The organism is Pseudomonas sp. NPDC089554 (assembly GCF_050280645.1).
Classification (GTDB): Bacteria; Pseudomonadota; Gammaproteobacteria; order Pseudomonadales; family Pseudomonadaceae; genus Aquipseudomonas.
Map to the genome: position 1 here is coordinate 401 of NZ_JBNNVR010000017.1, position 56911 is coordinate 57311.

Annotated in this window: 55 protein-coding genes, 1 tRNA gene and 1 riboswitch (1 of these 57 only partly in view); of the genes, 24 read left to right on the forward strand and 32 right to left on the reverse strand. The window is 64.3% G+C overall.

Annotated elements, in window-relative coordinates; translation table 11 throughout:
• Positions 1-266 precede the first annotated feature (266 nt).
• The 4 genes from ACQKPE_RS07725 (at position 267) to ACQKPE_RS07740 (ending at position 3253) form a co-directional block, all read left to right on the forward strand.
• Positions 267-917, forward strand: a complete 651-nt coding sequence (locus ACQKPE_RS07725; RefSeq protein ID WP_427664647.1) for a DedA family protein — start codon at positions 267-269, stop codon at positions 915-917.
• A 7-nt stretch (positions 918-924) separates the two neighbouring features.
• Positions 925-1740, forward strand: a complete 816-nt coding sequence (locus tag ACQKPE_RS07730) for a zinc-dependent peptidase (RefSeq protein WP_427664649.1) — start codon at positions 925-927, stop codon at positions 1738-1740.
• 94 nt (positions 1741-1834) lie between these two features.
• Positions 1835-2362: an inorganic diphosphatase gene (gene ppa, locus ACQKPE_RS07735; RefSeq protein WP_427664651.1), complete on the forward strand. Its 528-nt coding sequence runs from the start codon at positions 1835-1837 to the stop codon at positions 2360-2362.
• 198 nt (positions 2363-2560) lie between these two features.
• Positions 2561-3253, forward strand: a complete 693-nt coding sequence (locus tag ACQKPE_RS07740; protein WP_427664653.1) for a LexA family transcriptional regulator — start codon at positions 2561-2563, stop codon at positions 3251-3253.
• A 266-nt stretch (positions 3254-3519) separates the two neighbouring features.
• On the opposite strand, the gene ACQKPE_RS07745 is transcribed toward ACQKPE_RS07740, so the two are convergent.
• The 5 genes from ACQKPE_RS07745 to ACQKPE_RS07765 form a co-directional block, all read right to left on the reverse strand.
• Positions 3520-4317, reverse strand: coding sequence for a TonB family protein (locus tag ACQKPE_RS07745; RefSeq protein ID WP_427664655.1), 798 nt, complete (start codon positions 4315-4317; stop codon positions 3520-3522).
• A 1-nt stretch (position 4318) separates the two neighbouring features.
• Positions 4319-4762 carry a protein TolR gene (tolR, locus tag ACQKPE_RS07750; protein ID WP_427664656.1) on the reverse strand — a complete coding sequence of 148 codons (444 nt, stop codon included), beginning with the start codon at positions 4760-4762 and terminating at the stop codon, positions 4319-4321.
• Between the two features lie 12 nt (positions 4763-4774).
• Positions 4775-5491, reverse strand: coding sequence for a protein TolQ (gene tolQ / locus ACQKPE_RS07755; protein WP_427664658.1), 717 nt, complete (start codon positions 5489-5491; stop codon positions 4775-4777).
• An 88-nt stretch (positions 5492-5579) separates the two neighbouring features.
• Complete coding sequence (locus ACQKPE_RS07760) at positions 5580-7493, reverse strand: phytase (RefSeq protein WP_427664660.1); 1914 nt, start codon at positions 7491-7493, stop codon at positions 5580-5582.
• A gap of 68 nt (positions 7494-7561) precedes the next feature.
• Positions 7562-10036 carry a TonB-dependent receptor gene (locus ACQKPE_RS07765; protein ID WP_427664661.1) on the reverse strand — a complete coding sequence of 825 codons (2475 nt, stop codon included), beginning with the start codon at positions 10034-10036 and terminating at the stop codon, positions 7562-7564.
• A gap of 437 nt (positions 10037-10473) precedes the next feature.
• On the opposite strand from ACQKPE_RS07765, the gene ACQKPE_RS07770 reads away from it, so the two are divergent.
• The 9 genes from ACQKPE_RS07770 to ACQKPE_RS07810 all read left to right on the forward strand — a co-directional run bounded on the left by ACQKPE_RS07770 (position 10474) and on the right by ACQKPE_RS07810 (position 21731).
• Positions 10474-11874 carry a metallophosphoesterase gene (locus ACQKPE_RS07770; RefSeq protein WP_427664663.1) on the forward strand — a complete coding sequence of 467 codons (1401 nt, stop codon included), beginning with the start codon at positions 10474-10476 and terminating at the stop codon, positions 11872-11874.
• 71 nt (positions 11875-11945) lie between these two features.
• Positions 11946-12860, forward strand: coding sequence for a GGDEF domain-containing protein (locus tag ACQKPE_RS07775; RefSeq protein ID WP_427664665.1), 915 nt, complete (start codon positions 11946-11948; stop codon positions 12858-12860).
• A 5-nt stretch (positions 12861-12865) separates the two neighbouring features.
• Entirely contained in the window at positions 12866-13894 is a 1029-nt protein-coding gene (locus ACQKPE_RS07780; protein ID WP_427664750.1) for an AraC family transcriptional regulator ligand-binding domain-containing protein, read from the forward strand.
• Between the two features lie 123 nt (positions 13895-14017).
• Positions 14018-15556 carry a hypothetical protein gene (locus ACQKPE_RS07785; protein ID WP_427664667.1) on the forward strand — a complete coding sequence of 513 codons (1539 nt, stop codon included), beginning with the start codon at positions 14018-14020 and terminating at the stop codon, positions 15554-15556.
• Positions 15557-15644: 88 nt separating this feature from the next.
• A riboswitch (FMN riboswitch) is annotated at positions 15645-15786 on the forward strand.
• 79 nt (positions 15787-15865) lie between these two features.
• Entirely contained in the window at positions 15866-16507 is a 642-nt protein-coding gene (gene ribB / locus ACQKPE_RS07790) for a 3,4-dihydroxy-2-butanone-4-phosphate synthase (protein WP_427664669.1), read from the forward strand.
• A 94-nt stretch (positions 16508-16601) separates the two neighbouring features.
• The gene (locus ACQKPE_RS07795; protein WP_427664670.1) at positions 16602-16844 is read left to right on the forward strand and encodes an exodeoxyribonuclease VII small subunit; all 243 of its coding nucleotides are present in this window, start codon (positions 16602-16604) and stop codon (positions 16842-16844) included.
• On the forward strand, positions 16841-17728 hold the full coding sequence (ispA, locus tag ACQKPE_RS07800; protein WP_427664672.1) for a (2E,6E)-farnesyl diphosphate synthase: 888 nt from the start codon (positions 16841-16843) through the stop codon (positions 17726-17728). Before ACQKPE_RS07795 ends, ispA begins: the two co-directional genes overlap by 4 nt.
• A gap of 111 nt (positions 17729-17839) precedes the next feature.
• Positions 17840-19735, forward strand: a complete 1896-nt coding sequence (dxs, locus tag ACQKPE_RS07805; RefSeq protein ID WP_427664673.1) for a 1-deoxy-D-xylulose-5-phosphate synthase — start codon at positions 17840-17842, stop codon at positions 19733-19735.
• A gap of 124 nt (positions 19736-19859) precedes the next feature.
• On the forward strand, positions 19860-21731 hold the full coding sequence (locus ACQKPE_RS07810) for a TonB-dependent receptor domain-containing protein (protein ID WP_427664675.1): 1872 nt from the start codon (positions 19860-19862) through the stop codon (positions 21729-21731).
• Here the strand turns inward: ACQKPE_RS07810 and ACQKPE_RS07815 are convergent.
• The 12 genes from ACQKPE_RS07815 to nrdR form a co-directional block, all read right to left on the reverse strand.
• Positions 21709-22521 (reverse strand): cobalamin-binding protein, encoded by an 813-nt coding sequence (locus tag ACQKPE_RS07815; RefSeq protein ID WP_427664677.1) that lies wholly within the window; start codon positions 22519-22521, stop codon positions 21709-21711. The two genes, ACQKPE_RS07810 and ACQKPE_RS07815, sit on opposite strands and share 23 nt — an antisense overlap.
• Entirely contained in the window at positions 22521-22940 is a 420-nt protein-coding gene (locus ACQKPE_RS07820) for an MFS transporter (RefSeq protein ID WP_427664678.1), read from the reverse strand. The genes ACQKPE_RS07815 and ACQKPE_RS07820 overlap by 1 nt, the downstream gene beginning before the upstream one ends.
• The gene (ribA, locus tag ACQKPE_RS07825; protein WP_375099186.1) at positions 22937-23554 is read right to left on the reverse strand and encodes a GTP cyclohydrolase II; all 618 of its coding nucleotides are present in this window, start codon (positions 23552-23554) and stop codon (positions 22937-22939) included. Before ribA ends, ACQKPE_RS07820 begins: the two co-directional genes overlap by 4 nt.
• 140 nt (positions 23555-23694) lie before the next feature.
• Positions 23695-24444 carry a substrate-binding periplasmic protein gene (locus tag ACQKPE_RS07830; protein ID WP_427664680.1) on the reverse strand — a complete coding sequence of 250 codons (750 nt, stop codon included), beginning with the start codon at positions 24442-24444 and terminating at the stop codon, positions 23695-23697.
• A 16-nt stretch (positions 24445-24460) separates the two neighbouring features.
• A complete protein-coding gene (locus tag ACQKPE_RS07835) occupies positions 24461-24964 on the reverse strand; it encodes a phosphatidylglycerophosphatase A family protein (protein WP_427664682.1) in 504 nt (167 codons plus the stop codon).
• On the reverse strand, positions 24961-25923 hold the full coding sequence (gene thiL, locus ACQKPE_RS07840; protein WP_427664683.1) for a thiamine-phosphate kinase: 963 nt from the start codon (positions 25921-25923) through the stop codon (positions 24961-24963). The genes ACQKPE_RS07835 and thiL overlap by 4 nt, the downstream gene beginning before the upstream one ends.
• A gap of 18 nt (positions 25924-25941) precedes the next feature.
• Complete coding sequence (nusB, locus tag ACQKPE_RS07845; RefSeq protein ID WP_427664685.1) at positions 25942-26442, reverse strand: transcription antitermination factor NusB; 501 nt, start codon at positions 26440-26442, stop codon at positions 25942-25944.
• On the reverse strand, positions 26439-26915 hold the full coding sequence (gene ribH, locus ACQKPE_RS07850; protein WP_427664686.1) for a 6,7-dimethyl-8-ribityllumazine synthase: 477 nt from the start codon (positions 26913-26915) through the stop codon (positions 26439-26441). The genes nusB and ribH overlap by 4 nt, the downstream gene beginning before the upstream one ends.
• Before the next feature lie 91 nt (positions 26916-27006).
• Positions 27007-28098 carry a bifunctional 3,4-dihydroxy-2-butanone-4-phosphate synthase/GTP cyclohydrolase II gene (gene ribBA, locus ACQKPE_RS07855; protein ID WP_427664687.1) on the reverse strand — a complete coding sequence of 364 codons (1092 nt, stop codon included), beginning with the start codon at positions 28096-28098 and terminating at the stop codon, positions 27007-27009.
• An 18-nt stretch (positions 28099-28116) separates the two neighbouring features.
• Entirely contained in the window at positions 28117-28782 is a 666-nt protein-coding gene (locus ACQKPE_RS07860) for a riboflavin synthase (protein ID WP_427664689.1), read from the reverse strand.
• A 42-nt stretch (positions 28783-28824) separates the two neighbouring features.
• Positions 28825-29952 (reverse strand): bifunctional diaminohydroxyphosphoribosylaminopyrimidine deaminase/5-amino-6-(5-phosphoribosylamino)uracil reductase RibD, encoded by a 1128-nt coding sequence (gene ribD, locus ACQKPE_RS07865; protein WP_427664691.1) that lies wholly within the window; start codon positions 29950-29952, stop codon positions 28825-28827.
• Complete coding sequence (nrdR, locus tag ACQKPE_RS07870; protein ID WP_375099178.1) at positions 29949-30413, reverse strand: transcriptional regulator NrdR; 465 nt, start codon at positions 30411-30413, stop codon at positions 29949-29951. Before nrdR ends, ribD begins: the two co-directional genes overlap by 4 nt.
• A gap of 105 nt (positions 30414-30518) precedes the next feature.
• Here nrdR and ACQKPE_RS07875 point away from each other — a divergent pair, with 105 nt between their 5' ends.
• From ACQKPE_RS07875 to trxA, 3 genes are read left to right on the forward strand one after another with little or no spacing between them, the layout of a single operon-like run.
• Positions 30519-30974, forward strand: coding sequence for a YbaY family lipoprotein (locus ACQKPE_RS07875; RefSeq protein WP_427664693.1), 456 nt, complete (start codon positions 30519-30521; stop codon positions 30972-30974).
• Positions 30975-31634, forward strand: coding sequence for a class I SAM-dependent methyltransferase (locus tag ACQKPE_RS07880; protein ID WP_427664695.1), 660 nt, complete (start codon positions 30975-30977; stop codon positions 31632-31634).
• 31 nt (positions 31635-31665) lie between these two features.
• Positions 31666-32538, forward strand: a complete 873-nt coding sequence (gene trxA / locus ACQKPE_RS07885) for a thioredoxin (protein ID WP_427664697.1) — start codon at positions 31666-31668, stop codon at positions 32536-32538.
• 31 nt (positions 32539-32569) lie between these two features.
• Here the strand turns inward: trxA and ACQKPE_RS07890 are convergent, their stop codons facing one another.
• Positions 32570-32920 (reverse strand): hypothetical protein, encoded by a 351-nt coding sequence (locus ACQKPE_RS07890; RefSeq protein WP_427664699.1) that lies wholly within the window; start codon positions 32918-32920, stop codon positions 32570-32572.
• A gap of 132 nt (positions 32921-33052) precedes the next feature.
• Between ACQKPE_RS07890 and ACQKPE_RS07895 the strand changes: the two genes are divergently transcribed.
• The 5 genes from ACQKPE_RS07895 to ACQKPE_RS07915 all read left to right on the forward strand — a co-directional run bounded on the left by ACQKPE_RS07895 (position 33053) and on the right by ACQKPE_RS07915 (position 37012).
• On the forward strand, positions 33053-33646 hold the full coding sequence (locus tag ACQKPE_RS07895) for a DUF2796 domain-containing protein (RefSeq protein WP_427664701.1): 594 nt from the start codon (positions 33053-33055) through the stop codon (positions 33644-33646).
• A gap of 1 nt (position 33647) precedes the next feature.
• Entirely contained in the window at positions 33648-34358 is a 711-nt protein-coding gene (locus ACQKPE_RS07900; RefSeq protein ID WP_427664703.1) for an ABC transporter ATP-binding protein, read from the forward strand.
• Positions 34358-35623, forward strand: a complete 1266-nt coding sequence (locus ACQKPE_RS07905; RefSeq protein WP_427664705.1) for an ABC transporter permease — start codon at positions 34358-34360, stop codon at positions 35621-35623. Before ACQKPE_RS07900 ends, ACQKPE_RS07905 begins: the two co-directional genes overlap by 1 nt.
• A 54-nt stretch (positions 35624-35677) precedes the next feature.
• Positions 35678-36202, forward strand: a complete 525-nt coding sequence (locus ACQKPE_RS07910) for a DUF3299 domain-containing protein (RefSeq protein WP_427664752.1) — start codon at positions 35678-35680, stop codon at positions 36200-36202.
• 126 nt (positions 36203-36328) lie between these two features.
• Positions 36329-37012, forward strand: a complete 684-nt coding sequence (locus ACQKPE_RS07915; protein ID WP_427664706.1) for an OmpW/AlkL family protein — start codon at positions 36329-36331, stop codon at positions 37010-37012.
• 75 nt (positions 37013-37087) lie between these two features.
• Here ACQKPE_RS07915 and ACQKPE_RS07920 read toward each other — a convergent pair whose 3' ends face one another.
• Together ACQKPE_RS07920 and ACQKPE_RS07925 are read right to left on the reverse strand one after the other, a co-directional pair.
• Entirely contained in the window at positions 37088-38020 is a 933-nt protein-coding gene (locus tag ACQKPE_RS07920) for an NAD-dependent epimerase/dehydratase family protein (RefSeq protein ID WP_427664708.1), read from the reverse strand.
• Positions 38013-38897 (reverse strand): sugar nucleotide-binding protein, encoded by an 885-nt coding sequence (locus tag ACQKPE_RS07925; protein ID WP_427664710.1) that lies wholly within the window; start codon positions 38895-38897, stop codon positions 38013-38015. The genes ACQKPE_RS07920 and ACQKPE_RS07925 overlap by 8 nt, the downstream gene beginning before the upstream one ends.
• A gap of 184 nt (positions 38898-39081) precedes the next feature.
• Between ACQKPE_RS07925 and ACQKPE_RS07930 the strand changes: the two genes are divergently transcribed.
• The gene (locus ACQKPE_RS07930) at positions 39082-39927 is read left to right on the forward strand and encodes an alpha/beta fold hydrolase (RefSeq protein WP_427664711.1); all 846 of its coding nucleotides are present in this window, start codon (positions 39082-39084) and stop codon (positions 39925-39927) included.
• Positions 39928-39941: 14 nt separating this feature from the next.
• On the opposite strand, the gene ACQKPE_RS07935 is transcribed toward ACQKPE_RS07930, so the two are convergent.
• On the reverse strand, positions 39942-40754 hold the full coding sequence (locus ACQKPE_RS07935; protein WP_427664713.1) for an XRE family transcriptional regulator: 813 nt from the start codon (positions 40752-40754) through the stop codon (positions 39942-39944).
• 180 nt (positions 40755-40934) lie between these two features.
• On the opposite strand from ACQKPE_RS07935, the gene ACQKPE_RS07940 reads away from it, so the two are divergent.
• Positions 40935-42377 (forward strand): alanine/glycine:cation symporter family protein, encoded by a 1443-nt coding sequence (locus ACQKPE_RS07940; protein ID WP_427664714.1) that lies wholly within the window; start codon positions 40935-40937, stop codon positions 42375-42377.
• 72 nt (positions 42378-42449) lie between these two features.
• Positions 42450-43439, forward strand: coding sequence for an asparaginase (locus ACQKPE_RS07945; protein ID WP_427664715.1), 990 nt, complete (start codon positions 42450-42452; stop codon positions 43437-43439).
• Between the two features lie 109 nt (positions 43440-43548).
• Here ACQKPE_RS07945 and ACQKPE_RS07950 read toward each other — a convergent pair.
• From ACQKPE_RS07950 to ACQKPE_RS08000, 11 genes are all read right to left on the reverse strand, one after another.
• Positions 43549-43644 (reverse strand) — tRNA-Sec (locus ACQKPE_RS07950).
• A 6-nt stretch (positions 43645-43650) separates the two neighbouring features.
• Positions 43651-45573, reverse strand: a complete 1923-nt coding sequence (gene selB, locus ACQKPE_RS07955; RefSeq protein WP_427664717.1) for a selenocysteine-specific translation elongation factor — start codon at positions 45571-45573, stop codon at positions 43651-43653.
• Positions 45570-46997 (reverse strand): L-seryl-tRNA(Sec) selenium transferase, encoded by a 1428-nt coding sequence (gene selA / locus ACQKPE_RS07960; RefSeq protein ID WP_427664719.1) that lies wholly within the window; start codon positions 46995-46997, stop codon positions 45570-45572. The genes selB and selA overlap by 4 nt, the downstream gene beginning before the upstream one ends.
• A gap of 142 nt (positions 46998-47139) precedes the next feature.
• A complete protein-coding gene (fdhE, locus tag ACQKPE_RS07965) occupies positions 47140-48060 on the reverse strand; it encodes a formate dehydrogenase accessory protein FdhE (protein ID WP_427664721.1) in 921 nt (306 codons plus the stop codon).
• 4 nt (positions 48061-48064) lie between these two features.
• Positions 48065-48721, reverse strand: a complete 657-nt coding sequence (locus tag ACQKPE_RS07970; RefSeq protein WP_427664723.1) for a formate dehydrogenase subunit gamma — start codon at positions 48719-48721, stop codon at positions 48065-48067.
• Positions 48718-49668 (reverse strand): formate dehydrogenase subunit beta, encoded by a 951-nt coding sequence (gene fdxH, locus ACQKPE_RS07975; protein ID WP_427664725.1) that lies wholly within the window; start codon positions 49666-49668, stop codon positions 48718-48720. The genes ACQKPE_RS07970 and fdxH overlap by 4 nt, the downstream gene beginning before the upstream one ends.
• Complete coding sequence (gene fdnG, locus ACQKPE_RS07980; RefSeq protein WP_427664726.1) at positions 49668-52736, reverse strand: formate dehydrogenase-N subunit alpha; 3069 nt, start codon at positions 52734-52736, stop codon at positions 49668-49670. Before fdnG ends, fdxH begins: the two co-directional genes overlap by 1 nt.
• A 365-nt stretch (positions 52737-53101) precedes the next feature.
• Entirely contained in the window at positions 53102-54019 is a 918-nt protein-coding gene (locus ACQKPE_RS07985; protein ID WP_114731470.1) for an Abi family protein, read from the reverse strand.
• Between the two features lie 481 nt (positions 54020-54500).
• Positions 54501-55250 (reverse strand): restriction endonuclease, encoded by a 750-nt coding sequence (locus ACQKPE_RS07990; RefSeq protein ID WP_427664728.1) that lies wholly within the window; start codon positions 55248-55250, stop codon positions 54501-54503.
• Entirely contained in the window at positions 55250-56056 is an 807-nt protein-coding gene (locus ACQKPE_RS07995; RefSeq protein WP_427664730.1) for a hypothetical protein, read from the reverse strand. Before ACQKPE_RS07995 ends, ACQKPE_RS07990 begins: the two co-directional genes overlap by 1 nt.
• Before the next feature lie 272 nt (positions 56057-56328).
• Positions 56329-56911, reverse strand: partial view of an ATP-binding protein gene (locus tag ACQKPE_RS08000; protein ID WP_427664732.1) — the end only. 1187 nt of this gene lie beyond the right edge of the window; only the last 583 of its 1770 coding nucleotides appear in the window; its start codon lies off the right edge, out of view; the stop codon is at positions 56329-56331.

Genomic DNA, 56911 nt, shown 5'->3' on the forward strand with positions numbered 1-56911 from the left:
CTTGTTGCAACCCCTCGGCACCCTCGCGTCCCCCCCCCTCGGGAATGCACTGCCAACCTGGGTAGCGCGCCTGCCAGGGCTGCCACTGCGTTCGAAATCCGTAACCCCCCGCTACAAACTCCCCGGGCATCTTCACGACTTCGCCGTATAATGCCCCTCCGTCACGTGTGAAAAGTTACCTCTTCCCTGGTGAACCTGCCCACGCCCACGACGCCGTCCGTCATCGCGCGCCCGTAAGAAGCGGGTCATGAACACAGGTGCTGTACATGGAATTCAACCCGTTGGACCTCATCCTGCATCTCGATGCCTATCTCGACCTGCTGGTCACCAACTACGGCCCCTGGATCTACGCCATCCTGTTCGCGGTGATCTTCTGTGAGACCGGCCTGGTCGTGATGCCGTTCCTGCCGGGCGATTCACTGCTGTTCATCGCCGGCGCCGTGGCCGCAGGCGGCGGCATGGACCCGGTGCTGCTGGCGGGCCTGCTGATGATCGCCGCGATCATGGGCGACAGCACCAACTACGTGATTGGCCGAACGGCCGGGGAACGCCTGTTCCAGAACCCCAATTCGAAGATCTTCCGCCGCGACTACCTGCAACGCACCAACGACTTCTACGCACGCCACGGCGGCAAGACCGTGACCCTGGCGCGCTTCCTGCCGATCCTGCGCACTTTCGCGCCGTTCGTCGCCGGTATCGCCCGCATGCACTACCCGCGCTTCCTCACCTTCAGCGTGATCGGCACGCTGCTGTGGGTTGGCGGCCTGGTGACCCTGGGCTTCTTCTTCGGCAATGTACCGTTCATCAAGCAGAACCTGTCGCTGATGGTGGTGTTCATCATCATCCTGTCGCTGGTGCCGATGATCCTCGGCCTGCTGCGCGGCCGCCTGGGCCGCCGCGCCGTCAAGGCCCACTGACCGCACCATGTGGTCGTTGCGCGCCTGGCGGCGCAAGCGCACCCTGGCGCGCTACCCGGTCAGCACCCAGCTGTGGCAGGCGATTCGCCAGCGCCTGCCATTGCTCGACGGCATCACCGACGAGGAAGACCGCTGGCTGCGCGAGGCCAGCGTGCTGTTCCTGGCCGACAAGCACCTCACCACCCTGCCCGGCGTCGAGCTGGACGACGAGCAGCGGCTGTTCCTCGCCGCCCAGGCGCAACTGCCGCTGCTGCACTTGGGCGAGCTGAACTGGTACCAGGGTTTTCACGAGCTGATCCTTTACCCCGACGACTTCAAGAGCCCGCAGCGCCACCGCGATGCCAGCGGCGTGGAGCACGCCTGGGACGCCGAGCACAGCGGCGAGGCCTGGCAGCAGGGCCCGGTCATCATGGCTTGGCCCGGGGTGCTGGCCGGTGGCGGCTGGGAAGCCTACAACCTGGTGATCCACGAGCTGGCGCACAAGCTCGACATGCTCAACGGCGATGCCAATGGCCTGCCACCGCTGCACCAGGGCATGTCGGTGGGCGACTGGGCCCAGGCCATGCAGCAGGCCTTCGACGACCTCAACCGCCAGCTGGATGCCGACCCCGACGCCGAGACCGCCATCGACCCCTACGCGGCCGAGAACCCGGCGGAATTCTTCGCCGTCACCTGCGAATATTTCTTCAGCGCGCCCGACCTGCTGCACCAGGCCTACCCCCAGGTCTACCAGCAGCTTGCGCTGTTCTACCGCCAGGACCCGCTGGCCCGCCTGACCCGGCTACAGGCCGAACACCCCGACTACCGCGAAAGCCACGCCTGACGCGTCCGCACATCCTGTCAGCCGTGGCATGGCCCGTCGGAATGTGCCTATAATCGCCGCCACTTTTTCGGCCATCTACCGGGGGCAACACCCAATGAGCTACAGCAAGATTCTGCCTAAAGAAGACCCCAACGATATCTACGTCGCCATCGAGATCCCGGCCAACCACGCGCCGATCAAATACGAGATCGACAAGGACAGCGATGCGCTGTTCGTCGACCGTTTCATGGCCACCCCGATGTTCTACCCGGCCAACTATGGCTTCATCCCCAACACCCTGGGTGACGACGGTGACCCGCTGGACGTGCTGGTCGTGACCCCTTACCCAGTGGCGCCAGGCTCGGTGATCCGTGCCCGTCCGGTCGGCGTGCTGAACATGACCGACGACGGCGGTGGCGATGCCAAGGTCCTGGCCGTTCCACACGACAAGCTGACCCAGCTGTACGTCGACGTGAAGGAATACACCGACCTGCCGGCCCTGCTGATCCAGCAGATCCAGCACTTCTTCGAGAACTACAAAGACCTCGAGAAGGGCAAGTGGGTCAAGATCGAAGGCTGGGAAGGCGCCGACGCCGCCCGCGCCGAAATCGCCAAATCGATCGAAGCTGGCAAGAAAGCCTGATTTATCGACTCGATAAAAACCCTGCTCCGGCAGGGTTTTTTTATGCCCAGCGCTTGGATTAGGGCAATAGCCTTCCAGCTGAAGAAAAATTTCCTACACAGACCTTCGCCAACATCCCGCAAACCGGACTTTCTCCTACAACCCGCCTCAACTACAGGTTCATTCCCCTACACCCAAAGCGCCTTTAGACTCGCCCGTATGAACACATCCGGCGACCGACTGAAGGCCCTCCTGTTGGAGTGCAACCTGACCCCTTCCGACTTCGCAGCCCAGCGCAGCGTCACCCCTCAGCACGTGAACAACTGGTTCAAGCGCGGCGTTCCCCTGGCACGCCTCGACGAGATCGCCGACCTGTTCTGCGTGCACCGTCACTGGCTGCGTAGCGGCGAAGGCGCCAAGCACCCCAGCCCGATCCTGCGCCCCTGCATGCCCAAGCCACCGCCACCGCCGCTGCAACACGGCTATGACGGCCCACAGGTGAGCATCGCCATGCATGGTCTGCAGGACGGCACCCTTGCCGAGCAGGCACAAGGCCAGCTGCGCCTGCCCGTCCAGGCCTTGGAGGCCTTGGGCGTTCTGCCGGAAGACGCGCTGTGCCTGCACATGCCCGGCGCGAACATGGCGCCATTGATCCCTATGGATGCCACCTTGGCCATCGACCGCAGCCTGACCCGGGTGATCGACGGGCAGATCTACGCCTTGCTGCACGATGGCCAGCTCCGTGTACACAGCCTGAGCCTGGGCCAGAACGGCACCTTGTGCCTGCACAGCCACGACCGGCGCAACTACGCGGCAGAGCGCTACACCACCGCCCAACGCCAAGCCCAGGGTTTGCAGATTCTCGGCTGGGTGTTCTGGTGGTCCTGGTTCAGCCGCCAGCGGCCAGGTTGAAACAAGCAGTGCCAATTTCAGCTGGGCAACCCTGACTTGCGCGCGTATGCTACGCGGCACATTTTGCCCAGCCCCGGCTAACCGCCGTGCGCCAGGGCAACTGGCGGTGCCTCACACGGTCACTTGCCTTCTTTTCCAGGCCTTCATGGCCAACCTGTTAAGGCGATTGCGGCTTACCAAAAATTAGCCAAGACCGTCCCCGAAAGCCGGCCACAAGCTGGCTTTTTTATTTCCGGTGTTTTTATTTTCCGTGTTTCGCCCGTTGCTTACTGGATCTTGTAGCTGAACGTGTTCTTAACGTTCGCCACGGCCACCGCCTGGCCGTTGACCACCCTGGGCTGGTAACGGAACGTCTTCGCCGCCGCCAGCGAAGGCTTGACGAACATCGGGTGGCAGTCGCCCACCACCTTGGGGTCTTCCACCCGACCGACGGCATTGACGGTATAGGCCACGGTGCATTCGCCCTCGATCTTGCGTTCCAGGGCGCGCGCTGGGTAATCCGGCGCCTGCTTGGCGATCGGCAGGTATTGTCGACTGTCGGCCTGCGCTTGAGCAGCAGCGGCTTGGGCATTCCTTGCGGCCAGGCGATCAACCTCGGCCTGGCGGGCCTGGGCCAGTTGCTGCTCTTTCAGCGCCTGGCGCTCCTGCTCCTCACGCGCCAGACGCTCCTGTCGCAACGTTTCCTCACGACGCAGCTGACGCTCGCGCTCGACCTGCCTGGCCTTTTCCTTGCGTTCTTGCTCCACGCGCTTGAAGGCGAGCTCGGCCTGTTCGACCGGCGGCGCCTCGACCACTGGCTCAGGCACGGGAGCTGGTGCTGGTGCTGCTGGTGGCTCGGCAGCCACCGGCGCCGGAGGTTGCACCACCGGTGCTGGCAAGGTCACCAACTGGGTAGTGATGACCGCGGAAACCGGCGTCGGCATCGGCGCCTGGTGCGACAGGTTGAGCAGTACGTAGGCCAGGCCGGCATGCAGGGCCAATGCCACACCAAAGGCGAATCCATGTTCACGCCAGGCCGGCCAAGCGAGACTGGCCGCGGACATTTCCAAAGGCAGGTGGCTCATGTCAGGGCGCCTCGGTGATCAGGCCCAGCCGGCTGACACCGCCGCGCTGCAACTCGGCGATGCCGGCCACCACCGCCGCGTAGTCGGCGTGCTGGTCGGCGCGCACGTACACCTGGGTGTCCGGGCTGGCGGCGACCAGGGCGGCGATCTTCTCGCGCATCTCGTCCTTGTTCACCGCGCTGTCGGTCTGCGCCACGATGTCCAGCTCGCTGCCCAGGTTCCAGTAGAAGCTGCCGTCCTGTTTCACCGAGAGCGTGACGATACGCTGCTCACCGGGCGTTGGCAGCGCCTCGGCGGCCACCTTGGGCAGCTCGATCTGCACCCCCTGCACCAGCATTGGCGCTGTGACCATGAAGATCACCAGCAGCACCAGCATCACGTCGATGTAAGGCACCACGTTCATTTCGGCTTTCAGGCCGTGCTTTCGATTCGGTCGAACCAGCATCGCTCACGCCTCCTAGGCCGCCGCCGCCATGCTTGGCGCCGCGCCGTTCAAGCAGCGCTGCAAGCGCCCTTGCAACTCGTTGCCGAAGCTGTAGTAGCGGGCGATCAGGGTCTGGCTGCGCGCCGAGAAGCGGTTGTAGGCCATTACTGCCGGAATCGCCGCGAACAGGCCAATGGCCGTGGCGATCAGCGCTTCGGCGATGCCTGGCGCCACTGTCGAAAGCGTGGCCTGTTGCACCTGGGACAGCCCAAGGAATGAATTCATGATCCCCCACACGGTGCCGAACAGGCCGATATACGGGCTCACCGAACCCACGGTGGCGAGAAACGGCAGGCCCTTTTCCAGGCGCTCTTCCTGTTCGGCAATGGCCACCGCCAGGCTACGCTCGACGCCCTCGAGCACCGCTTCCGGGCTATTGCTGGCATGGGGTTGCAGTTGGCCGAAGCTCTGGTAGCCGGCCTGGAAGATACGTTGCAGGGCGGCATCGGCGGCAAGCGCCTGCTGCTGCCCCTCGCGGTACAGGCCGCCGACCTCTTCGGTGCGAAAACGCTTGAGGAAAGCCCTGGCCGATTGCTCGCTGCGCCTTAGTATGGCGCCGCGTTGGACGATCAGGTACCAGCTCAGCAGCGAGGCCAGCACCAGGCAGAGCATCACGGCCTGCACCACGATGCTCGCCTCGGTAATCAGGCTCCAGACAGTCATGTGTTCAAGGTGAGCTTGGTTTTGCATCACGGATTCCTTCAATTGCTCGAGCCCCATGGCTCACATTGGAAGACCACGACGTTGCGCACTGATGACAGTGGCAACGCCGCTCGCCTCACTCCAGGCCCAACGCAGCGGCGACCGCCGCCCAGGGCACGTACTTGTAGTTCTGGTTGCCTTCGGGCATGCGCTTGCGGCCGTCCTGCACCACCAGCAGGCCGTCGCGCCAAGGGCCGCCAAGGTTGGCAGAGGTGACTTCCAGGCCATCGGTTTCCGACGCGCCATCGATACCCAGCGTGGCATTCAGGCCGATACGGAAACTGCCACGCAGCCTGTAGGGGGCCTGCGCCTCGACCACGACATAGCTGTCGTTGCCTTGGCTGGAGACCACCAGGTAGTCACGCTGCTTGCCCTGGTAGAGGGCCAGGCCTTCGATGTCGTCCTTCACCGGGCCGCCAACGGCGATGACCTGCTCGAAGGTCGTTGGCGCATCGGCGCGAGCATCCAGCGCCCATACCGCGACGTCTTCCTCACCAATGAACAGGCGCTCGTTGCGGTCATCGGCCACGCAACCCTCGGGCTGCGTCTGGGTCTTGAAGGTGCGCACCAGCTGGCCACTGGCCTTGCCGCCGGAGCTGCCCAGGCGGTATTGCAGGAAGGTGCCGTCCTTGTCGTTGGCGATTGCGTGGATGGCGCCCTGGCGATCCTTGAACAGGCACAGGCCGTAGATGTCCTTGAGCGGCGTGGCGACCTGGCCGATATCGGCGAGCACGCCGCTGGTCGGGTCGATGGCAAACAGGTGCAGGCTGTTGCGATCGCGGTTGCTGGCCACGGCCAGGTCGACCTGGCGATCACCCAGTTGGAAACCGGGGCGCACATCGACGTTGTTCAGGCGGCCAGCGCGCAGGTCCTGCAACTGCTTGCCAGCCAGGTCATAGACCAGCAGGCCGCCCTGCTTGTCGGTACCCAGCACACGGCTACGCTCGGGATGGGCGGAGTTGATCCAGATCGCCGGGTCGTCCGCAGCATCGCCCAGGCTCGGCACCCCGGCAGTCTGTACCAGCGGCGCGAGCACCGGGCTGGTCGCAAGAGGCGCCACCGGGGTAGGTTGCCAATTCAGAGAAGCGCTACGCGCGCCGTCGTCGTCGACCAGCAACAGGTCGAGCCCCTTTGCCGTGGCGCGGGCACTGACTTGCTCCGGCTCGTTGAGCCCCGCCAGGCTCACCACGCCGGCACGCTGCCATTGCTGCGCGCTGCGCTGGAACAGGTGCAAGTTGCCCGCTTCAGCATCGACCAGCAGCAGCGCATTGGGCAATACGGCCATCCCAGCGGCCGCCTTGTTCAGTTCACCAAAGGGCGCTACCAGCTCCACCGGCTCGCGCAGCAATGGCGCCTCGGCACCGGCCTCGTAGCGCCAGAAGCCGACGTTCTCCTCGTTGATGTAGAGACTGGCAGAGCTGTCGTCGACCTGGCAGAAGCTGCTTTCTGGCGGCAAGCTCAGGGCCCGAACCAGGCTCGGCTGAGTCAGCGGGCGACCTTGCTCGGCCACCAGCCATTGCTCACCAATGCCCTCTTCCCCCACCAGGAAGAGGAAGTCGTTGCGTGCCTCGTCGCGGTACAGGCACAGCCCCTCGATGGCGAAGCGAGTCTTGGGCAGATAGCGCGGCGCACTCCACTGCCGCTCGGCATCGATCCGCGCCACTACCGCCTGTTGACGCTTGCGATCGAGGGTTGCGACCAGCAAACCGCTGTCATCGGCGCGGTGGTCGAGGGTTTCGAAACGGCCTTGCCATTCGCTGACGACCTGGCCTTCGCGACCGATCACCTGCACGCCGCTACGCGCGACCTGCAAACGTTGGGCACCTTCGAGAAACTGCAATGGCGCCAGCCATTGGGTATTTTCGCTGGCGATCAGCTTGTCGCTGAGCGTCAGCGTCGGCTTGGCCGCAGTGGGCTCCTGCCCGTCGTTGCTCTGGCAGGCGGCCAGGGCAACGCACAGTCCCAACAGGGACAGGTGGAAGATACGCATGAATTGAAAGCTTCCTGAATCGATGGCTCGGTGGCTTCGGCGCGCAGGCAATGGGCCTGCGGTCTACGTCAGAAATGGGTAAGCGTCAGGCCGATCTTGTAGGTCGGGCCGTACTCCTCGTACTGGGAGTTGAAACTGCGGCGTCCGGTGTAGACGTAGTAGGACTCGTCGGTGATGTTCTGCGCCTCGAAGGTCAGCTGCAGTTCGGGGGTGATGAAGTAGCCCGCCTTGATGTCGACGAACAACTGGTCGTCCACGTACAAGTCGTAACGCTTGTCCGCCACCGAACTGATCTCGTACAGGTAGCTGGACTTGTAGTTGGCGGCCACGCGCAGGTTGAAGCGGTCGTTTTCCCAGCCGACCATGAAGTTGCCGACGGTATCGGACTGGTTCGGCAAGTCGATGGAGCGTTTGGCGCCCTGCCCCTCGATGCTTGCATCGGACTTGCTCAGGGTCAGGTTCGCACCCACCAGCAGGCCGTTCCACGGCGCTGGCAGCCAGTCGAACTGCTGCGAGTAGGCCAGCTCGATGCCATACAGCTTGGCGCCACTGCCGTTCTCGAAGCTCAACGCTTCGTCGAAGTCGGCCCAGGCACCGCTACCGGCCAGGTCGGTGTTGTAGATGAAGTTGTCGATGTCCTTGTAGAACAGGAAGCCCGACACCACGCCGGCACGGCCCATGTAATGCTCGATGCCAAGGTCGAAGTTGCTGGACTCCAGCGGCTTGAGGTCCGGGTTGCCAAAGCTGGCATCGCCACCGTCGATGGCGAAGCCCGGCGCCAGCTGCCCGAAGGTCGGGCGCACCACAGTGTTGGTCCAGGCCGCGCGCACGGCAGTGGACGGCGAAATCTGGTAGCGCGCATGCAGCCCCGGCAACCAGTGGTCATAGCGGTTGCGGCTCTGGGTGTCCTCGTATACGCCATCGCGCAGGCCCGTGCCCTTGGCCTCGAACTCGGTGCCTTCGTAGCGAAGGCCGGCGATGAAGCGCCAGTCATCGACGTCGAGGGTGTTCATCAGGTAGGCGGCGTTGATGTCTTCGCGCATGTCGAAGTCGTTGATGCGCGAATTCTCCTCGTCATAGAACTGGTTGCGATCCAGCCCACCGATCAGGTCCTTGATGGCCCCGGCGCCAATGCCATTGCCGATATTGCCCAGGCCGTAGTCGACATGGCCGCTCTGCAAGCCGTCCAGGTTGACGCCGCTGAAATCGTCGTAGACCCACACTTCGGTATCGCTGGTCTTGTCGCGACGGCTGACCTTGCCGCCGAACTTCACCTGGGCGGCATGGCCGGACAGCTCATAGTCGCGGGCAAGGTCCAGGCGGATGTTCTTTTCCTTGTCCTTGCCACTGACCTTTTCCCACTCCACTTCGTCCAGCTCGAAAGAGCGCGGGTCATAGAATGCGTCGCCCACGCTCAGGTACGGCTTGCGCGTGCCGTCGAAGCCGACATCGGTGAAGTCGCCGACGAACTTCGCGCCGGCGATGCCGCCCGGGTCCTTTTCGGTGGCCTGGCTGTAGCCGGCCTGGCCGCTGATGGTCCACTGCTCGATCATGCGTTCGCCACCGAGCACGTAGGACTGGATTTCCTGGGTGTCCTGGCGCGACTTCAGGTCGCGCCAGCCTTCTGCATCGCCCCGCTCGCCGGAAGCCTGGGCATCGGCGAACTCGACGCCGGCCGCGTTACGCGTCTCGGTATCCTTGAATTTGCTGTAGAGGGTGCGCAGGTAGTAATTGGAATAGTCGTCCGGCTGGTAGTCGAAGTTCAGGCCGAAACCGGTGCGCTCGCGGGTGATCTCGTAGTCGCGCTGCTCGACTTCCTCCAAGCGTGCGCCATCGTCGAAGTCCCAGGCGCCGCCGGTCTCGACGTTCTCCGAACCGAACTTGCGCTTCTGCCAACTGAAGGCAGCCGCTACACCGAAGTTGTCGGTGCCATCACCGAGGCTGAAGCGGTCGCTGATGGCACCCGAGAACTTGGGGCTGTCCTTGCTGACATTGGTGTCGTGGCTGGCTTCGCCGGACAGGGTGTAGAACAGGCCATCGTGGTCGAACGCCGAGAGGCTCTCTACTTCGATGGTGCCGCCCAGGGAGTTGGCGTCCATGTCCGGGGTCAGGCTCTTGACCACCGACAGCGACTGCACCAGCTCCGCCGGCAGCACATCCAGCGCCACCGCGCGACGGTCGCCTTCCGGCGCTGGCACCAGGGTGCCGTTGATGGTCACGCTGTTCAGGTCTGGCGCGATACCGCGCACGCTGACGAAGCGCCCTTCGCCCTGGTCGCGCTCCACCGACAAGCCGGGAATGCGCTGCAAGGCCTCGGCGGCGTTGTCGTCCGGCAACTGGCCGACGCCGTCGGCGTGCACCACGCTCTTGATGGTGTCGGCGTTCTTCTGCTCACGCAGCGCCTTGTCGATGCTGGCGGCCTGGCCGATGACCTCGACGCGCTCGATCGCCTCCTCTGCCCAGCTGGGCGAGGCGCTGATGGAGATGGCCAGCAGGCTGACGCGAAACCCGGCATTGCGGATATGACGAAATGGCTTTGCCACTTTGAACCCCTCATTTCGATGGCCCTGGCACACCAGGCAATGGCAGCGAAAGCTAGAAATCCTTTGTGGCACTTGCGTGACAGGCTCCGCCGTCGGGGCCTGGAAAGCCCATTTTTACGGGCGTTTTCCGACGATTTGAGCTGAATTGACCTGTTCAACCGGCTGCAAGCGCGTGCCGTCGCCTGCGCAAGAAGGCCGCGTTGGCTGTGGCGAAAACACCTGGCCAGCCCACTTCCCATCGGGCTGCCAAGGCGCTGCACATGGCCGCCGACATCGCCGACGCCTGGCTCGTCGATGCTTAAGACAAGCTGAAAAATCGCCTTTTCCAGCAGCGGTCACCTGAGCCGAATCGACCCCCCGTCAAGTAACCAAACCGTCATGGGCCTTTGTTTCCTTGGCCCTCCAACGCACCTCAGGCTTACCCAAGGAAACCGCACATGCATCGCCCCCTGCTGCTGGCCACGCTGCTAGCCACCGCCCTGGCCAGCCCACTGGCCTGCGCCGAACAGCCGGCCCCTCACTCCCCCGGCCAGCCCTACGCCGCCGGCAACCTGGCCGACCGCATCGTGCTGACACCGGGCGCCGACGCCGCCACGCAGATGGCCATCAGCTTTCGTACCGACCTGCTGCAAGACACCGGCCTGCTGGAGTTCGGCCCCGCCCTGGCTGGGCCGCAAGTGACCGCCAAGGCGCAGCAGCTCACCGGCCACACCCGACGCCTGGATGCCGAGAACGGCCCCTCCAACTACCACCAAGTGCGCCTGGAGCAACTGACGCCCGACACCGCCTATGTCTACCGGGTCAAGGGCAGCGCCGGCTGGAGCGAATGGCACCAGTTCCGCACCGCACGGCAGAGCTTCGCGCCCTTCACCTTCCTCTACCTGGGCGACACCCAGAACGACATCCTCAACGTGGCCTCGCGCACCATTCGCCAGGCGCTGCGTAGCGTCAGCCGACCGGCGCTGATCGTGCACGCTGGCGACCTGGTCGCCAGCCGCGACGAACTGGCCCATGACGATGAATGGGGCGAGTGGAACCAGGCGGGCGGCTGGGCCTACTCGGCCATTCCACAGGTGGTGGCCGCCGGCAACCATGAGTACATCGACACCCTGCTGGCCGATGGCAGCGAAAGCCGCACCCTGGGCGAGCATTTCCCCGCCCAGTTCGCCCTGCCACGCAACGGCGCCAAGGGCGTGCCCGACACCAGCTACATCAGCGACTTCCAGGGCGTGCGCTTCGTGGTGCTGGACGGCACCTCGGCGCTCGACCTCGGCACCCTCGAAAACCAGACCCGCTGGCTGGAAAACGCGCTGAAGACCAGCCGTTCGACCTGGAACATCGTGGTCATGCACCAGCCCATCTACACCTGCGCGCGGCCCGAGGACACCCTGGCGCTGAAGGCCGCCTGGCAACCGCTGCTGGAGCGCTACAAAGTCGACTTGGTGCTGCAAGGCCATGACCACTGCTACAGCCGCCTGACCCACGCCGCCGGGCGTGACGCCACGCGCCGGGCGCAGCAGGCCAAGCAGCCGATCGGCCCGGTGTACATGGTGTCGGTGACCGGCTCGAAGATGTACGGCCTCAACTCCCGGGCGCGCACCCAGCCCGACCGCAGCGCAGAGGACACCCAGCTGTTCCAGACCATCGCGGTGGAGAAGAACCGCCTAAGCGTGCGCACCTACACCGCTGACGACCGCCTGTACGACGCCTTCGACATCCAGCGCGACGCCAAGGGCAACAAATACCTGCACGAGCCGAACCTGCCCAAGCAGGCCGAACGCTTCTGCAGCGCGGTACAAGGCCCGGATGGCCTGCCCTGCAGCGCCCGGGACAAGTGACGGTCATCGTTCTGAGACATTGCCCCGGCAAGCTTGCCAGCGCGCGCAGGCTCCCCTGCGAGGAGAACCCCATGAAGTCGTTGCTCAAACTGCACGGCATGACGCTGGCCGGCCTGCTGCTGGCCGCCAACGCCGGGCTGTTGATCTACCTGGCTGCCGGCAACATCAAACGCTGGGACGAGATCAACTGGATGGACGTGGTCGGCGAGGGCGGCACCTGCCTGATCCTCTGCGGCTGGCTGGTGATGCTGCTGCGTGGCCGCCCGGCCGGGCGCGTCACCCGCCTGCTGTCGCTGGGCCTTTGCTTTACCGCCTTCTCGATGTGGATGGATGTCCTCGATGAGTTCATCCGCTTGCCCGCCGAGGCAATCTGGGACAACTGGCTGGAAACCGCCCCCATGCCGGTGGGCATGCTGCTGCTGACCTTGGGCATGTACCACCTGCAACAGGAACAACGGGCCATCAGTGAGCAGATGCGCAAGCGCGAGCAACTGCTGCGCGACCACCGCCTGTTCGACAAGCTAACCCCGCTGTCTGGCGCGCAATACCTGCGCCAGCACCTGCAGCAGGCCCTGGTGCAGGCCCAGGCCGAGCAGCAGCCGCTGTCGCTGGTGGCCTTGGACCTGGACGAATTCAGCCTGATCAACCAACGCTACGGCCAGGAAGAGGGCGACCAGGTGTTGCAGGCCGTCGCCCAACTGCTGCTGCTCAACCTGCGCCAACAGGACATGCTCTGCCGCCTGGCCGGCGACCGTTTCGTCGCCGTGCTGCCCAATACCGGCGAGCAACAGGCACAAAGCATGGCCGGCGAGTTGCGCCAGAGCATTGCCACCCTGGCCCATCGCAGCCAGCGCCACGGCGAGCGCCTGCACCTGCGCGCCACCGCCGTGGCCGTGATGGCCCTGGACGATGACGAAGCGCAGTTGCTCAAGCGCCTCAACCAGGCGCTGGCCGCTGCCAAACCGCGCCTGGCGCGTAGTGCGTGACCGCCATGGGCTATGAATGCGACCACCGCTTCATCCCCGCTCACCACTTGCCCGCCGAGCTGATCGACCTGGCGCGCTCGCGGGGCATCGACACCCATCATCAACTGCGCGGCTGCGAACTGTTCTACGACGACATCGTCACCGGCCAGGCGCGCATCAGCCCCAACCAGTTCCTTCGCCTGATCGGCAACGCCCAGCGGCTGATGGATGCACCGGACACCAGTTTCCTGTTCGGCCAACGCCTGTGGCCGGGGCACTACGGCGCCGCCAGCCACCTGCTGGAAAAAGCCGACCACCTGCTGCAGGCCCTGGAGGATCTCGCCACTTACCGCGCCCTGTTATCGCCGTTGCTCACGCCCGTGCTGCACCTGGACGACCGCTACCTGCACCTGTATTGGCGCGACAGTTGCGGCGGCGCCGAACGCTTGCAGTTCCTGCTCGAAGCCAGCATGACCGCCGTGGTCGCCCTGGCTCGCCGCCAGCAGAACGAGCGCCTGCCGTGGCGCTTCCAGTTCGCCTACGCCGAACCTGAGTACGTCGAGCAATACTGGGTGCACCTGGGCGACGTGCTGAGCTTCGATCAGCCCTCTACGGTCATGAGCCTGCCCCGTGAATATGTGCTGCGCCCCTGGGCGAGCGGTGGCACGACCGGCGCACGGGTGGCCCGCCAGGCCTGCAACGAACAGCTGCAGGCCTGGGGTTGGCAGGGCAGCCTGCTCGATGAGCTGCAAGCGCATCTCAGCGCGCATATCCGTCAGCCGCTGAGCCTGGAGCGCGTCGCCAACGCCTTCGGCACCAGCCCTGCCACGCTCAAGCGCAAGCTGAGCAAGCACGGCACCAATTTCCAGGAACAGCTCGATCTGGCACGCCGCGAACTGGCGCTGTACCTCTATCAGGTCAAGGGCTACAACAACGATGAAGTGGCGCAGCAGCTAGGCTTCAACGACACCACCAATTTCCGTCGCTCGTTCAAGCGCTGGACGGGGCGCGTGCCCAGCGACCTGGCTGCCTTCGCGTTCCACACAAAGGCCTGACCGGCTGGAGCCCGTTGTTCAGGGCCGCACCCGAACCACCCGCACGAGGCTTGCCGGAACCTCCCACCTCCGCTAGGGTGCGCAGCAATTTGCCATCACCCTATCGAAGGATGTTGTAGCGACATGGACCGTACCCTCGACACGCCTGCTGCCCAGCCGCGTGCGTCTTACTTCATGCGGCACTGGCGCGGCGAGCTTTCGCTGGCCCGCGCGTTCTGGGTCAACTGCATATTGCTGAGCCTGCTATGGCTACCGACGCTCGGAACAGAGGCATTGGTGCTCGCCTACCTGCCCAGTGCAACCACGCTGCTGGCAGTCAGTGCCGTACTGCTGGTTGGCATGGTGGTGATGACGACCTGGCAGTGTGTGGGTGTCTGGCGCTCGGCGCGACGCTATCGAGCGCCGGGGCGTATGCCATGGGGGCACATCGTGTGTGGGCTGACGCTGCTCAATGCCTCCTACAGCCTTTATCTGCTGATCGAAGAGGATGGCTATACGCTGCTCAAGTCCGTTTGGCAGGTATGGCATGCACCCCAGCAGATTCCCTCGCACCGCATCGCCCTGCTGGCGCCGAATGAACTCGGTATCGCCGGCGGTTTGTCGTTGGGCAGCGCTGACGCGGTGCAAAAGCTGTTGGACGCGCACCCTGCGGTGACCCAGGTACAACTCGACAGTGACGGTGGCCTGCTGCTCGAAGCACAGCGCATCGCCAAGTTGATCCAGCAAAAAGGGCTGGCCACCTACACCGACGGCGAATGCCTGAGTGCCTGCACGCTGCTATTCCAGGCAGGCAAGGCGCGCTGGCTAGGCCCCGATGGACGCCTGGGCTACCACTCGGGCGCGCTGTATGGCACCGGCGCCCAGCCGCAGGTGCTCATGGAGTACTACCGCGAGACGATGCAGGGCAATGGCCTGAGTAACGACTTCATCACACGGGTGCTCGATACCCCGCCTGCGTCGATGTGGTTCCCGGACATCGACACCTTGCGCCGCGAGCGCATCATCACCGGCCTTGCCGACCCGGCCGACTTCACCGACCGCCGCCTGGCGGCGCTGCGCGAGCCTGAACAGTTCGACGCCTACCTGCGCGGTTTCCTGGCCTATCGCGTGATGGAGCAAAAGACCCCCGAGGCATTCGCAGCGTTGAAACGCGAGATTTCCGAGGCGCTGGGCCAGGCCAAGCGCTTCAGCGACTTCAATACCCGCAACATGCGACGCCAGGACAACCTGGTCACCCGCGCCATGCGCCAAGCCCCGGGAGCGGTGGCCATGGACTTCTGGCGAAGCGAACTCGGCTACCTCGATGCACTGGAGCAGGTTGGCGGGGATGCCTGCTGGGCCTACATCACTGGCCAGGACACACGCGAGCGCGTGCCAGCGCCGGTCGCGGCCGACCGGCGAGCGGCCCAGGCACACGTGCTCGAAGCCAGCCTGCCGCTACGCGCGGATGACCCGCCTGCGCCCCGCACCCTGCGCGCCGACCTTGATGGGCTGTTCAAGCAAGTCGAGCAGCGGCTGCCGCACGCTTATGAGCATCTGCGCCAGCGTGATCGCCAGACCTTGTGCGCGGTACGCCAGGCCCTGTACCGCGAGGCACTCGCCATGGCCGACCAGGAGCGGGCGGCGGCAGCGCTGCTGTGGTTGAACGGCTACCGTCGCTGAGCCACCTGCCGGGCAAACAACTGGGCAATACCGCCGAAGGTCGTAGACCGTCCGCTTGCCTGGGAGGTGGCCTGCTGGGGTATGCTTGCCCGGTCTTCAGGGCGGGGTGAAAGTCCCCACCGGCGGTAAATCGAAAGATGAGCCCGCGAGCGCCCCAACCTTGTTGGGGGTCAGCAGACCTGGTGAGATTCCAGGGCCGACGGTCATAGTCCGGATGAAAGAAGGCGTAATGCAGGGGCCATCGGGCGCCCCTGCGCGCGCATTTTGTTCGCCCCGAGACGTTCATCGATCATTCACGAGGAGCGTTTCATGTCCACCACGCCATTCCCCAATGTCGCCGCTGCCATCGCCGCCTTCCAGGCCGGGCGTCCGGTACTGCTGCTCGACGACGACGACCGCGAGGACGAAGCCGATATCGTCGCCGCCGCCGAAAACCTCTCACTGCACACCATGGCCATGATGATCCGCGACTGTAGCGGCATCGTCTGCCTGTGCCTGGACGAAGACACCGTCGACGCCTTGCAACTGGCGCCGATGGTGCAGCACAACCAGGCCCGCCATGGCACCGGCTTCACCGTCAGCATCGAGGCGGCCGAAGGGGTCAGCACCGGTGTTTCGGCCCAGGACCGCATCACCACCATCCAGGCCGCGCTGCGCTCCACGGCGCAACAGCGGCATATCGTAAGCCCCGGCCACGTGTTCCCGCTGCGTGCACGCAACGGCGGCGTGCTGGCCCGCCGCGGACATACCGAAGGCTCGGTGGACCTGGCGCGCCTGGCTGGGCTGCGGCCGGCGGCGGTGCTGTGCGAGCTGATGAACCCCGACGGCAGCATGGCCCGTGGCGAGCAGGTGGCAGTGTACGCACGGCAATACAACCTGCCAATACTGACCATCGAGGAACTGGCACGCTACCGCGCCACCTTGCAGGTGCGCGAAGCGGCCACCGCCTGATGCACCGAGGGGTCGCAGCGCGGCCCCTTTATTTGCTCCCCCCGCCCTGCTCTGCTAGTGTCGCGCCGTTAAAAACGCCACCGAGACAGTCGCCATGGCCCGCAAGAAAACCTCCATCGATTTCGAACAATCCCTCGCCGACCTGCAAGCACTGGTCGAACGCCTGGAGAACGGCGAATTGTCGCTGGAAGACTCGCTGGCCGCGTTCGAGCAGGGCATCGCCCTGACCCGCGAATGCCAGGGCGCCCTGGCCCAGGCCGAGCAGAAGGTGCAGATTCTGCTGGAGCGTGACGGCGAACAGGCTGCCCAGCCGTTCGACGCGGAGCCACAGGCATGATCGCCAGCTACCAGGCAACCTGCCAGGCCCGTGTCGATGCCGCGCTCGAACCGCTGTTCAAAGCCCCGTCCGAAGAACTCGCGCGGCTCTACGCCGCCATGCGCTACAGCGTGATGAACGGCGGCAAGCGCGTGCGCCCGCTGCTCGCCTACGCGGCCTGCGAAGCCTTGGGCGCAGCACCGGAGCAGGCCAACGGCGCCGCCTGCGCAGTGGAGTTGATCCACGCCTATTCGCTGGTGCACGACGACCTGCCGGCCATGGACGACGACGACCTGCGCCGCGGCCTGCCAACCACCCACAAGGCCTTCGACGAAGCCTGCGCGATCCTGGCCGGCGACGGCCTGCAAAGCCTGGCCTTCAGCGCCTTGCTCGACGCGGGCCTGAGCCCATTGCCCGACACCATCCGCCTGGCCATGGTGCAGGCCCTGGCCAAGGCCGCCGGCCCCGCCGGCATGGTCGGTGGCCAGGCCATCGACCTGGGCTCGGTGGGCGTGAAGCTCGACCAGAAGGCCCTGGAGTACATGCACCGGCACAAGACCGGCGCACTGATCGAGGCCAGCGTGCAGCTTGGCGCCCTGGCCAGTGGCCGCGCCGAACCCGCGCAGCTGGACGCACTGGCCACCTATGCCCGGGCCATCGGCCTGGCCTTCCAGGTGCAGGACGACATCCTCGACGTGGAAAGCGATACCGCCACCCTGGGCAAGCGCCAAGGCGCCGACATCGCCCGTGACAAACCGACCTACCCGGCGTTGCTCGGCCTGGACGCTGCCAAGGCCTATGCCATCGAGCTGCGCGACCAGGCGCTGGGCGCACTGCAGGCCTTTGGCGACAACGCCGAGCCCCTGCGGGCGCTGGCGCGCTACATCGTCGAACGCCGCCACTAAAATCGACCAAGGCCGTTACGCCCACTGGGGTAAACCACTCCCGTCTGAATGGGCAGCTTTTCCTACAATGGGGTAAACTGCCGCGTCTTCAAACCTATAACGACTCGCCTGATGCCCACGACGTTTCAAGAGATCCCCCGCGAACGCCCGGTCACGCCGCTGCTGGACCGCGCCGACACGCCCGCTGGCCTGCGCCGGCTGGCTGAAGCCGACCTGGAAGCCCTGGCCGACGAATTGCGCCAGGAGCTGCTCTATACCGTCGGCCAGACAGGCGGGCATTTCGGTGCAGGCCTGGGCGTCATCGAGCTGACCATCGCCCTGCACTACGTCTTCGACACACCGGACGACCGTCTGGTGTGGGACGTCGGCCACCAGGCCTACCCGCACAAGATCCTCACCGGCCGGCGCCAGCGCATGCTCAGCCTGCGCCAGAAGGACGGCATCGCCGCCTTCCCACGACGCAGCGAAAGCGAGTACGACACCTTTGGCGTCGGTCATTCCAGTACCTCGATCAGCGCTGCGCTGGGCATGGCCATCGCCGCCCGCCTGCAGAACGAGGCGCGCAAGTCGATCGCGGTGATCGGTGACGGCGCGCTCACCGCCGGCATGGCTTTCGAGGCGTTGAACCACGCCCAGGAAGTCGCCGCCGACATGCTGGTGATCCTCAACGACAACGACATGTCGATTTCGCGCAACGTCGGCGGGTTGTCCAACTACCTGGCCAAGATCCTCTCCAGCCGCACCTACGCCAGCATGCGCGAGGGCAGCAAGAAGGTACTGTCGCGCCTGCCCGGTGCCTGGGAAATCGCCCGTCGCACCGAGGAATACGCCAAGGGCATGCTGGTGCCCGGCACGCTGTTCGAGGAGCTGGGCTGGAACTACATCGGCCCGATCGACGGCCACGACCTGCCCACCCTGATCGCCACCTTGCGCAACATGCGTGACCTCAAGGGCCCGCAATTCCTGCACGTGGTGACCAAGAAGGGCAAGGGCTTCGCCCCGGCCGAGGTCGACCCGATCGGCTACCACGCCATCACCAAGCTCGAACCCGCCGACAAACCCGCCGCGCCGAAGAAAGCCAGCGGGCCGAAGTACTCCGCGGTGTTCGGCCAATGGCTGTGCGACATGGCCGCCGCCGACAAGCGCCTGGTGGGCATCACCCCGGCGATGAAGGAAGGCTCGGACCTGGTGGACTTCAGCGAGCGCTACCCTGAGCGCTACTTCGATGTGGCCATCGCCGAGCAACACGCGGTCACCTTCGCCGCCGGCATGGCCTGCGAAGGCACCAAGCCGGTGGTGGCGATCTACTCGACCTTCCTGCAGCGTGCCTACGACCAACTGATTCACGACGTGGCCGTACAGGACCTCGACGTGCTGTTCGCCATCGACCGCGCCGGCCTGGTCGGCGAGGACGGCCCGACCCACGCGGGCAGCTTCGATCTCTCGTACCTGCGCTGCATCCCCGGCATGCTGGTGATGACCCCGAGCGACGAAAACGAACTGCGCAAGATGCTCAGCACCGGCCACCTGTACAAAGGCCCTGCTGCGGTGCGCTACCCCCGTGGCACCGGCCCCAATGCGCCGATCGACAGCAGCCTGGAGCCGCTGGAAATCGGCAAGGGCGTGGTTCGCCGCCAGGGCAGCAAGGTCGCCTTGCTGGTGTTCGGCGTGCAACTGGCCGAAGCACTGAAAGTCGCCGAGACGCTCGATGCCACCGTGGTCGACATGCGCTTCGTCAAGCCGCTGGATGAAGCCCTGGTGCTGGAACTGGCTGCCAACCATGAATTGCTGGTGACGCTCGAAGAGAACGCCATCATGGGTGGCGCCGGTGCCGCAGTGAGCGAGTACCTGGCGCGCGAGGCGGTGGTCATGCCGCTGCTGCACCTGGGGCTGCCGGATATCTACGTGGAACACGCCAAGCCTGCGCAGATGCTCGCCGAATGCGGGCTGGACGCTGCCGGTATCGAAAGCTCGGTGAAGGCCAGGATGGCCAAGCTGGGCCTGTAAACAACCCGGGCCGCCAAGCGGCCCATCGCGGGGCAAACTCGCTCCCACAGGTACCGCACCGCTCTTCACAGCGGTTCAGATCCTGTGGGAGCGGGCTTGTCCCGCGATTGCTATGGAACAGCCAATGAAGCTGCCTACCCTCGTCACCCTGCTCTGCCTCCCCGCCCCCCTGCTGGCCGCCACCCGCGACGATGCCCTGAAGCTCCCCGACACCCAGGTGACCGCCAACCGCCAGGTCGAGCCCCGCGCCACCACCAGCGCCGCCAACACTGTGTTCACCCGCAATGACATCGACCGCCTGCAACCCACCAGCGTCACCGACCTGCTTAGCCGCGTGCCCGGCGTGCAGGTAGCGCCGACCGGTGGCCGTGGCAGCCTGCCGGGCATCTTCATCCGCGGCACAAAGGCCGCGCAGAGCCTGGTGCTGGTCGATGGCGTGCGTATCGCCAACGCCACCTCCGGCGACAGCGGCTTGCAGTTCCTGAATGTCGACCAGATCGAACGCGTGGAAGTCCTGCGCGGCTCACGCTCGGCGGTGTACGGCAGCGATGCCATCGGCGGGGTGATCCAGATCTTCACTCGCCGCGCAGATGGCCCCGGCCTGCAACCCAGGCTGCGCCTGGCGGCAGGCAGCGAGGGTACTTTCCAACGCAGCCTGGGCCTGTCGGGTGGCGACCAAAGCACCCGCTTCAACCTCGGCGCCAGCCTGGATGAAACCGCCGGCATCGACTCCACCGGCATGTCATTCGCCAGCGACAGCGACCATGACGCCTACCGCAACAAGTCGTTCAACCTGAGCCTGAGCCATACCTTCGACGAACGTTTCGAGGCCGGCCTGAACCTGCTGGACAGCCGTGGCCGCAGCGAATACGACAACCCCTTCGGCCGCTTCGACCCGGTCAGCTTCGAAAGCTTCGGCCAGAAACCCTATACCGACTTCACCGTCAGCAGCCTCGGCACCTACCTGGATGCCCAGCTGACCGACGCCTGGCATTCACGCCTGGAACTGGGCCACAGCGAAAACCGCGACAAGAAGCGCGACAAGCTCAGCGACGATGGCAGCGTGTTCAACACCTACCGCGACCAGGTCACCTGGCAGAACGACCTGGCCCTGGGTGCGCGCAACACCCTGCTGCTGGGCGCCAACTGGTACCAGGACCGGGTGCACGGCAGTACCGCGTTCGACGAAGACAGCCGCTACAACCGCGCAGCGTTCCTCCAGCACCGCTACAGCGACGAGCGTTTCTCTACCGAACTGGGCGTGCGCCGCGACCAGAACCAGCAATTCGGCGGCCAGACCACCTGGAGCGCCAGCCTGACCTTGCCGATGAACACCGCAAACGACCTGCTGCTGTCCTACAGCGAAGGCTTCCGCGCACCAACCTTCAACGACCTGTACTACCCACAGTTCAGCAACCCCGACCTGGACCCCGAGCGCTCCAAGAGCTACGAGCTGCAATGGCGCAGCCAGCTGAGCGCCGACAGCCGCCTGGAAGCCTCGCTGTACCGCACCGACCTGCGTGACGCGATCATCTTCGGCGCGGGCTCCATCCCCCGAAACGTAGCCTCGGCGCGCATCAACGGCTTCGAACTGGCCTTGAACCAGAACTGGGGCGATTGGCGCAGCCAGCTGGGCCTGGCGCTGATCGACCCACGCGACCGCGACAGCGGCCACACCCTGGCTCGCCGCGCCAAGCGCACCCTGAGCCTGGACCTGGACCGCCAGTTCGAGCGTTTCAGCGTGGGTGGCAGTTGGCAGGCAGTGAGCAGCAGCTATGACGACGAGGCCAACCGCAATCAGCTAGGCGGCTATGCCCTGCTCGGCCTGCGCGGCAGCTTCATGGCAAGCGACGAAGTGAAGCTCGAAGCCAAGCTGGATAACCTGCTGGACAAAGCCTACAGCCGCGCCCTGTACAACTATGACGGCACCGACTACAGCTACCGCGAAGCCGGCCGCACCTGGCTGCTGAGCGTTACCTGGACGCCGACCCTGTAGCGTCAAGCAAGGCGCACAGCTGGGCGGTGGCGTCGATCATCTGCCCGCTGGGGCGCTCCAGGCCGTTGTCAGGCAATACCAGCAGGCGCTCGCCGGCCACTGCGCTCAGATTCGGCCAGGCCTTCCAGCTCGCCAGCTGCGCCGGGTCGCCCGCCACGATCACTTCGGGGTCGCGCACCAGCACCGATTCGACGCTGACCTGCGGCGCGGGCTGGGGCAGGTCGTCGAAGATATTGCGCGCGCCACACACGGCCAGGGCATCGCTGACGACCTGCTTGCCGCCAAGGGTATACAGCGGCTTGTCCCATACCTGGTAGAACACCCGCAGCGGCGTCTCGCGCCGATAGCGTTCACGCAGTGCAGCCAGGCGCTGGTGCAGCGCGTCGGCATAGGCATGACCGCGGTCGGCACGCCCCAGGCGCACCGCGATGGCCTCGATCTGCTCGATCAACTGGTTCAGGTCGTGGGGTTCGCTGCTGAAGGTGTCGATGCCCAGGCGGCGCAGCTGGTCGCGCTGGGCCGGGGGCACGCTGCCGGGCCACAGCAGCAACAGGTCAGGCTTGAGGGCCAGCAGGCGCTCCATCTCCAACTGCCCGTAATGGCCCACGGAAGGGACATCGGCCAGTTTGGCTGGCCGTTCGCCGCTATCTACCAGGCCCACCAGCAGGTCATCTGCGCCCAGCTCCAGCACAATCTCGGTCATCGAAGGCGCCAGGCTCACCACCCGCAGCTTTTCGTCGCCCAAGGCACTCAGGGTGAACAGGCAAAGGCCGGCCAGCAGGGCGCGCATCAGCCCAACTGGCGCGGAATGCGGTAGAGGTACAGCAGCACCAGGGTGGAAAGCGCCAGGAGAATCTGCGCCACCGCCTCCAGGCCGACCAGTACCGACAAGGCGACAACCCAGGCTGGGAAGCAAGCGAAGAACATGGCCATGCGCCGCACCCGGGCCAGTTCGATCCAGGCGGCGGGCTCGTCGGCCGAGCCCAGCGCCTTGGAGGTGGCGATCAAGGCCCGCTTGTAGGCGCCGAAGCGCGGCAGGCTGAGGAACATGGTGGCCGCGCCGCCCAGGAACAACGGCAAGGCCAGCACCGGCATCAGCGCCGCGCCACCGCCAAAGGCCCAGGCCATCACCAGCAGCGGCAACAGGCCGACCGCCAGGTACTGCCACCAGGCCAGGGTCAGCCGCCACTTCACCTGGCTGCGGGTCACGCCTGTGGCACCTCGCCCTGGTGCTCGTTGCCCATCATATGGCCGAGCTTGCCGGCCTTGGTCGCCAGGTACAGGCGGTTGTGCGGGTTATGCCCGGTGTGCAGCGGCACGCGCTCGGCCACGGCAATGCCCATGCTGGTCAGGGCTTTGACCTTGCGTGGGTTGTTGGTCATCAGGCGCAGCGACTTCACGCCCAGGTGCTCGAGCATCGGCAGGCACATGGCGTAGTCGCGCTGGTCGGCGGCAAAGCCCAGGCGCTCGTTGGCCTCGACGGTGTCGGCGCCGCCATCTTGCAGCTCATAGGCGCGGATCTTGTTCAGCAGGCCGATGCCCCGGCCCTCTTGACGCAGGTACAGCAGCACACCGCGGCCTTCACGGGCGATGGCCTGCAGAGCAGCTTCCAGTTGCGAACCACAGTCGCAACGCTGGCTGAACAAGGCATCGCCCGTCAGGCACTCGGAGTGCAGACGCCCGAGCACTGGCGCGCCATCGTCGAACTCACCCAGGCTGAGCACCACGTGCTCACGGCCAGTGGCTTCGTCGAGGAAGCCGTGCATGGTGAATGTCGCGAAAGGCGTTGGCAGTTTCGAAGCGGCAACAAAGACGACGGGCACGTTGTGCTCCTAGTAAGTAGGAAATTTCATATTTCGCGATTGTATCAGCAGCCCATCCGGCATGCGCAGGCTGAATATCGCGGCTTAAGATCGAAATGTTCGATGCATAGGCTGTGCGCCTGTGTTGCGAAGCGTTTGGATCAACGCGGCTGGCTATCGGCGGCAAACGGGTACGGCTGCTTCCAGCGCTCGAAAATCGGCTTCAGCTCACCGCTGCGCACCAGTTGCTCCATGCGTGCATCGAACAGCTCGCGCAGGGCTTGGCCCTGCTCGCTGTCGGTGAATGCCAGGTACAGCGGCAACTCGGCGATGTGGGTGCGACGAAAATGCCCAGGCTCGCGGGCCTGCTCCAGCACGGAATCGATTTCGGTGAGGGCGTCGATGTAGAAATCGACCCGATCGTACTCGAGCATCGGCAGGATGCCTTCGCGGCGCTGGATTTCGCGGAAATTACCCTGGATGCCGGGCAGGTAGTTCTGGTAGTCGTAGCCACGCACCCAAGCCAGGCGCCACGTGCCCAGTGTCGCCTGGGTAGGCGCCGGTTTGCTGGCCAGGCCCAGGGCATAGATGTGGTCCATATCGAAATGCCAGCGTGGGTAGAGGTTGTCGTCGTTCTCATCCTTGTACGAGCCCACCCAGGCATCGGCCTCGCCGCGCTTGACCAAGCCCACCGCGCGGCTGTAGGGCGCGCTGTGGGTGAGTACCTTGACCCCGGCAGGCTCGAATACCTTGCGCAGCACATCCCAGGCCAGGCCAGTGCCATCGTCGTTGGTGTAATCCAACCACTGTTCGCTGACCAGGCGCACCTGCTTCGGTACGCCATTGGCCTCGGCTGCGCTCAACCAAGGCGAGAACAGCAGCAACGCGAGCAGCACAGACCTCATGGCCATCGACACACTCCCTGTATCAGACGAACAACCAGACCAGAACCTGCATGCCCAGCCAGGCGAACACGCCGGCCAGGATATCGTCGAGCATGATCCCCACGCCGCCATGCACATGACGGTCGATCCAGCGGATCGGCCACGGCTTGAGGATGTCGAAGAAGCGGAACATCAGGAACCCCGCCAGCAGCCAATGCCAGCCTTCCGGCACCAGCCACAGGGTGATCCACATCCCGACCATTTCGTCCCAGACGATGCCTTCATGATCGTGCACGCGCAAGTCGTTCGCCACCTTGCCGCACAGCCAGAAGCCAAACAGCATGGTGATGCCCAGCAGCAGCCAGTAGCCCCAGTCCGGCAACATCTGCCACAGCGGGATGAACGGCAGCGCCACCAGCGAGCCCCAGGTACCCGGCGCCTTGGGCAGGGTGCCGGAACCGAAGCCGAAGGCGATGAAGTGCCAGGGGTTGCGCCAGACCGAAGGCGGAACGAACTCCGCAGGCACCTGGTTGGGGTGGTCGGTCACGGTGTCTCCCTAAAATGTTGATAGCCCCGCTGCTGCGGGGTGATGTCCTGGCCTTGGGCGTCGAGCAGCGTTACGCCCTGCCCTTCGCGCACACGGCCAATGACCTGCGCGCCGGGCAGTTGCGCCAGGCATGAAAGGTATTCGGGTGCCAGGGTGAAGGCCAGCACGTAGTCATCGCCTCCGCTCAGGGCCGCCTGCAACGCCGCGTCCCGTCCCAGGAAGGCCTGCAAGGCAGGAGACACCGGCACCTGGGCCAGGTTCACCTCCAGCGCCACGCCCGAGGCCTTGGCGATATGCCCGCAGTCGGCCAGCAGGCCGTCGGAGATATCCAGCGCCGCCGTGGCGCGCCCGCGCAGGGCTAGGCCCAGGGCGAACTGCGGAGGCGGCGACCAGTAGTGGGCCAGCAGCGGCTCGGCCAGTTCCGAAGGAGCCTGGCGCTCGCCCAGCACCAACGCCAGGGCACCGGCGGCATCACCCAGGTAGCCACCGACGCACAGCGCATCGCCCGGGCGAGCGCCGCTGCGGCGCAGGGCCTGACCGCTCGGCACACGACCGAACACGGTGACGGTGATACTCAGGGGGCCACGGGTGGTGTCGCCGCCGATCAGGCTGAGGCGGCACTGGCTGGCCATGCGTTCCAAGCCTTCGGCGTAGGCCTTGAGCCAAGCGGCGCTGACCTCGGGCAAGGTCAGCGCCAGGGTGAAGCCGACTGGCTCTGCGCCCATCGCCGCCAGGTCGCTGGCGGCCACGGCCAGCGAGCGCTGGCCGAGCAAGGCCGGCTCGCAGACTGCGGGGAAATGCACGCCAGCCACCAAGGTATCGGTGGAGATCGCCAGTTGCTGGCCTGCTGGCAACTCCAGCAGGGCACAGTCATCGCCGATACCCAGCGCCACGCCCTCGCCGCCCTGCGCACAAGGCGCGGCGGCGAAGTAATGGCGGATCAGCTCGAACTCACCCATGGCCGGGAAGCGCCGGAATCAGCGCTTGTTCGCCTTGACTTCCGCTTCACGCAGGTTCGGCGCGAGCTTGTCCAGCACTCCGTTGACGAACTTGTGCCCGTCGGTGGCGCCGAACACCTTGGCCAGTTCCACGCCTTCGTTGATCACCACGCGGTACGGGACGTCAACACGCTTGATGAACTCCCAGGTGGACAGGCGCAGCACCGCCAGCTCGACCGGGTCGAGCTCGTCGAGGGCTAGGTCCAGGCACGGCTTGAGGGCGCTGTCGATCTCGCCCTTGATGGCCGGAACCCCATGGAGGATTTCGCGGAAATAGGCGCCGTCGACATCGGAGAAATCGTTATCGACCCGGAACTGCGCTTCGATCTCGTTCAGCGAGTGCTGTGCCATGTGCCACTGGTACAGGGCCTGGGTCGCGAGCTTGCGGGCTTCGCGACGCTTGGCGCTCTTCGATGGCTTGCCGGCATCGGCCGGTTGTGGATCGCGCGGGTTGAAACGATCGCTGTCGTCGCTAATCACTTGGCCTCCAACTGCGCCAGCAGGCTGACCATTTCCAGGGCGGACAGGGCCGCTTCGGCGCCCTTGTTACCGGCCTTGGTGCCGGAACGCTCGATGGCTTGCTCGATCGAGTCGACAGTCAGTACGCCGAAGGCGACCGGAACGCCGAACTCCATGGACACCTGGGCCAGGCCCTTGGTGCACTCGCCCGCAACGTATTCGAAGTGCGGGGTACCGCCACGGATCACCGCACCCAGGGCGATGATCGCGCTGTAGTTACCTTGCTGGGCGACCTTCTGTGCCACCAGCGGGATCTCGAAGGCGCCCGGGGCACGAATGATAGTGATGTCGCTTTCGCTGACACCGTGGCGTACCAGGGCATCAACGGCACCGCTCACCAGGCTTTCGACGACGAAGCTGTTGAAGCGGCCAACCACCAAAGCATAGCGACCTTTGGGGGCGATGAAGGTACCTTCGATGGTCTTCAGGGTCATTCCGGAGTTCTCATCTTAAAGAGCGAGGCCGCGCTAGGCGGCCTACAGGAGGGTTTGGACACGAGCGCCAGGGCTTGGGGCAGCGCCTGTGTCACTCGGAGGGCACGTATTCTACAACTTCCAGATCGAATCCGGATATCGCGTTGAACTTCATCGGCGAGCTCATCAGGCGCATCTTGCGCACGCCCAGGTCACGCAGGATCTGCGAGCCGGCACCGACGGTGCTGTAGGTGGATGGCGCCTTGGTGTGCACCTCGCCCGCGCTTTCGCGGATATGCGCCAGCAACACGTCGCCGTCCAGCGGGTGGCCCAGCAGCAGCACCACGCCGCTGCCAGCCTCGGCCACGGCGCTCATCGCCGCGCGCAGGCTCCAGCGGCCCGGCTGCTTGACCATCAGCAGGTCGCGCAGCGGGTCCATGTTGTGCACCCGCACCAGGGTTGGCTCTTCGGCGCAGATCTTGCCCAGGGTCAGGGCCATGTGCACGTCGCCTTCCACCGAGTCGCGGAAGGTGACCAGGTTGAACTGGCCCAGCTCGCTGTCCAGCGGCTGCTCGGACACGCGCTGCACGGTGCGCTCGTGGATCATGCGGTAGTGGATCAGGTCGGCGATGGTGCCGATCTTCAGGTTGTGCTCGGCGGCGAACACTTCCAGTTCGGCACGGCGCGACATGGTGCCGTCGTCGTTCATCACCTCGCAGATCACCCCGCTCGGCTCGAAACCGGCCATGCGCGCCAGGTCGCAGGCGGCCTCGGTGTGCCCGGCGCGGGCCAGGGTGCCGCCGGGCTGGGCCATCAGCGGGAAGATATGACCGGGGCTGACGATATCCTCGGCCTTGGCGTCCTTGGCGGCCGCAGCCTGCACAGTGCGAGCGCGGTCGGCGGCGGAGATGCCGGTGGTAACGCCTTCGGCGGCCTCGATCGACACAGTGAACTTGGTGCCGAAGCCCGAGCCGTTGCGCGGCGCCATCAGCGGCAGCTTCAGCGTTTCGCAACGCTCGCGGGTCATCGGCATGCAGATCAGGCCGCGGGCGTGCTTGGCCATGAAGTTGATGTGCTCGGGCAGGCAGCATTCGGCTGCCATGATGATGTCGCCTTCGTTCTCACGGTCTTCGTCGTCCATGAGGATGACCATTTTGCCCTGGCGGATGTCTTCGACCAGTTCTTCGATGCTGTTGAGCGCCACTCGGCACCCCCTTCTCAATCAGGATTTCAAGAAGCCGTTGGCGGCCAGGAAGCTTTCGGTAATGCCACTGCCTTTGCTCGACTCCGCGGCCTTGTCGCCCAGCAGCAGGCGCTCCAGGTAACGGGCCAGCAGGTCGACCTCAAGGTTCACCCGACGCCCTGCGCGGTAGTCGGCCATGATGGTTTCGGACAGGGTGTGCGGGACGATGGTCAGTTCGAACTCGGCACCATCGACCTCGTTGACCGTCAGGCTGGTGCCATCGACGGTGATCGAGCCCTTGTGGGCAATGTACTTGGCCAGCTCCTTCGGTGCGCGCACGCGGAACTGGATGGCGCGGGCGTTATCGCTGCGCGAGACGATTTCGCCGACGCCATCGACGTGGCCGCTGACCAGGTGGCCGCCCAGGCGGGTGGTGGGGGTCAGGGCTTTTTCCAGGTTGACCCGGCTGCCGCTCTTGAGGTCGACCATGGCGGTGCGCTTGAGCGTTTCGACGCTGACGTCGGCCCAGAAACCGTCGCCCGGCAGCTCCACGGCAGTCAGGCAGACGCCGTTGACGGCGATGCTGTCGCCGAGCTTGACGTCGCCCAGGTCGAGCTTGCCGGTCTCGACGTAGACGCGCACGTCACCGCCCTTGGGCGTGAGGCTGCGGATGGTGCCGATGGATTCGATGATGCCGGTGAACATGGGGTGCTCCTCAAATACGGGCTGCGCGGGGGCAGCCAGGCATTATACGCCGACCGCGGGCAAGGGGATGGCCGTGACTTGCCAGTCATCGCCAACCGCGCGCATGCCGGTGATCTTCAAGCGCGGCGCCTCGCTCATCTTCGCCAGGGGCCAGTCCAGCAGCGGCCGCGCCTGGGAGCCGAGGAAGGTGCCGGCGACGAACAGCTGGTATTCGTCGACCAGGCCCAACTGGGCGAAGGCGCCGGCCAGGCCGGCGCCGGCCTCCAGCAATATTTCGTTGACCCCGCGCGCGGCCAGAGCCTGCAACAGTGCCGGCAGGTCGACCCGGCCGTCGTTGCCCGGCAGGCTCAGCAATTCGTGGCCTGCCTCGGTATAACGCGGGTCGTGTGCCTGAGCGGTAACTACCAGCGCCGGGCCGGCCTGGAAGAACGGAGCGTCCAGCGGCAGGCGCAGGCGCCCGTCGACCAGCACGCGCAGTGGCGGGCGCGACAGCGCCAGGGCAGTGAGCGCGTCATCCAGGCCCAGCTCGGCGCCGCGCACGGTCATGCGCGCGTTGTCGGCCAGCACGCTCTGGGCGCTGGTCAGCACCACGCTGGAGCGCGCCCGCAGGCGCTGGACCGCAGCCCGCGCGGCGGGCCCGGTGATCCATTGGCTCTCGCCGCTGGCCATGGCGGTACGCCCGTCCAGGCTCATGGCCAGCTTGGCGCGTACATAGGGCAGGCCATGCTCCATGCGCTTGAGAAAGCCTGGGTTGAGGGCACGGGCTTCGGCTTCCAGCACACCGCTGGCAACCTCGATGCCTGCCTCGGCCAGGCGCCGCAGGCCATTGCCGGCCACTTGCGGGTTCGGGTCCTGCATGGCTGCGACCACCCGCGCCACCCCGGCCTTGACCAGCGCCTCGGCGCACGGCGGCGTGCGGCCATGGTGGCTGCACGGTTCGAGGGTCACGTAGGCCGTGGCGCCTCGGGCCAGCTCGCCGGCCTGGCGCAGGGCATGCACCTCGGCGTGGGGCTCGCCGGCACGCGCATGCCAGCCTTCGCCCACCACCTGGCCATCGCGCACGATCACGCAGCCTACCCGGGGGTTGGGGTGGGTGCTGTAGAGGCCCTTGCGGGCCAGCTCCAGGGCGCGCGCCATGTAATAGGCGTCGAGGGTGGCGGCCTGGCTCATTCTTTGGCCGGCTCGCGGGCCAGGCGGTCGATTTCCTCGCGGAACTCGTCCAGCGCCTGGAAACGCCGGTAAACCGAGGCGAAACGAATGTAGGCGACTTCATCGAGCTTGCGCAGCTCGGCCATCACCAGCTCGCCCACCACCAGCGACTTGACCTCACGCTCGCCGGTAGCACGCAGCTTGTGCTTGATGTACGCCAGCGCCGCTTCCAGGCGCTCGACGCTCACCGGGCGTTTCTCCAGCGCGCGCTGCATGCCGGCACGCAGCTTGTCTTCATCGAAGGGCTGGCGGGTGCCGTCCTGCTTGATCAAGCGTGGCAGCACCAGTTCGGCGGTTTCGAAGGTGGTGAAACGCTCGCCGCAGGCGACGCATTCACGACGGCGACGCACCTGCTCGCCTTCGGCGACCAGACGTGAGTCGATGACCTTGGTGTCGTTGGCACCGCAAAAGGGACAGTGCATGGTGGCAGGCAACAAAAAAAGGGATCGCCATGGTAGCGCATCCCACTGGCAAGACAAGCCAAAGGGGTTACCATCCTGAGAAATCTGCCCGTGAAGGATTACCCCATGCATCATCGAGCGCTCGTCGTACTGAGCCTGGCCGCCCTGCTGGCCGCCTGTGGCAGCGACCGACCCAAGCCCGAGCAGGCCCCGCCGCCGGCACCGGCCAAGGCCGTGGTCAAGCCGCCGGAAACGCCCGGCCCACTGCCGGCGTACCAGCGCGAACTGACTGGCACCCTGCTGGAGGTTCCACCCGGCGCCAAGGTCGAGCTGGCCCTGCTGGTGATCGACGAGCGTGGCCGCCCCCAGCGCCTGCTGGCCAGCGAGACCTTCACCGGCACCGGCCAGGCCCTGCCCTACCACCTGCGCTTCAACCCCGAGGCCTTCCCTGCCGGGGCTCGCGTTGAGCTGCGCGGTCGCGCCAGCCAGTCGGGGCAGCTGATCCTGCACTTGCCGCCGCGGCTCGTCGCCCAGGCCGAAACCCAGGCCATCGGCCCGTTGCGCTTCGAAAAGGCGCCCTGAATGGCGCCGCAGCAACTGCAACAGGCCCTGAGCGGGCTGATTGGCGAGGCGCGCCTGGTGGCCAGCGAGCTGCCTGGCTGCGCGCTGAAGCTATGGCTGGTGGACGCGCAGAACATGGACCGCGCCTTCAGCCCCGACGAAACCCGGCGCATTCTCGAAGACCCGCCCTACTGGAGCTTCTGCTGGGCCAGCGGCCTGGCCATGGCACGTTTCCTGGCCGAGCACCCCGAGTGGGTGCGCGGCAAGCGTGTGCTGGACTTCGGCGCAGGTTCCGGCATCGCCGGCATTGCCGCCGCCCATGCCGGGGCCCTGGAAGTGGTGGCCTGCGACCTCGACCCACTGGCCCTCGACGCCTGCCGCGCCAACGCGGCGCTCAACGGCGTGACGCTAGGCTACAGCGAGGACTTCTTCGCCGAGGCCGACCGCTTCGACCTGGTGCTGGTGGCCGATGTGCTCTACGACCGCGCCAACCTGCCGCTGCTCGACCAGTTCCTCAGCCGTGGCCGCCAGGCACTGGTGGCCGACTCGCGGGTACGCGACTTCGACCACCCGCTGTACCGCCCCCTGGGCGTACTCGAGGCCCTGACCCTGCCGGACCTGGCCGAACCGCACGAATTCCGCCGGGTCAGCCTGTACCACGCCAGCCGCGAGCCTTTATAGTGATGTCATTCAAAGATTTGCGAGAGTCACCATGAGCCAAGCCACGCCGTTCATCTTCGACGCCACCGACGCCAACTTCCAGCAACTGGTGATCGAGAACTCCTTCCACAAGCCGGTGCTGGTCGACTTCTGGGCCGAGTGGTGCGCGCCGTGCAAGGCGCTGATGCCGCTGCTGGCGAAGATCGCCGAGGGTTACCAGGGTGAGCTGCTGCTGGCCAAGATCAACTGCGACGTGGAGCAGCAGATCGTCGCCCAGTTCGGCATCCGCAGCTTGCCGACCGTGGTGCTGTTCAAGGATGGCCAGCCGGTCGATGGCTTTGCCGGCGCCCAGCCTGAGTCGGCGATCCGCGCCATGCTCGAACCCCATGTACAGATGCCTGCCGCCCCCACCGCATCGCCCCTGGAACAGGCCAAGGTGCTGTTCGCCGAAAGCCGCTTCAGTGAGGCCGAGGCTGTGCTCAAGGCATTGCTGGGCGAAGACAACAGCAATGCCGAGGCGTTGATCTACTACGCGCGCTGCCTGGCTGAGCGTGGCGAGCTGGATGAGGCGCAGGTGGTGCTGGACGCGGTCAAGACCGACGAGCACAAGGCCGCCCTGGCCGGCGCCAAGGCGCAACTGACCTTCCTGCGCCAGGCCGCCAGCCTGCCGGATGCCGCCGAGCTGAAGAGCCGCCTGGCGCAGAACCCGCAGGATGACGAGGCCGCCTACCAGCTGAGCATCCAGCAACTGGCCCGCCAGCAGTACGAGCCGGCGCTGGATGGGCTGCTCAAGCTGTTCCAGCGTAACCGCGGCTATGAGAATGGCCTGCCGCAGAAGGCCCTGTTGCAGGTATTCGAACTGCTGGGCAGCGACCACCCGCTGGTGAGCGTGTACCGCCGCAAGCTGTCGGCGGCGATGTTCTAAGACCTTTGGGGGCCGCAACGCGGCCCTCGGCTCACTCGCCTACCCAGTGATACACCGGGGCATCCGCCCCGCTTTGCACCTTCACCTCGCTGCTATGGCGCAAGCGCACCAACAGTCGCTTGCCTGCCGCGACGTTTCCAGCAATCCCTTCCAACTGCTCCAGCAACTGCGGCCCACTGAGCTGGCCCGCCTTGCGCAGCACGTCTCGTGCCGCTGCCCACTGGCCATCGTCCTGGCGCGGCGTGGTACTGGCAGCCGGTGTCGGCACCACCGCCTCAGCCGGTACGCTGTCTAGCCTACGACCGAGTTGCGCCCACTCTTCAGGGGCCAATTCAATAGTCAGGTCTACCGGCCAAGCGCCGATCTGTCCGCGAATTCTCACGATGGTTTCCTAAAGTCCGGGCCAATGCGCCATGCTCCCATGAACATGAAACCTACACCAGGCAGGCTGGCACCCTTTGGAAAAGTTGTTATAACATTGCGAATTCTTTCCATCCCCGCTTCGGAGTCGTCCATGCGCCGCCTGCTCCTCGCCCTGCCCTTCGCCCTGTTGCCCCTGGCCGCTGCCCAGGCCCACAGTGATCACGACCATGACCACGATCACGGCACCCTGGGTGCCCATGAGCACGGCGTCGCGCGCCTGAACGTGGTGCTCGATGGCAATACCCTGGAGCTGGAACTGGACAGCCCGGCGATGAACCTGGTGGGCTTCGAGCACGCGGCCACCAGCGATGCCGACAAAGCCAAGGTCGCTGCCGCCCGCAAGCAATTGGAAGAACCCCTGAAGTTGTTCGGCCTGGCCGCTGCAGCAGGCTGCCAAGAGGAAAACCAGGAGCTGGAAAGCCCGCTGTTCGGCGACCAACCTTCGGCCAAGGACGACGATGGCGACGACGAGCATGGCCACGATCACGAGCATGAACATGGCCACAGCGAAATCCACGCCCATTACCAGCTGGCCTGCGCCACGCCCGGCAAGCTCACTCAAGTCGACCTGACGCCGCTGTTCAAGGCTTTCCCGCAAACCCAGAAGATCAACGTCCAGCTGATCGGCCCGAATGGCCAGAAAGGCCTGGAAACCACACCGGCCAAGGCCGTGGTCGGTTTCTGAGATGAGCCAGCCGCTGATCGAGCTCAATGACCTGGCGTTCGCCTGGCCGGGCCAGGCGCCGCTTCTGGACATTCCCGCATTCCGCCTGGAAGCGGGCGAAGCGTTGTTCCTCAAGGGCCCCAGCGGCAGCGGCAAGACCACCCTGCTCGGCCTGCTGGGCGGGGTGAACCGCCCAGGCCAGGGCAGCATCCGCCTGCTGGGCCAAGACCTGGCCCAGCTCGGCCAGGGTGCTCGCGACCGCTTCCGGGTCGACCACACCGGCTATATCTTCCAGCAGTTCAACCTGCTGCCCTTTCTCAGCGTGCGGGAAAACGTCGAGCTGCCCTGCCGCTTCTCGAAAACCCGCGCCCAACGCGCCGTGCAGCGCCACGGCAGCATCGACCAGGGCGCCGCGCAGCTGCTCGCCCACCTGGGCCTGGACGATCCGGCAATGCTCGCGCGGCGCGCAGGCAGCCTGTCGATCGGCCAGCAGCAGCGCGTCGCCGCCGCCCGCGCACTGATCGGCCAGCCGGAACTGGTGATTGCCGACGAGCCCACTTCAGCGCTCGATGCCGACACCCGCGAGGCGTTCATCCGCCTATTGTTCGATGAATGCCGCGCCGCCGGTTCCAGCCTGCTGTTCGTCAGCCACGACCAAAGCCTGGCGCCGCTGTTCGACCGTCACCTGTCCCTGGCCGAGCTCAACCGCGCCGCCAAGCCCCGGGAGGCCTGATGTACCTGCTCCGCCTTGCCTTGGCCAGCCTGGCCAACCGCCGTTTCACGGCCTTTCTCACCGCCTTTGCCATCGCCTTGTCGGTGTGCCTGCTGCTGGCGGTCGAGCGGGTACGCACCGAAGCCCGCACCAGCTTCGCCAGCACCCTCAGTGGCACCGACCTGATCGTCGGTGCGCGCTCGGGCTCGGTGAACCTGTTGCTGTACTCGGTGTTCCGCATCGGCAACGCCACCAACAACATCCGCTGGGACAGCTATCAGCATTACGCCCAAGACCGTCGGGTGAAATGGGCCATTCCCATTTCCCTGGGCGACTCGCACCGCGGCTACCGGGTGATGGGAACCACCGGCGACTACTTCAGCCACTACCAGTACGGCCGCCGACAGAACCTGCAACTGAGCCAGGGTCGCCCCTTCGCCGACGACCCGTTCGAAGTGGTGCTCGGCGCCGAAGTGGCCGAGGCGCTGCACTACAAGCTCGGCGACACCCTGGTGCTGGCCCATGGCGTGGCGGCCATCAGCCTGGTCAAGCACGACGACAAGCCCTTCACCGTGGTCGGCGTGCTGCAACGCACCGGCACCCCGGTGGACCGCACCTTGCACATCAGTCTGGCCGGCATGGAGGCGATCCATGTCGACTGGCACAATGGCGTGCCCGCCCGCGGCGCGGGGCGCATCAGCGCCGACCAGGCACGTGGCATGGACCTGCAACCAAGCGCCATCACCGCCGTTCTGCTCGGTTTGAACAGCAAGATCGCCACCTTCAGCCTGCAACGGGAAATCAACGAGTACCGCGGCGAGCCGCTGCTGGCGATTCTGCCGGGGGTGGCCCTGCAAGAGCTGTGGAGCCTGATGGGCACGGCGGAACAGGCGCTGTTCGTGGTGTCGCTGTTCGTGGTGCTGACCGGGTTGATCGGCATGCTCACGGCGATTCTCACCAGCCTCAACGAACGCCGCCGGGAAATGGCCATTTTGCGGTCGGTCGGCGCGCGTCCCTGGCATATCGCCGGGCTCCTGGTGCTCGAGGCCCTGGCGCTGGCGGTCAGCGGTATCGTTGCCGGCCTGGGCTTGCTGTATGCCGGTATCGCCCTGGCCCAGGGGTATGTGCAGGCCAACTATGGGCTATACCTGCCACTGGCGCTGCCCAGCGCGCACGAATGGACGCTGCTGGCTGTTATCCTCGGCGCAGCACTGCTGATGGGCAGCGTGCCAGCGTGGCGCGCCTACCGACAGTCACTGGCCGACGGCCTGTCGATCCACCTTTGAGACGTGTCCATGTTCAGCCAGCTTGAAAACACCACCGCGCCCTCGCAGAGGGCGCTGCAGATCCTCCTGTTGCTCCTGCTGGTGCTGATCATCCCGGCCTGGGCAGATGAACCTCGCGAGCTGGATTGGCCAGCGCTGATTCCCGAAGGCGCGCCGGTGATCCCGCCGCAGCTGACGCCGCTGCACAACCTGTCGCAGATGGGCAGCTCGCTGAGTGACGCCCTGGCCGCCGAGTCCGCCCCGGCCGCGCACCAGCCAGCGCTCGATGCCCCGGTGGTCAAGGCGCTGGACGGGCAGCAGGTCAAGCTGCCCGGCTACATCGTGCCGCTGGAGGTCAGCGAGGAAGGCCGCACCACCGAGTTCCTGCTGGTGCCTTACTACGGCGCCTGCATCCACGTGCCACCACCGCCGCCGAACCAGATCGTGCACATCGTCAGCGAGATGGGCGTGCGCGTCGAAGACCTCTACCAGCCCTACTGGATCGAAGGCCGCATGCAGGTCAAGGCCACCCGCAGCGAGCTGGCGGATGCCGGCTACCAGATGGAAGCCGAGAAAATCTACGCCTATGAGCTGCAGTAGGCGACGGGCGTTTTCTTGAGCCAGATCAATGCTTTCACCCCCGTGGCTTGAGCTGGGTCAAACCTTCCGTTTAAACGGTTGCGTACCATTGGACTACTCACTTACACACGTCCTTTGGGAGCTTCCATGAACAAGACCTTGCTCAGCGCCTCACTCATTGCCCTTGCGCTGGCAGCCCCTGTCGCCCACGCCCACAAGGCGGGTGACTTCATCGTTCGCTCCGGCGCCATCACCACCGCGCCGAACGAAAACAGCGGCGACCTGCGGCTCGACGGCGCCAAGGCCTCGGGCACCAAGGCCACCCTGACCAGCGACACCCAGCTGGGCCTGACCTTCGCCTACATGCTCACCGACCACGTTGGTATCGAGCTGCTCGCCGCCACGCCGTTCAAGCACGAAGTAGGCGTGAAGGGCCTGGGCGCCGGCCTTGATGGCAAGCTGGCGGACGTCAAGCAACTGCCACCGACCCTGTCGCTGCAGTACTACCCGCTGGAGGCCGGCTCGAAGTTCCAGCCCTACGCCGGCGTCGGCATCAACTACACCCTGTTCTTCGACGAAGACCTGACCGGCAACCGCAAGCAGCAAGGCTTCAGCAACATGAAGGTGCAGGACTCGATCGGCTTCGCCGGCCAGTTGGGCATGGACTACATGATCACCGACAACCTGCTGGTGAACGCCGCGGTCTGGTACATGGACATCGACACCAAGGCCACCATCAACGGCCCGACCGCCCTGGGCGTGGGCAAGACCAAGGTCGACGTGGATGTGGACCCATGGGTCTACATGGTCGGAATCGGCTACAAGTTCTAAGGGTTTCAGCCCACGGCTACAAAAAAACCGCCGCTCTCACGAGCGGCGGTCTTTTTGTGTAAGCACACCTGAAAATCAGGCCTTGCCCAGCAACTTCGCCAGCCCCTCGACCATCGTGGTCGGCTCGGGGAAGTCGAAACGTGCCAGCAGGCGCGTGTTGTCCGCCCGCGAATGACGGATATCGCCCGAACGCGCCGGCCCATGGCTGACCGCTGGCAGGCTGCCGACCACCTTGCCCAGCGCCGCCAGCAACTGGTTCAGCGAAGTGGCCTGGTTCAGGCCGATGTTCACCGCCCCTTCCTCCACCTGCGTCAATTCCAGTGCCTGCACCATCACCTTGACCAGGTCGCCGACATAGATGAAGTCGCGGGTCTGCTCGCCATCGCCGAACAGCGTGATCGGCACGCCCTGGGTAGCACGCTCGCAGAAGATGCTGATCACCCCGGAGTACGGCGAGGAGGGGTCCTGGCGTGGGCCAAAGATGTTGAAGAAGCGAAACACTACCGGCTCCAGGCCATGCTGGCGGCGGTAGAAGTCCAGGTAATGCTCGCTGGCCAGCTTGTCGGACGCATAGGGGGTCAGCGGTGCCTTGGGCGTGTCCTCGGTAATCGAATGGCCTTCGCCATTGTTGCCGTACACCGCCGCGCTGGAGGCGTACAGCACCCGGCGCACTCCTTTCAGGCGCATGGCCTCGCACACATTGAGGGTGCCGATGAAGTTGCTCTGGTGGGTCTTCACCGGGTCCTCGACCGAAGCCTGCACCGAGGCGACCGCCGCCAGGTGCACCACCGCCGCACAACCCTCGACGGCGCGGGCGACCAGCGCCGCGTCGGCGACATCGCCTTCGATCAATTCCAAGCCCGGGTGGTCGAGGCGCAGGTTGCTGCGCTTGCCGGTGGAGAGGTCATCGAGCACGCGCACCGCGTAGCCTTTGTCGAGTAACGCATCGCACAGGTGGGAACCAATGAAGCCGGCGCCGCCGGTAATCAGGATGGGAGCATCAGCCATGGCGGTAGAACCGATCCAGTAGGGGTGGCAAGCCGGCACGCCAGGCGCGCGGCTTGATACCGAAGGTATGAAGGATTTTCTTGCAGGCCAGCACCGCGTGCTGCGGCTCTTCGCTGGCATCCGGGCGCGCAGCGTGGGCCTGGGCCGTGGGGGCCTGCACGGCCAGCTTGTGCCACTGGGCGGCCTCGGACAGGATCGCCTGCCCCAGCGCCAGCAGCGTAGTGGCCTCGTTGCCAGCGTAGTGGTAGGTGCCCCACAGCGGCGCCGTGCAGTCGAGCTGCTTGAGCACCGAGAGGATCACCCGCGCAGCGTCGTCCACCGGCGTCGGGTTGCCACGCCGATCGTCGGCCAGCAGCAGCTCGTGGGGCTGCTCGGCGCGGGTCAGGAAGCGCCCGAGCGCACCGTCGATGCTTTCATCGAGCAACCAGCCGAAACGCAGCAGCACATGGTGCGGGCAGGTGGCGCGCACGCTCTGTTCGATGCGCCACAGCGCCTGGCCACGCTGGCCGAGCGGCACCGGCTCGTCCTTCTCGCTGTAGGCCGTCGCCCGCGAGCCGTCGAACACCCGGTAGCTGGAGGGTTGCACGAGCGTGATCTGGTGGTGCTGGCACAATTCGGCGAGCCGTTCGACCGCGCGCTCTTGCTGGGCCAGGCGCGAATCGCTGACCGACTCGGCCTGGAACCAGTCGAAGTAATAAGCCAGGTTGACCAGGGCATCGGGCCGGTGTTCGTCGAGCAGCACCGTAAGGCTCGCCGCATCCCAGCCGTTTTCCGGCGGGCGTGGTGCCAGGAACGCAATGTCTTCCTCGGCCCCAAGACGAATCAGCGCTTGCCCGAGGGCATTGCCACCACCCAACAGCATCAGGCGCATACGCATAGAGTCAGCAGGTCCGCTCAGATCAATTGAAGGAAAAAAGCCATTTTGCGGTTTCCGCCCAGGGAAGTCCAACCTGGGGAGTTGGCGCGATGTCGCGTGCAACGCCGAGGCACTGTCGCTATCCTCGTCAGGCGGGGTGATGACCTGGCCCCGGCCCTGAAATGGCTTTTTGCACAGAGGCGCAATGGACTTCGCGAGCACCACTCCCCAGCGCAGCACCTGGCAGTACGACGAGCCAGCCCCGGGCACCGAACGCTTCGTCACCGAGCAGTTCTATGGCTACCAGCAACAGGCTCGGCTGCTGGTTCCGGATATCGAACGAGCTCCTCCGCTGTTCGTGGTCGGTGGTGCGCGCTCCGACTTCACCCGCCTCAACCCCTTGCTCTACCGCTTGCAGCAGCACGGCATCGGCTCGCTCTGCGCCAACCTGTCGGGGCACAGCCTGGCCAGCGAACCCGGTGCGCCAGCTGCAACGCTGGCCATCAACCGCGAGGAGGCCCTGCGCTTTCATCAACATGTCGCCTCGCGCTGCACCACCCTGGTCGGCCACAGCCTGGGGGGCGCCATTGCCCTGAAGCTGGCGGCGCAGTTGCCTGCGGTAGACACACTGGTGCTGATCTGCCCGGCGGTATACCCCGATGCCGCCCACGACCAACCCTTCGGCCCGGCCTTCACCCACGCGATCCGCAAGCCCTACGGTTTCCTCGAGTGCGACAGTTATGACTTCCTGCGTCAGTTCCCGGGGCGCGTGCTGCTGGTGGTCGGTGAATACGACGGGCTGAACTCCAAGGCCTACGGCCAAGGAGCGGGCACATCGGCAGGTACCCGCTGGCTGGCGGGCGTGCAGCGCTACAGCCCAATTCCCGAGGAGGTCACCCATGCGCTGCTGCGCTCGGTGCCCGCGCCGCATGTGGAATGCCTGATGCTGACCGACTGCGACCACGGCATTGCCGCGCACCTGCGCGATGCACCGGAAGTGGCGGACTTGGTGGCCGAGACAGTGGCGGGGTTCATTCTTGAGCAGCGCTGAGCGGTGCCCGGTGGCTATTCGATCTCGAACAGACCGTTGCTCAGCGGCCCGACGCTCAGGCGTTCGCGCACGTCATCATCGATACGCGGGTCATCCGGGCGGTACAGCTTGACCTGGCGGTAGGCGTTGATGCGGTTGATTTCCTCGCCCAGGTATTCCCACACCACCCGGGTGCAGGCCGGGTTGCGCCGGTCGCCGCTGGAAACGCCGGTCTTCAGGCCGTTCAGGCGGCTGATGCAGCTCTTGAAGCTGGGGATGAGGATGGTCTGGCTCATCTCATTGAAGGTCAGCGACTCGTAGTCGATCAGGAACACCCGGTCCTGCAACTGGAACGCCGCGCCCAGGTAGCGGCAACGCACTTCACCGTTCTGGCTGGTGGCGGTGCTGCGCTCCTGGCGTTCCTGGCGCTCGAACAGGAAGCTGCCGCGTTCTTCCCACAGGTGCACCAGCGACACCAGGATCGACCCCGGCACCGACATGCAGTTGGAGTATTCGAAGTAGTACCCGCAGTAGCGCGACAGGTTGCCGGCCTGTGCATGCAGGGGCTTGAACAGTTCGCTGATCGGGTCGTCCTGGGTGTTGGCCAGCGCTGTCGGGTTGCGCGCGCCAATCAGACGGGCGAACTGTTCCGGTGGTGCAACCAGCTCGAAATCCTCGACCCCGAAGAAGTCGCCGATGCGCTTGAGGTTATAGGTCGTCGGCCGACTCTGGCCGTTCAAGTAGCGGTTGAACTGCGCACGGTTGATCGACAGCTGCCGGCAAACCTCCGAGATAGAGCGGTAGTGACTGCAAGCGAGCTTGAGGTTGGCGGCGAAATGATCGGCCATGAAAAAGCGTTCCGGATGATGCGGGTGACGCAATTCTAGCATCAAGTCGCACCAAAATAGAGCAAGGCGCGAAATTGTAACTATTGGTGTCATGGCCAACCATGCGCGCAAACGGCAGCGGTACGCCTGTATTACCGCTGGTCATTCCACGCGAAGAATAAGAATCGAGGTCATTTTCCAATGCTCGAAGCCCTCAACGATTTCCTTTCCGGAAAACTGCTCATCGTGCTGATCGTCGGACTCGGCGGTTACTTCACCATCCGCTCGCGCTTCGTCCAGTTCCGCCATTTCGGCCACATGTTCGGCGTTTTCAAGGAATCCCTTCGCGGCCAGGCGGGCCAGCTGAGCTCGTTCCAGGCCCTGATGCTGAGCCTGGCAGGCCGGGTTGGCGCCGGTAACATCGCCGGTGTCGGCATTGCCGTGACCCTCGGCGGCCCAGGTGCGGTGTTCTGGATGTGGGTCACCGCACTGGTGGGCATGTCCAGCAGCTTCTTCGAATGCACCCTGGCGCAGGTGTACAAGCGCGCCGATGGCGATGGCCTGTACCGCGGCGGCCCGGCGTACTACATCCAGCACGGCCTGAAGCTGAAAAGCATGGCGATCGTGTTCTCGATCCTGCTGCTGGTCACCTACGGCTTCGCCTTCATCGGCCTGCAGTCGTACACCGTGACCCACTCGCTGCAGAACGCCTTCGCCTTCGACCCGAAACACACCGGTATCGTCCTGGCCGTGCTGCTGGCCATTACCTTCATTGGCGGCATCAAGCGCATCGCGGCGGTGTCCGACCTGCTGGTACCGGTCAAGACCCTGGCCTACATCGGCGTGACCCTGTACGTGATCGGCACCCAGATCGACCACGTGCCGGCCATGCTGGAGACCATCTTCAAGAGCGCCTTCGGCCTCGACCCAGCCTTCGCCGGCCTGCTCGGCAGCGCCATCGTCATGGGCGTGAAGCGGGGCGTGTTCGCCAACGAAGCGGGCCTGGGCAGTGCGCCGAACGTAGCCGCCGTGGCGGCGGTGAAGCACCCGGGCGCGCAAGGCGTGGTCCAGGCCTTCAGCGTGTTCCTCGACACCTTCGTGATCTGCACCTGCACTGCGCTGCTGATTCTGTTGTCGGGCTTCTACACCCCGGGCTTCGAAGGTGACGGCATCGTCCTGACCCAGAACTCGCTGGCTGCCGTGGTCGGTGACTGGGGCCGCGTGTTCGTCAGCGTCGCACTGTCGCTGTTCGTCTTCACCTGCATCCTCTACAACTACTACCTGGGCGAGAACAGCCTGCAATTCATGACCCGCAACCGCGCGGTGCTGATGACCTTCCGTGGCCTGGTACTGGCCCTGGTGGTGTGGGGCTCGATGCAAGACCTGTCGACTGTGTTCGCCTTCGCCGACATCACCATGACGTGCCTGGCGTTCGTCAACCTGATCGCCCTGGCCCTGCTGTTCAACATCGGCCTGCGGGTGATGCGCGACTACGACCAGCAGCGCAAGGCCGGCATCAAGCAGCCGGTGTTCGACGCCAGCAAGTTCGCCGACCTGGACCTGGACCGCGCCGCCTGGCCGACCCCTGTTCAAGCTGAAACAGCCGCTGACAAAATGACTGGCGAACTCCAGCAGCAGCGCTGATACCCTGCCCCGTCCAGCCGCCCCGCTCGCGGGCGGCTGCCCCCTCCTCGCTCTTCGCAACGGAACCTTCCCATGGGTGCAGTGCAGAACCTTCTCGTCCTCTATACCGGCGGCACCATCGGCATGCTTGAGACCCCTTCGGGCCTGGCGCCGGCTGGCGGCTTCGACGCACGGATGCGTGAACACCTGGCCCAGCGCCCCGAGGCGCCGAAACTGCAATGGACCTTGCGTGAACTGAACCCCTTGCTCGACAGCGCCAACATGCAGCAAGCCAACTGGCTGGCCATGCGCGATGCCATCGTCGAAGCGGTGGAGCGTGACGGCCATGACGGCGTGCTGGTACTACACGGCACCGACACCCTGGCCTACAGCGCGGCGGCACTATCGTTCCTGCTGCTGGGCTTGCCGGTGCCGGTGCTGCTGACCGGTTCCATGTTGCCGGCCGGTGCCCCGGGCAGCGATGCCTGGGACAACCTCTGTGGTGCCCTGGCGCTGTTCGAAAGCGGCCTGCAAGCGGGTGTGCAGCTGTATTTCAATGGCCAACTGCTGCATGGCTGCCGCACCTCGAAGCTGCGCAGCGAGGCCTTCGACGCCTTCACCGCCCCGGCTCGCCACCGCGAAGGCGAGCACGCCAGCACGATTCCCGCCCACCTCGATTACCGCCAGCCACGCCAGCCGGTCGACCTGGCGGTGTTGCCGGTGTTCCCGGGCCTGGGTGCGGGGCATGTACGCGGGCTGCTGAGCACTGGCGTGCAGGGTCTGGTACTGGAGTGCTATGGCAGCGGTACCGGCCCATCGGACGACCAGGCCCTGCTCGATGTGCTGCATGAGGCGCGTCTGCGTGGGGTGATGATCGTTGCGATCAGCCAGTGCCCGGAAGGCTCGGTGGTGTTCGACACCTATGCCGCGGGCAGCAAGCTGCGCGATACCGGGCTGGTCAGCGCCGGCGGTATGACCCGCGAGGCGGCGCTGGGCAAGCTGTTTGCGCTGCTGGGTGCGGGGCTCGAGGTGCAGGTGGCGGAGCATTGGTTCGCGCTGGACCTGTGTGGTGAGCGCGCCTAGCGTTTCGCCAGTTAGTACGCATTCGCGGGCAAGCCCGCTCCTACAGGCCGGCGCAATACCTGTAGAAGCGGGCTTTCCCGCGAATGCATTTGAAGGGTCACAACGAAATTGGCGGAAGGCAGCGGGAGTCGAACCTGCCCGGGAACGGCTGCCGTCCCCAACCGGGTTTGAAGCCCGGCCGCGCCACCGGGCGCGATTGCCTTCCTTGAACTCAGGGACTGGCCTGCTGCTGGGCCAGCGCGCTGTCGGCGCGAATGTGACGCTGGTCGGCCACCCTGCGGGTGAGGCCGAGGCGGTCGAAGTATTCCAGTATCTGCACACTGCGCTTGCGACCGATGCCCAACATATCGCGAAACGCAGCCACCTGCACTATCGGGGTAGCGGCTGATTGCTGCAACAGCAACGCGGCCATGCGCTGGATCGTCTGCTCAGGGTAGAACAGGTCGCGCACCACCTGGTGCAGCACGCCCAGACGCGCCAGCTTGCGCAGCAACAGGCGCACTTCGCTTTCCTCCACCTGCTCTTCGCTGGCCAGGGTGCGCACCCAGGGCGGGTCGAACGCGCCTTCGAGCAAGCGGGGTTGCAAACGCGCCCAAAGCGCAGCGTCGGCTTCGCTCAGTTGCACCTTGTGATCGGGCAGATGCAGCCAGGGGCCGCTGCTGGCGATCGCCCCTTCGCCGATGATTTCATCCAGCAGGCTGACGAACGCCGGGCGCTCCAATGCCAAGGCACAAAACCTGCGCAGGCGGTCGCGGTCCGGGCCGAGCTGGTCGGGCTCCTGGGTGTGGAACAACGCCAGTTGCTCCAGTACCTGGGTCTTCAGCGCCTGCCATTGCGCACTGGCGAACAGCAACTGCCCCTGGCGCGTGGCGATGACCTGCACCTCCTCTGGCAACTGCCAGCTTTCCCGCAGGCGGTTGAACTGGCGCTCCAGGCGTTGCGGGTCGAGTCCGGCCGGGGCGGTTTCGAGCAAGGCCGGCAGGGCATGCTCCAGGCTTGTAGCCTTGCGCAGCACCTGCAACTGGTTCAGGCGGGTGTCGCTACGACGCTGGCGACTGGGCGCGAAGGGGTCGAGCACCCGGCCGCCCCCGAGCGTTCGCTGGGCACGCTGGTCGCGCAGCACCAGGCGGTCGCCATGCACCGCCTGCAAAGGGGCATTGAGCAGCAGCTGGGCGAACATGCGCTGGCCCGCGCCGAGCGTCTCGCCCTCCAGCAGCGCGACCCTGGCGGTGACATCCTGGGTCCCCAGGTGCACATGGACAGCGCTGTAGTGCTCGAACGCCCGCATCTCGCCAGGCAACAACATCAGTTCGATATCCACCCGCGTGCTCGGCGCGTGCAGCCACGCCGGCAGCAGCCAGTCGCCACGGCGCACCTGCTCGACAGCCAGCCGTTCGGCACTGATGTTCAGCGCCACCCGCTGCCCGGCCTGCGCCACCAGTGCAGGCTGGTTCTGCGCATGCAGCCCACGTACGCGCACCGGCTTGCCGGCCTTGCCCAGCAGCAAGGTGTCGCCTGCCGTAACCCGGCCAGCCAACGCGGTGCCGGTCACCACCACGCCGGCGCCAGGTACCGCGAACGCCCGGTCTATGGCCAGGCGAAAACCGCCGCGCACACTGCGCTGCTGTACCTGCGCCGCCGCATCGAGCAACGCGCTACGCAGCTCATCGACACCCTCGCCGGTAACGCTGGATAGCGCAAACTGCCGAGCCTCGGCATAAGGCCCCGGCGCTAACAATTGCGCGACCTGCGCCTGCACCTCGGCCACCCGTCCAGCCTCTACCCGGTCGCACTTGCTGATCGCCACCAGGGCCTGGGGAATGCCCAGCAGCTCGATGATCGCCAGGTGTTCACGGGTCTGCGGCATCACACCATCGTCGGCGGCCACCACCAGCAGCACCAGGTCGATGCCATGGGCGCCAGCGAGCATGTTGTGGATAAAACGCTCGTGCCCCGGCACATCGATGAAGCCCGTCAACGGCGCACCTTCGGCCAGGGCCGAGTAGCGGTAGCCGAGGTCGATGGTCATGCCCCGGGCACGCTCTTCCTGGCGCTGGTCACCGGCCTGGCCGGTCAGGGCCTGGAGCAGCGCGGTCTTGCCATGGTCGATATGCCCGGCGGTGCCGACGATCACTGCACCGGCCCTAGTCGCAAGGCCGGCAGCTGCGCCAGCCAGCCGAGCTCGTCGTCCAGCTGGCGCAGGTCGAGCCACAGGGCATCGTCGTCGATCCGCCCCAGCACCGGCACAGGCAGCTCGCGAAGGGCGCGCTCCAGCACCCGCAGGCTGCGCCCAAGCAGCTTTTTCGACACCAGCGGACGCAGGCACAGCGCAGCACTGGGCAGGCGTGCGACCGGCTGGCTGCCGCTGCCGATCATGCCCAAGGCCTGCTCCACCGTAATGGCCCATTGCTCGCCCAGACGTGCTGCCAGCTCCGGCGCCAGGCGCTCGGCCTGGGCGGCGATATCGGCCTGGGGCCGGGTGAGCAGCCGCAGGCTGGGCAGGCGTTCGGCCAGGCGGTCCGGGTTTCGGTACAGCGCCAGCACGGCCTCCAGGGCGGCCAGGGTGATCTTGTCGACACGCAGGGCACGCTTGAGTGGGTTCTTCTTGATCTTGGCGATCAATTCTCTGCGCCCGACGATAATGCCCGCCTGCGGGCCACCGAGCAGCTTGTCGCCACTGAAAGTGACGATGTCGGCGCCATCGGCCAGGGCCTGGCGCACCGTGGGCTCGGCGGGCAAGCCCCAGCGGGTCAGGTCGAGCAGGCTGCCGCTGCCCAGGTCTTCGAGCAGCGGCAAGCCGTGACGCTGGGCGATCTGCGCAAGCTCGGCAGTGGGCACTTGGGTGGTGAAGCCCTGGATGCTGTAGTTGCTGCAATGCACCCGCATCAGCAAGCCGGTGCGCGGGTTGATCGCCGCTTCGTAGTCACGGGCATGAGTGCGGTTGGTGGTGCCGATCTCATGCAGGCGTACACCCGCCCGGGCCATGATGTCGGGAATGCGGAAGGCGCCGCCGATCTCGATCAGTTCGCCCCTGGAGATGACGCCCTCCTTGCGGGCGCCCAGGCTGTTGAGCGCCAGCAATACGGCAGCGGCATTGTTGTTGACCACGGTAACCGCCTCGGCGCCGGTCAGCTCGCGAATCAGGCCTTCGATCAGGTCGTCGCGGTCGCCGCGCTTGCCGGTGGCCAGGTCGAACTCCAGGTTGAGCGGGTAGCGCGCGGCGGTTTCCATTGCCTGTACGGCTTCTTCCGGCAGCAGGGCGCGGCCGAGGTTGGTGTGCAGCACGGTGCCGGTGAGGTTGAAGACGCGGCGTACCTGGCTTTTCTGCTGGTTTGCCAGGCGTTCGCCAGCGCGGCCCAGGAGCACTTCGGCAGCCAGTTCGGCGGCGCTCAGTTGGCCCAGGCGAGCGGGTTCGCGCAGGTCGTCGAGCAACTGGCGCAAGGCAGCCAGGGCGGCATCGCGGCCATGGCGGTCGATCAACGAGAGGCCGGCGGGGTGGCGTAGCAGGGTATCGATGGAGGGCAGGCGTGGGGCTTGGCTGGGGAGGCTTGAAGACATGCGGTATGGCCTTCGACTGATCCGGTGTCTGTGATGGCCTATTCGCGGGCAAGCCCGCTCCTACAGGGTTAAGCGCAATGCCTGTAGGAGCGGGCTTGCCCGCGAATAGGGCGACTCGGTATTGAAGTGTAGACGCCGCCCGTCACCCCGGCGCCAGCAGCAGGTTCGGCGCCAGGCGCTGGAAGCCTTCGTCATCCAGGCGGATATCCAGTGCCAGGCTGGCCAGATCATCGGCCAGCGCGTCACCGCCCGCGTCGTTCTCCAGGTAGCAATGCTTGAGGTAGGTGTTGCACCCCGGACAGCATTCGGCACGCAGCGGCGCCTTGCCCGGCGCATGGCGGTCGTCTTCCAGGCTGGTGTAGCGCAAATCCTTGCTCGACTCGCAGTACACGCACTTGACCCGCACCACGTGCCACTCGCAAGCGCACAACGAGCAGGCCAGGTAGCGCAGGCCGTTGTGCTTGCCGCGGTTGCGCACCAGCCCGGCCATGGCCGGCGAGCCGCAGGCAGGGCATTGGCCCAGGCTGCCCGCAGGCTTGAGCTCCGTCGCCGGTAGCGCCAGCAGCCAGCTGGACCAAGCCGCTTGCAGCGCCGCACCGATGAACGGCACCAGCGCCGGCGGCACAGCATCGTACTGCCCACCGAGCAAAGCGATGCCCCAGCCTTTGCGCTGGGTTTCATCACTCGCGCGCAACGCTCGCAGCGCTTCGGCCAAGGGCCCTGAAGCTGGAGCCTGGAGTTCGTCTATCAACGCCTGCAACCACACCAGCCAGGCCCCTTCGCGCACCAGGCTGTCGGCCGCCAGGGGTGGCAACCCGTGGTTCAGGCACAAGCGTTGACGCGCCTCGGCCACCGGTAGGTCGCTGGGTGGATGGTCCACCAGGCGCTGCTGAAGATGACAAAGCTGGGCGACCAGGCGCAGGTAGTCCCCCAGCGCATGGCCTTCGGCAAGCCGCTCCAGGCGCGCGGCGCGCAGTTCGAACAGGTTGGCGGGCGGCAGGTGCAGGAAAGGCGGCATCACCGCCGAGGCTTCGATCTGCCCAGGTTCGAGTATCGTGCTCAAGCGTTCATCCTTCTTTTCCACCGTGACGCGGCGGCGACTTGTCGCCGGTCACGTCGCGGTACCACAGTTCATGGTGCTTGCGTGCCCAGGCGCGGCTGACCCAGCCATGCAGCATGGCGCCGACCGAGCCCTTGATCCAGATGCCCGCATAGATGTGCACGATGATGCTCAGCACCAACACGAAGGCCGCCAGCGCGTGCAGCAAGCTGGCCAGGCGAATGGCGCCGATGCCGAAGAACTCGCTGAAGTAGGCGCGCCAGATCACCACGCCACTCACCAGCAGCACCAGCATGCACAGCAGCAGGGTCCAGAACAGCAGCTTCTGCCCGGCGTTGTACTTGCCAATCGGCGGTACGCCCTCTTCTTCGTTGCGCATCACCCGGTCGACACGGCGTAGCCACAGGCGGTCGTTGGCGGTGATGAAGTTGGCGCGCCAGAAGCGCACCACCAGGCCGAGGAAGAACACGAACATCGCCACGCCCAGGAACGGGTGCAGGATGCGTGTCCACGGCCCACCGCCGAACAGGTGGCTCAGCCAGAACAGCGCCGGGTGGAAAAGCGCCAGCCCCGACAGCCCGGCCATGAAGAACAGGATCGCGACGATCCAGTGGTTGGTCCGCTCGTTGGCGTTGTAGCGCAGGATGGGCTTGTTGTCTTTCATGGCCGCTGCTCCCCTTGCCCGCCGGGCTTGCCCGGGTCGTAGACGTGAACCGCCGGGTCCACCTGGTGCACGCTGGCATCGGTTGGCGCGGGGTGTTCATCCTCCTCCACCCGCTGCGGGCCGACCCGCACATAGTGGAAGAACCCAGCCAGCACCGCTGCGCCCATGGCCAGCAGCGCCAGCGGCTTGCTGATGCCCTTCCACAGCCCCACCAGCGGGCTGATCACCGGCTGGTCCGGCAGGCCGGCGTACAGGCGCGGGGTGTCGGCGTGGTGCAACACGTACATCACGTGGGTGCCGCCCACGCCGTCCGGGTCATACAAACCCGCGTTCTCATAGCCACGGGACTTCAAGTCGACGATGCGTTCGTCGGCATGCACCTTCATCTCCTCCTTGCTGCCGAAGACGATGGCCCCGGTCGGGCAGGTCTTCACGCAGGCCGGCTCCAGGCCCACGGCCACGCGGTCGGAACACAGGCTGCACTTGTAGGCCTTGTGGTCTTTCTGCGAAATGCGCGGGATGTTGAACGGGCAGCCGGTGATGCAGTAGCCACAGCCGATGCAGTGGTCCTGGTTGAAGTCGACGATGCCGTTGGCGTGCTTGATGATCGCGCCAGGGCTCGGGCAGGCCTTGAGGCAGCCGGGGTCGGCGCAGTGCATGCAGCCGTCCTTGCGGATCAGCCACTCGAGGTTGCCATCGTCGCGCTCATGCTCAGTGAAGCGCATCAGCGTCCAGGTGTCGGCGGTCAGGTCCTGGGGGTTGTCGTAGGTGCCGTGATTGTGGCCAACCTCGTCACGCAGTTCGTTCCACTCCGAACACGCCACCTGGCAGGCCTTGCAGCCGATGCACTTGGTGGTGTCGATCAGCTTGGCCACTTCCTGCTGCTGGCGTACCGAAGAGGGTACGGTCGTGGTGGCCGAGCGGGCGATGATATCTTGCTGGGCCATCAGACTTTCTCCACATTGACGAGGAACGACTTGGACTCCGGCGTCTGGGTGTTGCCATCACCGAGGAACGGCACCAGGGTGTTGGTCAGGTAGCCATGCCGAGTAGAACCGGTGAAGCCCCAGTGCAACGGGATGCCGATCTGGTGGACGGTCTGGTTGTTGACCTGCAGCGGACGAATCCGCTTGGTCACCACCGCCACCGCCTCGATAAACCCGCGCTTGCTCGACACCCTCACCCGGTCACCGGCCTTGATGCCCTTCTCGGCCGCCAGCACCTCGCCGATCTCGACGAACTGCTCGGGCTGGATGATCGAGTTGAGCTGGCAGTGCTTGCTCCAGAAGTGGAAATGCTCGGTCAGGCGATAGCTGGTGGCCGCGTAGGGGAACTCCTCGTGCTTGCCGAGCGTGTCCCACACCGAGTCGAACACCCGACCGGCCGGGTTGCTGGTGGCCTTGGGGTTCTGCGGGTGCAGCGGGTTGACACCAATGGGCGTCTCGAACGGCTCGTAGTGCTCGGGGAACGGCCCTTCGGCCATCTTGTCGATGGCGAAGAAGCGCGCCACGCCCTCGGGGTTCATGATGAACGGGTTCATCCCCGCCTCCGGTGGCGAGTCAGCCTTGAAGTCCGGCACGTCGGTGCCACCCCAAGCCTTGCCGTTCCACCACACCAAGCGCTTTTTCTCCGGGTCCCAGGGCCTGCCCTGAGGGTCGCTGGAGGCGCGGTTGTAGAGGATGCGGCGGTTCGCCGGCCACGCCCAGGCCCAGTTCTGCACTTGGTGCATGCCATAAGGGTCACTGTTGTCGCGCCGGGCCATCTGGTTGCCCTGCTCGGTCCAGCTGCCGCAGAAGATCCAGCAGCCCGAGGCGGTGCTGCCGTCGTCCTTGAGCTGGGCGAAGCCGGCCAGTTGCTGGCCGCTTTTGAGCGTGGCGCCGGTAGCGTCGGTGAGGTCACTGACCGCCCAGCCGTTCATCTCCTTGGCCAGCTCTTCCGGCGAGGGCTCTTCCGGCACCTTGTAGGGCCAACTGATGTTCATCATCGCGTCGGGGTACGCACCGCCCTCGGCCTTGTAACGCTCGCGTAGACGCAGGAACAGCTCGCTCATGATGTGCACATCAGTGCGCGTCTCGCCCGGGCCATCGGCGCCTTTCCAGTGCCATTGCAGCCAGCGGCTGCTGTTGACCAGCGAGCCGTCTTCCTCGGCAAAGCAGGTGGTGGGCAGGCGGATCACCTCGGTCTGGATGCTGCCGGTATCGACATCGTTGTAAGGCCCGGCGTTACGCCAGAACTCGGACGTTTCGGTGGCCAGCGGGTCCATGATGACCAGCCACTTGAGCTTGCCCAATGCAGCGGTGACGCGGTTCTTGTCCGGCAGCGCGGCGATCGGGTTGAAGCCCTGGCAGATATAGCCGTTGACCTTGCCCTGGCTCATCATCTCGAACATGCGCAGCACGTCGTAGGCCGGTACGTCGAGCTTGGGCAGCCAGTCATAGCCCCAGTTGTTCTCGGCGGTGGCCTTGGCGCCATACCAGGCCTTCATCAGGCTGACGTGGAACTTGCCGTAGTTCTGCCAGTACGACAGCTGCCCTGGGCGCAGCGGCTTGGACGCGCGTTTGTCGACAAAGGCAGCATAGTCCTGCTCGGCATCGCCGCCCAAGGTGAGGTAGCCCGGCAGCGAGTTGGACAACAGCCCGAGGTCGGTCAGCCCCTGGATGTTGGAGTGGCCGCGCAAGGCGTTGACGCCACCGCCCGGCATGCCGACGTTACCCAGCAGCAACTGCACCATGGCCGCACTGCGGATGATCTGCGCGCCAATCGAGTGCTGTGTCCAGCCCAGCGCGTAGAGGATGGTCATGGTCTTGCCCGGCGCCGAGCAGGTGGCGATCTCTTCCCAGATCTTCATCATCTGGTCCTGAGGCATGCCACAGGTCATGCTCGCCAACTCAGGCGTGTAGCGGCTGTAGTGCTGTTTCATCAGCTGGAACACGCAACGCGGGTGCTGCAGGGTCGGGTCGACCTGGGCGAAACCGTCCTCGCCAAGCTCGTAGCCCCAGCCGGACTTGTCCGCATAGACGCGCTTGGCCGCGTCATAGCCACTGAACAGGCCGTCTTCGAAGCCGTAGCTCTCTTTGACGATGAACGACACGTCGGTGTAGTTACGCACGTATTCGTGCTGAATCTTGTCGGTGCTCAGCAGGTAGTTGATCAACCCGCCCATGAAGGCGATGTCGCTACCGGTGCGGATCGGCGCGTAGTAGTCCGCCACCGAGGCGGTGCGGGTGAAACGTGGGTCGACCACGATCAGTCGCGCCTGGTTGTGCGCCTTGGCCTCGGTCACCCATTTGAAGCCACAGGGATGTGCCTCGGCTGCGTTGCCGCCCATTACCAGGACCAGGTTTGCGTTGGCGATATCAGACCAATGGTTGGTCATCGCACCACGGCCAAACGTCGGGGCAAGACTTGCCACCGTCGGGCCGTGTCAGACACGTGCCTGGTTATCGAACCCCAGCATGCCGAGAGAACGGACGACCTTGTGGGTCAGGTAGCCGGCTTCGCTGGATGCAGCAGACGCGGCGAGAAAGCCGGTGCTGACCCAACGGTTGACGGTCTGGCCCTGGGCGTTCTTCTCGATGAAGTTGGCGTCACGATCCTCTTTCATCAGCGTGGCAACGCGGTCAAGCGCTTCGTCCCAGCTGACGCGGACCCACTCCTTGCTGCCCGCCTTGCGTACCTCGGGGTACTTGAGGCGGCTGGGGCTGTGGATGAAGTCGAGCAGGCCCGCACCTTTCGGGCACAGCGTGCCGCGGTTGACCGGGTGGTCGGCGTCGCCCTCGATGTGGATGATGCTCTGCTTGACGTTTTTCCCGGCATCGCCCTGGCTGTACAGGATCAGGCCGCAGCCGACCGAACAGTAGGGGCAGGTGTTGCGGGCTTCTTTAGTGTGCGCCAGCTTGAAGTGGCGCACCTGCTCGGCGAACGCAGGTGTCGGGGCCATGCCCAACGCCGCGAGGCTCGAGCCTCCAAGGCCTATGGCAGCGGCCTTGAAGAACTGCCGACGGTTGAGATCCATCGTGCACTCCTGATCAGGTGTGGGCGCACGGGACGTTGCCGGCGCCTCTCGGGACATCACGGTGGCGGTAGGTAGATACCGCCACCATTAAGCCTAGCCAAGAATCCGGGAAGTGCGATGACGGGGGTCAACAGGGGAGCGAGGCCGATATTCAGGCAAAAAAAACCGCCACTGGCTCAGTGGCGGTTTTTTTCACGGCAGCATCAGAACGGTTGTACTCACCAAAACATCGTAAACAACTCAGATTTCCTTTCGAATCAACGCCTTGGTGATGAGTCATGTGTCATCTGCCCAAGAAATGTAAACACAACCAAGATTTAAAGCTCTGTTGTTTACACTTCTCCCCAGCCGGGCGCACTCCTAAGTCAGGACCAGAATGGCCGGATCTCCCAACCTGCCACCAGGCCTAGCTCGGCCGTGGTTCGGCCTGCTTTCCCTAAGCCGACCGTAGGCAGGGTCGACATCAACTGCTTGAACCGTACCTTCCAGTCGGAGGTGGGGTCGATTTTTTCGAGCAAAGCCTGGACGACGACTGCTCGGGCAAAAATGCGCCCTCGATCATTGTGACTGGGAAACTCACCGGCAATAGCCTTGGCGTATTTCGGCGCATCTGCGGTGATCGATGCGTTCCACAGCCTGCCATGGTGGGCGCAGACATTTCGCAGGATGGTCAGGCTTTTCAGCCAAGTCACCAACACGGACTCGTCGTACCCGAATTTGGCCGCTACAGTTTTGCGATGATCCAGGTGCAGATCACTGAACAGGCGCGAAAGCTGGCCGATGGTCATCGCCTCGAGAACCGTCCACACAGGCGGCAGGGCCGGCGTGTTGTAGTTATCGTAGTAATGCTTGATGGCCGCATTTTTTTCCGGAAGGCCCAGCACCTGTTTCATGACGTCGCGATGAGCTTTGCAATCCTTGAAGTGGATGGCGTCCATGTAGAAATGACTACCGCAGGTCTTGTCCAGAGCCAAGGTGTTGATGATCGCTGCACGGAACGCGACCTCAATGCGATCAATCGCATCCAAGAACACGAGGCGTAGCCGGCGATCGAAGTCATAAAGCTGTAGGATATCGTCGAACTGGACGGTGGCAAAGAACCGCTTTTGAGGGTCCTGCAGCGGCCGCATGTAGATCAGCAGGCGGTGATAGCCGATGAACTCTAGGGCGTGCAACGCTTTGTCTCGCTGTCCGCGGGTGCCTAAGCCTTTGAGTCTCAGGTGGCGCAGCAGAGCGTTGGGTGGCTTCGCAGGCTTGAGGAAATAGAGGGGTGCTTGCGGCATGCCAAAGCATCCTGCGGGGGCATGGGGCCAGAAATAACTAACCCCCTGGTGCGCAGTACGGGACAAGTCCCGCCCGAGGCGTGGGGGCTATTCTTGAGATCAATGCTAACACGTTCCTACTGGTTGATCAAATTTGATCAATCTGCCAGGCAAAACGAAGCCAAATCAACACGTTACCGCCTTCCAACCGGTGTTCATCGCTGTCATTGCAGATTCCAGCTGAACCGGTAGGGATCCATGAACGGTTCTATGCACGTTGATAGCGTAAACCTCAAATCAGGGTATTGGGTACGCATAAAGATCTCCAATCAGGGAAAGTGTAAACAAAATCCAGGCGACGGGCGAGCTGTTTACATTTTATTGATTCAACAACGGGTACCCACGTGCTCGTCACGACACTTCGTTGATCACCTAGATTGCCGACACTCCGAGCACTCTACTAACAAGTCTTGCAGAAGAACATACACCGCAGACCAGAAAATCAGTCGACCGGATAGATCATTTGATGAACAACCTCAAGAAATGTAGTGTACCGCTCATCAAATGACGGAGAAACTTCAGAGGCGCTCTCCAAAATTCGCTCATGCTCATCTATAACCTTATTTAATCCAATGAGCGAAAAACAGCTCTCCACATTCGCTTCAGCCAAAATAAATTTATGAGAACGATCAATATGCCTATCGAGACACCATTCAACACTCACCCCTTCTTCTTGGAGTGTTAAATAAACACTAGACTCTAACGCACTACCTAGAACATCATTGCCACAGCCGCACTGACATAACAATGGGCGGTATTCCTGACCGAAAGTTTTAGCCCTGACAAACCCTATCTCTCGAAACAAACTTTGATGAACAGAAAAAGACACATCCATCATATTTTCGAAAATAGACAGCCCATCAAAAATCACATAATCAACCTCATCCGCCTCTAAGCTTTCAGAAAGAGACACGCTTCCAGACGTTGAATAAAACCCAATAAACTTCTGAGCTCCATGCTGTATCAACCTATCTAGAACCGAGCACTCATCTCCAGCATAAACAGGGCGCTGAGCTCTAGAAAAATGCTTGCAACTAACTAGATAGGTTACATCGTCTAATTGAGCAATCAAATCCTTCCCTTGATCTGGCCCGACTGATGGAGGCTCTAGTACTGTGTAACCTTGACTGGCTAAATAATAGCTCGCAAAATATTCCCATTGGTGGGAACTAAGCTGATCGAAGATATGCATCAAAACTCCTCAACCGAAAAAAAGAAGCCAGCATTGACAGATCGCATGCGCTGTAAAATTCTTGATACAAAAATTCGTTTATGACCGTGGTATTCGCTCAAATCAAAATTTGGATTTTCACGCAGATAGTCCTTAAGCTGACCATTCCAGATATTGAACTGATCGGGGTGTAATATCTGATTAACCTCCATCCAGCCACATGGAGTGTTATCCTCGCAAACTTTAAATATGTGGTCTTTTACACCATATATAAAGTATAGCTTATCTTTCGACAGATGAACAAAAGCCGCCGACCACCCTATTGAACGAGGCCCCTCCAAAATATCCTTGCCGCACCCACACATACAAAAAAGCGGCTTATACTCTACCTCACTCTCTTTATTCAAATAGTAATTCCAAGCCCAATTCCAACCATCCTCCCTACCACCAAAAAACTTATCGATGAAGCTAGAACTAGAATATGGCAGAAGCACTGATACCTGCACCCCACCAATTAACTCCACATGACAATTCAAAGTTTTGAGGCGCACCTGCAGGCTTGTCGTAAACTCCCCTGAATAAAAACCAATAAACCCCTCTGCATTGGCACGTCGCATACGCGAAGTTATATCCTTTTCGATGCTAGTACCGACAGCACCACCATTAATGTTGTGCCGTAGACTTACTAAAAATCTCTTTCCCTCCACGCTAAAGACATCAAAATCAGATACCCAATCACGATCCCATCCAGCCTGCTGAAGAAACTCTAAACCAAAATCCCGCCATTTTTCATCAGACCAATATTTTATTTCTTGTAGATAATTCATCTCAGCACCTTTGTTAAAAACAATAATTCCACTCACTAGCAGAGGCACCACTCGAAACTAGAACAGCTGATCAGGCTCCTGATGTACCGCTCACCCGCCATGCGCGTCGACTGAAGCCATGACTAAAAAGGACGGAGTTGGATACAATTACCAAGCTAATTTCCCTTACGGTAATAGGCTGGGCTATAAAATCCGTCAGCATCGGTCTCAGCTTGATATGAATAAGTGTCGAAGAAACTAGGGGCTGTTCACTATGCCCACGCAGTTAATACTTATGGAGTTTCCCAAAGCGCGTCAAGATTGACATCATCACTCGCGGGCCTATGTCCTTCCAGCAGTGGATCTACCTTCAGGATCATCGGCAAATCGAAGGCCGTTCCAGTGAGTACGCAGCATCCTTTGGCTAAGGTAGGTATCAACGATTTGGACGAGGTGTCCAATGTACTGATCGTATTATCGAGCAACATCAAGTCACGCTCATTGACCAAACGATGAATGAAGAAATTGTGAATCTGAGAGACGATAGTGGGTGAAATGTCCGCAGGCCGTTGGCTGGAGAGCGTCAGGTACACACCATATTTTCGTCCTTCCTTGATGATTTCCTCAAACAGCTCCAACCGATAATCCTTCCAGATTTCATGCTCTCGAGTAGATTGTTCGGAGAGAATGTTATGTGCCTCATCAATGATCAGGTGCAGGGTTTTCGTCGGAGGGCTGTTCAGCCCTTCCGCTTCCTTGTGGTTCACATAAAAACTCTTGGCAATAAGCATCGGTAGAATTTTCTTCACATCGTTCTTGCATTTTTTAAGCGAAATGACATGCAACAGATCAGGTGGCGGTGCGTCATCGACGATG

Coding starts and splice junctions, on each gene's coding strand:
- ACQKPE_RS07725 (WP_427664647.1), top strand. CDS start 267: ATGGAATTCAACCCGTTGGACCTCATCCTGCATCTCGATGCCTATCTC.
- ACQKPE_RS07730 (WP_427664649.1), top strand. CDS start 925: ATGTGGTCGTTGCGCGCCTGGCGGCGCAAGCGCACCCTGGCGCGCTAC.
- ppa (WP_427664651.1), top strand. CDS start 1,835: ATGAGCTACAGCAAGATTCTGCCTAAAGAAGACCCCAACGATATCTAC.
- ACQKPE_RS07740 (WP_427664653.1), top strand. CDS start 2,561: ATGAACACATCCGGCGACCGACTGAAGGCCCTCCTGTTGGAGTGCAAC.
- ACQKPE_RS07745 (WP_427664655.1), bottom strand. CDS start 4,317: ATGAGCCACCTGCCTTTGGAAATGTCCGCGGCCAGTCTCGCTTGGCCG.
- tolR (WP_427664656.1), bottom strand. CDS start 4,762: ATGCTGGTTCGACCGAATCGAAAGCACGGCCTGAAAGCCGAAATGAAC.
- tolQ (WP_427664658.1), bottom strand. CDS start 5,491: ATGCAAAACCAAGCTCACCTTGAACACATGACTGTCTGGAGCCTGATT.
- ACQKPE_RS07760 (WP_427664660.1), bottom strand. CDS start 7,493: ATGCGTATCTTCCACCTGTCCCTGTTGGGACTGTGCGTTGCCCTGGCC.
- ACQKPE_RS07770 (WP_427664663.1), top strand. CDS start 10,474: ATGCATCGCCCCCTGCTGCTGGCCACGCTGCTAGCCACCGCCCTGGCC.
- ACQKPE_RS07775 (WP_427664665.1), top strand. CDS start 11,946: ATGAAGTCGTTGCTCAAACTGCACGGCATGACGCTGGCCGGCCTGCTG.
- ACQKPE_RS07780 (WP_427664750.1), top strand. CDS start 12,866: ATGGGCTATGAATGCGACCACCGCTTCATCCCCGCTCACCACTTGCCC.
- ACQKPE_RS07785 (WP_427664667.1), top strand. CDS start 14,018: ATGGACCGTACCCTCGACACGCCTGCTGCCCAGCCGCGTGCGTCTTAC.
- ribB (WP_427664669.1), top strand. CDS start 15,866: ATGTCCACCACGCCATTCCCCAATGTCGCCGCTGCCATCGCCGCCTTC.
- ACQKPE_RS07795 (WP_427664670.1), top strand. CDS start 16,602: ATGGCCCGCAAGAAAACCTCCATCGATTTCGAACAATCCCTCGCCGAC.
- ispA (WP_427664672.1), top strand. CDS start 16,841: ATGATCGCCAGCTACCAGGCAACCTGCCAGGCCCGTGTCGATGCCGCG.
- dxs (WP_427664673.1), top strand. CDS start 17,840: ATGCCCACGACGTTTCAAGAGATCCCCCGCGAACGCCCGGTCACGCCG.
- ACQKPE_RS07810 (WP_427664675.1), top strand. CDS start 19,860: ATGAAGCTGCCTACCCTCGTCACCCTGCTCTGCCTCCCCGCCCCCCTG.
- ACQKPE_RS07815 (WP_427664677.1), bottom strand. CDS start 22,521: ATGCGCGCCCTGCTGGCCGGCCTTTGCCTGTTCACCCTGAGTGCCTTG.
- ACQKPE_RS07830 (WP_427664680.1), bottom strand. CDS start 24,444: ATGGCCATGAGGTCTGTGCTGCTCGCGTTGCTGCTGTTCTCGCCTTGG.
- thiL (WP_427664683.1), bottom strand. CDS start 25,923: ATGGGTGAGTTCGAGCTGATCCGCCATTACTTCGCCGCCGCGCCTTGT.
- ribH (WP_427664686.1), bottom strand. CDS start 26,915: ATGACCCTGAAGACCATCGAAGGTACCTTCATCGCCCCCAAAGGTCGC.
- ACQKPE_RS07860 (WP_427664689.1), bottom strand. CDS start 28,782: ATGTTCACCGGCATCATCGAATCCATCGGCACCATCCGCAGCCTCACG.
- ribD (WP_427664691.1), bottom strand. CDS start 29,952: ATGAGCCAGGCCGCCACCCTCGACGCCTATTACATGGCGCGCGCCCTG.
- nrdR (WP_375099178.1), bottom strand. CDS start 30,413: ATGCACTGTCCCTTTTGCGGTGCCAACGACACCAAGGTCATCGACTCA.
- ACQKPE_RS07875 (WP_427664693.1), top strand. CDS start 30,519: ATGCATCATCGAGCGCTCGTCGTACTGAGCCTGGCCGCCCTGCTGGCC.
- ACQKPE_RS07880 (WP_427664695.1), top strand. CDS start 30,975: ATGGCGCCGCAGCAACTGCAACAGGCCCTGAGCGGGCTGATTGGCGAG.
- trxA (WP_427664697.1), top strand. CDS start 31,666: ATGAGCCAAGCCACGCCGTTCATCTTCGACGCCACCGACGCCAACTTC.
- ACQKPE_RS07895 (WP_427664701.1), top strand. CDS start 33,053: ATGCGCCGCCTGCTCCTCGCCCTGCCCTTCGCCCTGTTGCCCCTGGCC.
- ACQKPE_RS07900 (WP_427664703.1), top strand. CDS start 33,648: ATGAGCCAGCCGCTGATCGAGCTCAATGACCTGGCGTTCGCCTGGCCG.
- ACQKPE_RS07905 (WP_427664705.1), top strand. CDS start 34,358: ATGTACCTGCTCCGCCTTGCCTTGGCCAGCCTGGCCAACCGCCGTTTC.
- ACQKPE_RS07915 (WP_427664706.1), top strand. CDS start 36,329: ATGAACAAGACCTTGCTCAGCGCCTCACTCATTGCCCTTGCGCTGGCA.
- ACQKPE_RS07920 (WP_427664708.1), bottom strand. CDS start 38,020: ATGGCTGATGCTCCCATCCTGATTACCGGCGGCGCCGGCTTCATTGGT.
- ACQKPE_RS07925 (WP_427664710.1), bottom strand. CDS start 38,897: ATGCGTATGCGCCTGATGCTGTTGGGTGGTGGCAATGCCCTCGGGCAA.
- ACQKPE_RS07930 (WP_427664711.1), top strand. CDS start 39,082: ATGGACTTCGCGAGCACCACTCCCCAGCGCAGCACCTGGCAGTACGAC.
- ACQKPE_RS07935 (WP_427664713.1), bottom strand. CDS start 40,754: ATGGCCGATCATTTCGCCGCCAACCTCAAGCTCGCTTGCAGTCACTAC.
- ACQKPE_RS07940 (WP_427664714.1), top strand. CDS start 40,935: ATGCTCGAAGCCCTCAACGATTTCCTTTCCGGAAAACTGCTCATCGTG.
- ACQKPE_RS07945 (WP_427664715.1), top strand. CDS start 42,450: ATGGGTGCAGTGCAGAACCTTCTCGTCCTCTATACCGGCGGCACCATC.
- selA (WP_427664719.1), bottom strand. CDS start 46,997: ATGTCTTCAAGCCTCCCCAGCCAAGCCCCACGCCTGCCCTCCATCGAT.
- ACQKPE_RS07970 (WP_427664723.1), bottom strand. CDS start 48,721: ATGAAAGACAACAAGCCCATCCTGCGCTACAACGCCAACGAGCGGACC.
- fdxH (WP_427664725.1), bottom strand. CDS start 49,668: ATGGCCCAGCAAGATATCATCGCCCGCTCGGCCACCACGACCGTACCC.
- ACQKPE_RS07985 (WP_114731470.1), bottom strand. CDS start 54,019: ATGCCGCAAGCACCCCTCTATTTCCTCAAGCCTGCGAAGCCACCCAAC.
- ACQKPE_RS07990 (WP_427664728.1), bottom strand. CDS start 55,250: ATGCATATCTTCGATCAGCTTAGTTCCCACCAATGGGAATATTTTGCG.
- ACQKPE_RS07995 (WP_427664730.1), bottom strand. CDS start 56,056: ATGAATTATCTACAAGAAATAAAATATTGGTCTGATGAAAAATGGCGG.